Here is a 44,998-nt window from a genome sequence, read left to right on the forward strand (position 1 = left end):
AATTTCGGGGGATCGGCATCCTGATATCGCAAGAAAAACTTCCGCTAAACGCGGTCTGGCTACATTGAATGTACGTCGATAGACGTTTTTCTTAACAGCATCTAATCTATGAGATTCTTCATTGCCTGTAGTAAGCAATTTCGAGACCTGTGATTTTGATCATTCCGTCTTTACGCTGTCCACGTAGGGTAGCAAGCACAATGAATCGCGGGATCATCAGCCAAAGGTGCCAGAAAAATAAAGAGAGCACAAAGGAGACCGGCGACCAAGGGATGAGAATCACGATAATACAGCAACCGATCCAGGCGGAATGAAGGTGGACTCGGCGATATACGGGATAAGAAACGTATTGATCAGGTGAGTAACCAATCCATGGCATTTGACGGGAAAACCGCCAGCGCTTGCGATAGGAGTGGCTGACAATCATCAGCACGGAGCGGGAAATGACATATTGGATCCATAAGATGACCGGTATGGCTAATAGGAAGAAAAAGATACTGGTCCAGGATATGAATACCGTCTCGGCTGCAAGCCAAATGACGGGGAGTATGCCTAAGCTATATATGAGCGACTTCGGTAAAGCCTTCTTTTTGAGCAAGGTGTAGTGATAAAATGTCGCTTGGCTTTCGGTTTCAGCGGGCTTCAAGCGTTTGATCCTCCTCCCAATTTTCATCAGCTCCGCACATCGCGGACTAGCTCTTCTTAATATATCGGAAGAATACAAGAATAATTAAGGCGGCGCGTACAAACACGTTGTTCTGGCTGTCGGCATAAGATAAAGTAGGAAGCGGACTATGAAAAGGTTTAAAATAGTAGAATCTGTGTCATACTGATAGTAAAAAAAGACAAGGTGGGATCGGACATGGATGAGTCGAGCGTTAGCACCTGCATTATATGTGGAGAACCGAAAACAGAGGGTATTCATATCGTATCTGAATTTATCTGCGACGCTTGCGAGGCTGAGATGGTGCGCACCGACGTGCAGGAGGAGAAATACCACTTCTTTGTTCATCAAATGAAGCAGATCTGGGTGCAAAAAAATGCATAACACTGCCGGATAAAAGGACCTGTTCATTTTGGGGAGCGGGTCCTTTTATATTGCTCTACTGAGCGAACTAACGGTAAAATGAGATGAAGCAATGAATACAATCATGTTAATATACGGTTAACCCAGAGTCGGAAGGAATCGAAATGGCAGAGGATCATAACGGAAGGGCCCCTTTGGTTGAAGCTTTGCTGCAGTATCAGGCGAAAAAGGTTGCTTCCTTTCATGTCCCGGGGCATAAAAATGGACAGGCTTTGCGCAGCAATGCGAATGTGATGGAGGAGTTGGCGCGCGTGATGGAAATCGACGTGACGGAAATCACCGGGACGGATGATCTCCATCATCCCGAGGGCGTCATCCGCGAGGCGCAGCGGCTGGCCGCCGCCCAGTTTGGGGCGGAGGAGACGTTTTTTCTGGTTGGCGGCAGTACAGCCGGCAACCTGGCCTTAATCCTGAGCGTGTGTACCACGCCAGGGGATGTGCTGCTCGTGCAGCGGAACGTGCATAAATCCGTCATTCACGGATTGATGTTGGCGGGCGCGCACGCGGTGTTTTTGGCGCCGCAGCTGGACGCGGGCAGCGGGCTGGCCACCATCCCGAGCGAAGCTGCGGTGCGGGAAGCCCTGCGCCGGTATCCCGGCGCGAAGGGGCTGCTGCTCACGCACCCGAGCTACTACGGGATGGGAGCGCCGTTGCAGCCGCTGGCCGAGCTGTGCCACGCGCACGGGGTGCCGCTGCTCGTCGACGAGGCGCATGGCGCCCACTTCGGCCAGCACCCGGCGCTGCCGGAGAGCGCGCTGGCCGCGGGGGCCGATGGCGTCGTGCAGTCGACGCACAAGATGCTGACCGCGCTCACGATGGGCGCGATGCTGCACGTGCAAGGCGGGCTGCTCGACCGCACGCTGCTGCGCCAACGGCTGGCGATGCTGCAGAGCTCCAGCCCGTCCTACCCCATCATGGCTTCGCTCGATCTGAGCCGAAGCCTGCTGGGGCAGCAGGGCCCCGCCTTCTTCGAGGGCGGGCTCGCCGCGGCCGCGCATCTGCGGCGCGGCCTGGCCAAGCAATCGCGCTTCGGCGTCGTGGCACCGCCGGGCGCCAGCGGAGAGGCTGCTGCATATACTATCCAAGATCCTTTGAAGCTTGTGATATTCGATGCATCCGCAGCCCTCTCCGGGTATGAACTGCAAGAGCGGCTCGAAGCCGAAGGCTGCGTGCCGGAGATGAGCGATGACCGCTTTGTGGTCCTGGCGCTGGGCCCCGGAACAACGATGGAAGATGCCGATCGGCTGCTGCAAGCGCTGGATCGCATCGCCCAAGCCGATTCACCGGGGAATGCGGTGAGGAGTGGTCTCGTTTCCCCAACAGGTTCGGCCGAGGAACTTTCCACGTGGAACAATTCAGTTCATGAAGTGCATCTGTCGGAGGTGTCTGAGCCTGTACCGTTTAGCCTTAAGCCACTGCTTCCAGGGGAGAGCGAAGCGATCCCCGTTGAAGAAAGCCTTGGCCGGCAAGCGGCGGAAATGATCATTCCGTATCCTCCAGGTATTCCGTTGCTCTACCCCGGAGAGACGATCACCGAGGCGGTAAGGCAGCGGCTGCGGATGCTGCGGGATTCGGGAGCCAAGTGCCAGGGGCCGGCCGACCCGCGGCTGCAGACGATTCAAGTCAAGAAAGGGTAAAGCCAAGCATATACTTGTACATGATTTTTGGAGAAGAAAGCAGGGAACGAACTAGATGAACCATCAAGCCAAGGGATTATTTATTACGCTTGAAGGGGGGGATGGCTCCGGCAAAACGACGGTTATGCGGGAAATGGAACGGCTGCTCAAGGAACAAGGCGTGAACTTTATCTCTACGAGGGAACCTGGCGGCATTGAAATTGCGGAGAAGATCCGTGAGGTGATCTTGAATCCGCAGCACACGGCGATGGATGCGCGGACCGAGGCGCTGTTATACGCCGCATCCCGGCGGCAGCATCTAGCGGAGAAGGTGGAGCCCTCCCTGGAGCGTGGGATTACGGTTCTCTGCGATCGCTTTTTAGATAGCAGCCTGGCCTATCAGGGGTATGCCCGCGGGCTGGGGATCGATGAAGTGCTGAAGATTAATCTTTTTGCCACCAAGGGACGGTTTCCGGATCTCACTTTCTACCTCGATATTGAGCCGGAAGTCGGGTTAGCCCGGATTGCTGCCGGTGCCGGACGTGAAGTGAACCGCTTGGATATGGAGAGCCTGCACTTTCATCAAAAGGTTCGGGAAGGATATCAAATCCTCGCCGGGATGTATCCGGAACGGATCAAAACGATTGATGCCTCTCGTAGTAAGGAAGAGGTTGCGGCGGAGATTCGCGGGCATCTTTATGTGGCAATAAAGGAGATCATGGCCTAGGTGTCAAATAGGTTAGTATGGTACATTTTATAAAACAAGGAGGTACTGCATATGAAACTGATTGTTGCGATTATCCAAGATAAAGACAGCAACCGGCTATCCAGCGCGCTCGTGAAAGAAAATTATCGGGCAACGAAGCTGGCGAGTACCGGAGGGTTTCTTCGGGCGGGGAACACCACATTTATGATCGGTGTAGACGACCATCAAGTGGATGACGTATTGAAAGTGATCCGTAACAGTTGTAAAGTGCGGGAACAATTAGTGACCCCGGTTACCCCGATGAGCGGTACAACCGATTCGTATTTGCCGTTGCCCGTGGAAGTGCAAGTGGGCGGGGCGACGGTGTTTGTTCTCCCAGTAGACCGTTTCGAACACTTCTAATATAGTGGTTATTAAAAAGTAGGCTTTTGATCACGATGTAGCACAGGGATGAGGGTTCGACGTCGAATCTTGAACTCAACTTGCTTCTCCGCACTCGCGGAGTCGAGGCTTCGATTTCATAGTTCATTCAATCTATTTAATCAACTATAGGCGGTGGACGCTTTGAAAATTGATCCGGGATACCGGCCGCTCAAAAGCGGCTTGGGGGTGAGTGACAGCCCTGCCAAGCCGGTACAGTCGAAAAGCTTCGCCGACGTCATGCAGCGGCATGGGCAGCAGGCGACCCAAGAAGAATTGAACCGGAGATTTAAGGAGATTCAAATGCAAGGGGACCGGCTTGCCCGGTCCATGACCGTTCGGGAGCTGAAGGCGTACCGGATGATGGTCAAGCGGTTTCTCGAGGATACGGTTCGGCGGGGTGTGGGCATCAAAGAATCCAGAGGCTGGGACCGCCGCGGCCGTGGGAAGCGTTATAAGCTTCTTGATGAAGTGGATGCTGCGCTGCTGGCGATGGCAGACGAATTGCTGGAGACGGAGCAAGGCAAGATCGAGCTATTGCAAAAGATCGGCGAGATCCGCGGCATGCTGATTAATCTGGTTTTCTAGCTTTGAAAGGACGAGGCAGAAGAGATGTCATTTCAAGAGATCATTGGGCAGGAGACGGCCAAACAATTGCTGCAAAGCAGTCTGCGGCGCCAGGAAATCTCCCATGCCTATATATTTAGTGGACCGCCTGGAAGCGGGCAGATGGAAATGGCCATGGCCTTCGTCCAGGCGTTGTTCTGTACACGGGGCGGAGACGATGCTTGCGGGGAGTGTCTGGAGTGCCGGAAGGTACTGCATGGCAATCATCCCGATTTGTTTACAATCAAGCCCGACGGGGCAACGATTAAAATCGAACAAATCCGCGATCTGCAGCGGATTTTCTCTTACCGTTCGGAGAGCGGGAATCCTAAGGCTTATATTATTGACGAAGCCGAAAAAATGACAGTGCAAGCGGCCAACAGCTTGCTCAAATTTCTGGAGGAACCGCCATCTCCGGCCGTAGCAATTCTGCTGTCGGATAATGGACGAGCGTTGCTCCCTACAATTCAATCGCGCGCCCAATGGGTTCCATTCTCTCCGGTGAATCCGGAGACGATGCTCCAGATATTGGCGAACGAGGGATTTTCGACAACCTTGGCTCGCAGTGCCGTTCATCTCGCGGCAGGACTGGGTCCATGCCGTGATTTAATCCAGCAGAATTGGTTTGCAGAAGTTCGAAACGTAGTGTTACAATTAGGAAAGGAGATCGCAGGCCGTGGCGGCTCTCCATTAATTACGGCGCAGCAGGTATTGTTCAAATCCGGGTTGACCGATCATTTGGACATGCTGTTCAGCCTTTTCCATTTGTGGTTCAAAGATATGATCCATGCGCTCTATCATAAACATGATCAAATCGTTTTCATAGATGAGCTTCAGTTTATCAATCAACATTGTACTAGCCGCAGTGCAGAACAGTGGATTGAGGCCATGGCGCTGGCTGCAGAGAGCAAGAAGAAGCTGCGGCAGCATATGAATGCCAATCTCTGCGTAGAGCAGTTTTTGATTGCCGTGGATGGACAACGGTAAGACCTGCACCAAGAATAGACAGATAGGCTTTGATTTCGCATGAAACTTTCTCCCCTGAAAGAGCAGGGAATGTAATAGTTTCTTTGGATCGCGCTGCTTTCGTGAGTTGCGGTTCGCCAGTCTTGTAGAGCTATACGAGGGGGTTAGTTTTTGTATACTGTAGTGGGCGTCCGCTTTAAGAAGGCGGGCAAAATCTATTATTTCGATCCGTTGGACCTCCCGGTAGAGAAAGATCAACACGTTATTGTTGAGACTGCTCGGGGGATCGAATATGGGAAAGTGGTGGTCGGCAAGAAGAAGGTTGGAGAATCCGATGTCGTCCTTCCGCTGAAGAAGGTAATTCGGATCGCCGATGAAGCCGACGCCCGAGTTGTCGAGGAGAACAAGCTTGCGGCAAAGAATGCCTTTGTCACATGTTTAAATAAAATTAAAGATCATGATTTGAAAATGAAGCTGGTCGACGTGGAATTTACGTTTGACCGCAATAAAATCATTTTTTACTTTACGGCGGAAGGCCGTGTGGATTTTCGTGAGTTGGTGAAGGATCTGGCCAGCATCTTCCGGACCCGGATTGAGCTCAGACAGATCGGCGTGCGGGACGAAGCCAAGATGCTTGGCGGTATCGGCCCCTGCGGACGCGTGCTCTGCTGTTCCTCTTGGTTGGGGGATTTTGAGCCGGTATCGATCAAGATGGCGAAGGACCAGAGCCTGTCGCTGAACCCTACGAAAATCTCAGGATTATGCGGCCGTCTGATGTGCTGTCTGAAGTTCGAGCATGACAACTACGAAAGCACGAAAGAAGAGCTTCCATCCGTAGGCAAAATCGTCGTTACCTCGCTGGGAGACGGCAAGGTCGTTGGACTCAACGCCGGCAGCCGCACCGTCCATGTACAGTTGTTCGAAATCGGGAAAGTGAAGGAGCTTCCGCTGGACGATGTCGTCCTGAAATAAAGAAGATCTTTTTCAAGATAGATTCTAGAGATGACTCTGGGGTGGGAACTTGGAGAACAAGGACATTTTCACAAATATGCAGGCGCTGGAAACGCAAATGGGAAAAGTACACGGCGATTTGAGCAGCCTCATGTTGGAGGTCAAGAAGCTGGTGGAAGAGAACCAGCGGCTTCGCCTCGAGAATGAACAGCTGCGCAAAATATTAAAGCGGGAGAGCACCGAGGGACCGCTGCCCATGCCGGCGTCGGTCAGAACCGATAGTCCGGTTCCGGCTGGCAAAGAAGCGATCGATGTCGTCGGTGAAGGCTACGATAACTTAGCGCGTCTTTATCATGAGGGCTTTCATATTTGCAACGTTTATTACGGGCATCTGCGCACCGAAGGTGACTGCCTGTTCTGCTTGTCGTTTTTGAATAAATGATGAACCGTGGGGGTGTCCCTGCGGTTTTTTTTAAATTTAGGCTGAAAAAGGATGGGTATCCGAGTCGATGAACCATGTACCAATTTATGAGCAGGAGCGGATAGACGACCTGCTGACCCATGATTTACATATCATCCAGAGCGACGAAGTGTTTAGCTTCTCGATGGATGCCGTGTTGCTGGCCCGGTTTGCACCAGTGCCCAAGTACGGCAAAATACTCGATTTATGCACCGGCAATGGGGTGATCCCCTTGCTGCTCTCCACCCGGACGGAGGCGAAGATCGAAGGGATCGAGATCCAGCCGCGGCTTGCAGATATGGCTCGCCGCAGTGTGGAGATGAACGGGCTGACGCACCGGATCGAAATTCGTGAAGGAGATTTACGCGAGCTGGTGAAGGTGACGGGCCATGGGGTGTATGATGCCATTACGGTGAACCCGCCGTATATGCCGGTGACGAGCGGCGAGGCGAAGCTGAATACGTATCAGGCGATCGCCCGGCATGAAATTCACTGCAGTTTGGAGGAAGTGGCGGCTGCGTCGATGCGGCTGGTGCGGCCGGGAGGCAAGGTGTCAATGGTCCACAGACCGCAGCGTTTAGGGGAAATTATGACGTTGCTGCGTCAATATCGATTAGAGCCGAAGGTCATCCGATTCGTGCATCCAAGGGCGGGAGCGGAAGCGAACATGGTGCTGATCGAGGCGCTGCGGGACGGCAAGCCGGATGTGCGGGTACTGCCGCCATTGATCGTATATAATGAAAACGGGGAATACTGCGAAGAAATCATGAATATCTATTACGGGCCAAAAGAGGGTAGAGCATGAACGTTCAAGTACAGAAGAGCTTTGAAAATGCTGCGAGGGACACCACCCCAGCAGGAAACGGCAAGTTGTTCCTGGTTGGCACGCCTATCGGGAATTTGGAGGATATGACCTACCGGGCCGTGCGCACCTTGCAAGAGGTGGACATTATCGCGGCGGAGGATACGCGGCAGACGCGCAAGCTGTTAACGCATTTCGACATCTCTCCAGGTAAATTGCTGAGTTATCACGAACATAATAAGGCCGCCAGTGGCCCAGAATTGATCCGCTTTATAATAGAAGGAAAAAATTTAGCGCTAGTCAGCGATGCCGGTCTGCCGGCGATTTCCGACCCCGGAAGTGATCTCGTGAAGCTGGCGCTAGAGGCGGGTATCGCAGTCGTTCCGGTGCCCGGAGCGAATGCTGCATTATCGGCGCTCATCGTTTCCGGTTTGCCAACGGATCGATTTACGTTCCTTGGATTTTTGCCAAGAGATCATAAAGAGCGGGAACGGTTGTTGAAGTCGTTGGAGGATCAAGAGGGAACGATGTTGCTGTACGAATCGCCGCATCGATTGATCAAAACGCTGGAGTCCCTTCTCGAGGTTTGGGGAGATCGGCGAATCGTATTGGCGAGAGAATTAACCAAGCGTTATGAGGAAATGGCTCGGGGGACGATTCACGATTGCCTGGCTTGGCTGCAGGAGCATCCGCCGCTGGGTGAATATTGCCTCGTTGTGGAAGGGGCACATCCCGACCAAGTGAAGGAGAAGCGGGATGCCTGGTGGCAAGCGCTAACTGTGGAGGAGCATGTCCGGCATTACGAAACGGAAGAAGGGCTGTCGCGGAAGGAAGCCATGAAAAAAACTGCGGCCGACCGGGGGGTTGCAAAGCGGGATATCTACAATCAATTATTGTAGCCCCACTTCTCTCCGAAATCATGAAATATTATCCAATTCGGCCAAAAAAGGGGCCTTCGCTAAGCCGGGTTCAAGCCTAGGAAGGCGCCAAGGAGATATGAAAAAGGTTAGAATTAACAGTTTCAGTAAATCTATTATATACTATATTTCTTAATTTGTCACAGGGGTCGGAAGCTCCGTAATGCATTCATGGCAAACAATTTTGCCTTTAAAGTAAGTTACGTTCTCCGCATTACCGCAGAAGATGCAAGCAGGCTCATATTTCTTGAGCATAATCCGTTCACCGTCTACATAAATTTCGAGCGCATCTTTTTCTCCGATCCCCAGAGTGCGGCGCAATTCAATTGGAATGACAACACGGCCTAATTCGTCTACTTTTCTTACAATACCTGTGGATTTCATCATAGGATGATTGCCCCTCTCGCTATAATTTGGAATTGTCATTATTCGACATCATTCTATCTTTTCTGATTTTTATAATACCAACCATTGCCAGATTAGTCAACCTATTTATGGTATAGTTCAACATTATTTCTAAAAAATTCGGATACACAACTCCGAGAACCTTTACGGAATCTAGCAAGTTCACAATGATCTATAATTCGACATTTTGGAAATCGTCATCCGGTCATTTTACGACACAATTCGACATATCTTGTCGTCTCCACACGGTGACCCGCCAAATTTTATGAAAAAGGAGTGTTGGTTCATGCATCGTCGGCTTAGCGAAGAAAAAGTGTTCAAAGACCCCGTACATAATTATATTCATGTACAGGACGAAGTGATCTGGTCGCTCATTAATACGCCGGAATTCCAGCGGCTTCGCCGGATTCGTCAGCTTGGAACATCGTATTTGACCTTTCATGGCGCCGAGCATAGCCGTTTTTCCCATTCGCTTGGCGTTTACGAGATTACGCGGCGGATTATTTCGCAGTTTGAACGAAGCGGCTACACCGATTGGCCCCGCAGTGAGAAATTGGTAGCTTTGTGTGCGGCGCTACTGCATGACCTGGGGCATGGTCCGTTTTCCCATTCTATAGAAGAAGCTTTTCAAATGCATCATGAGGATTGGACCTGCAAAATCCTCTTGGGGGAAACCGAGGTGGGGAACGTCCTGCGCGAGATTTCTCCGGATTTTCCGGACAAGGTGGCTGCGGTGATCCGGAAGGATTACGAAAATCCGATTGTGGTGAACTTGGTCTCTAGCCCGCTGGATGCGGATCGGATGGATTATTTGCTGCGAGATGCTTATTTTACCGGCGTAAACTACGGGACGATTGACATGGACCGAATTCTGCGGATGCTTCGACCTTTTCAAGGGCGGGTTGTTGTCAAAGAATCGGGGATGCATGCGGTGGAAGACTATTTGATGTCGCGGTATCAGATGTATTGGCAGGTCTATTTCCACCCGGTGACGCGGAGCTCGGAGATCATTCTCCGGCAAATTTTGCGACGGGCGAAGGAATTATACCGGAGCGGGCATTCCTTTAACTTCTTGCCGCATCCGCTGCCATTTTTATTTCAAGGGGATATCGGCGTTGCCGATTATTTGCAGCTGGACGAAGCGTTGATGCAAACGGCTTTCATGCAGTGGACGCGGGAAAAGGATGAGCGATTAAGCGATTTATGTTCCCGGTTTTTAAATCGCAAATTGTATAAATATGTAGAATTGGACACGCCGGAACTGGAAATGCTGGAGGAGATTCGGAACGCTTTTAGACAAGTGGGCCTACAACCTGAATACGACATGGAAATTGATTTTCCGACCGATCTGCCGTATGATGTGTTCCGTCCGGACGATGGGGTTCGACAGAAGCAAATTTTGCTGTTGGACCGGCAGGAACGGCTCCGGGAAATTTCAGAAGTATCGGATATCGTGCGGTCGATCAGCGGCTTGCACCGAGGGAAGACGCATTTGTACTATCCGGATAATAAATTGTGTGCTGTGATAGATCGGCTGCCCCGCCCGGTAGCCCGCATTTTCGAGCAACGGAATTAGGAGGATGACAAGGTTTATGTTATTTGATACGCATACGCATTTGGATGCTCCCCAATTTGACGAGGACCGCGAGGAAGTGATCGCGCGCGCCGTGGAACAAGGGGTTACGCGGATGATTAACATCGGATTTAACCGCGAGACGATCCCTTCGACCATGAAGTTGGCAGAGACCTATGACTTCATTTATGCCGCTGTCGGCTGGCATCCGCAAGACGCGATTACAATGCAAGAGGGCGATTTGGACTGGATTGCAGAATTGTGCAAGCATGAGAAGGTCGTCGCCATCGGAGAAATTGGGCTGGATTATTATTGGGATACGTCACCTAAGGACGTTCAACATAAGGTTTTTCGTGAGCAAATTGGACTGGCTCGCAGCTTGGGCATGCCGATTTCCATTCATAATCGGGACGCTCACGAAGACGTGGTACGCATCCTTCGGGAAGAGAAAGCCAATGAAGTTGGAGGCGTGATGCACTCTTTCTCCGGCAGTTGGGAAATTGCCAAAATGTGTCTAGATTTGGGATTTCATTTGTCGTTTGGCGGGCCGATTACGTTTAAAAATGCAAAACAGCCAAAAGAAGTGTTGGCCAAGACGCCGATGGATCGATTGCTGATCGAAACGGATTCCCCTTATTTAACGCCGCATCCATATCGTGGTAAACGGAATGAGTCCGCTCATGTCCGCTTGGTTGCAGAAATGGCAGCCGAGCTCAAAGGGGTCACTTTTGAGGAAATCGCGGAAATTACCACCCGAAACGCATTGGAACGATTTGGAATCCCGAGTATTTGAGAGCAAAACGGATGAAATAAAGAGGATTTCGGAAAGATTAATGCTTTTTAACCCTCAAAAACAAGGTCATTACATTTTTTTAACCATTTTTTTAAAAAAACGTGGTTGATTCGTCCTTTACAACCTGCATCGAAACAGGATAGAATCTTTTCAGTATCGATTCGGTTCGTTTTGAACCGTACGATGCTTGGTTCCATGAACCAGTCTCGCTGAATCTCCTATGACGGAGAACGGGGGAACCAATACGGATTGCAGTTGGCGATAGCCTGTATGCGTTCGTATTCGATTTCTTTCCAGGGTCTATGGGGTGAATTCAAGGTCATTGCGCCATGAGCGAATGTACTGAGAAAGGGCGGCTCTCTTTCGCCCGAACCCGACAGCTAACCTCGTAAGCGAATAAGAGAGGTCACTCGTGCAGCTATTACACCCAAGACATTCAAGAAGCCACGAAGGAGTTCCTCTAACTCTTTCTCCCGGCTTCTTTTGTTTTGAATAAAAGTAATAGGGTCGTCATACTGTTGGAAAACAGGAGGTGACGACAAGCAGGAGAGACTGGTCAAGGATGCAAAACGCTTAGGATTAAATTTAAGATCAGTGTTCAAAAAGTCAGGTTTTTCAGCACCGAGAAGGTTGGATGAAGCTTGGGACTGAGTAGCGCAGCGTACATGGGGGTACGTGAGCAACGGAAGGCCCGGCTGAATTCAAGATTCGATGCCGAATTCACTTCTTGACCTGCTTCGTGATCAAAAGATGACTTTTTGACTACCTTAGGCGTTTTGTAAAAAGTAACTGTAGTCGCGTCAATCGTTATCATGCATCGACCTAGACGGCGGGACTATGAAGGAGGACGGAAGAAATGGGCATTTTCCGCAAAGAGGAGACCCATGAATCACGCTCATCCAGCATGTCTTACGCAATGCGATGGAAGCATGAGAATTTACGTCAGATAGCGTTCGTCGGCGTTCTGGCCATCGCGGGAATCATCATCATCCTAATCTGGCTGTATAGCCAGGCACAGAAGGAAGTATCCCTGATTGTGGACGGGAATGTCCAGTCTGTGGAGACAACCCAATCCAGTGTAGCTCATCTGCTGGAGGAACAATCGATTAAGCTCAGTGCGAAGGATTCAGTATCCCTCCCGCTGGAAAGCTCGCTGAAGAACGGTGACCGCATTGTCATAGTACGCGCGAAGCCGGTCAATGTGACCGCGGACGGCAATACGAAAGTCCACTTCACGACGCAAAGCAAAGTAGAGGGCGTATTGTCCGAGCTCGGCATCACTTTGGATGAAGACGACAAGGTGACCCCGGCATTGGACAGTAAAGTTACCGAGAACCTGAATGTCAAGGTCGTTCGGGTCAGCAAGCAAACGGTGCAGAGCAAGGAGACTGTGCCCTTTAGCGTGGTCAAAACGTCGGACGACAAGCTGCTAAAAGGTACCACGAAGGTCATTCAAGAAGGTACCGAAGGTCTGGTCATTCACAACATTGAGAAAACCTACGAAGACGGAAAATTCGTGGCGAAGCGTTGGCTCGGCAAAGAGGTCTCCAAGGACCCTCAGCCGAAGGTGATCGCAGTCGGCACGAAGAAACCTACCGAGGTCCTGTCGGCCAGCATAAGCCGTAAGGGAAATACGGTGAACATCAGCGGGACGACGACCAAAGGTGGCGTCTCATTCAAATATAAAAAGATCCTGAAAAATGTTACGTTAACCGCGTATTCGGCGGAAGAAGACGGGATAGGCACCCGTACGGCTTCGGGTACCCGCGTGACGGAAGGCAGAACGATTGCCGTTGATAAAGACGTCGTTCCGCTTGGTTGGTGGGTATACATCGAAGGAGTCGGCTTCCGTAAGGCAGAGGATACGGGTGGAGCCATCGATGGAAATAAGATGGACGTCTATTTTGATAGTCTGAAGGATGCTAAGAAATTCGGCCGCAAGAAGGGCCGCACCGTATACGTAATCGGTCCGACGAAGCCGGAATTGAACTAAGATCTCGTTCTCTTTCGTTTTACAATGCGGAGGGAATGAGATAGTATTAGGATGATGAATAAGACAGTGGATTAGAAGGACAGTGGATTAGAAGAGGATGATATGATCCTCTTCTTTTTGTTATTCTGGTGGAGACAAGCAAGAACAGGAAGGAAGACAGATCCATGATCAAAGAGGTCATCGTGGTGGAGGGCCGAGATGACACCGTGGCCATTAAACGAGCCGTAGAGGCGGATACGATTGAGACGGGGGGTTCGGCGATAGGCGAAGCCGTGCTAAAGAAAATCGCTTTGGCGCAGGAACGCCGGGGCGTGATTATTTTTACGGACCCCGACCATGCCGGGGAGCGGATTCGTAAAATCGTGGCAGCGCGGGTGCCGGGCTGCAAGCACGCTTTCCTGCCTGAGGTCGAAGCTACGAAGAAAGGCGACATCGGGGTGGAGAATGCCTCGCCGGAGGCGATCCGCACCGCGTTGTCCCGGGTGCGCAGCGAAGCGCCGGGAGTAGAGGCCGCAATCACCTGGGAAGACTTGATTAACGCAGGGTTAATCGTACACCCGCAAGCTGCGGCGCGGCGAAAAGCGCTGGGCGAGCTGTTGGGTATCGGATATTGTAACGGAAAGCAGCTCTACAAACGGTTAACCGTGTTCCGCATCAGCCGCGAGGAGTTTGCAGCTGCGTTAGCCGAGTTGGAAAGCAAAGGAGTTTAAGAACCATGAGCATAAGGGAAGACGTATCCACACCGCGCCGGACGAAGGAGATCATTCAGCGGCACGGTTTTTCGTTCAAAAAAAGTCTGGGGCAAAACTTTCTGATCGACCAGAACATCCTCGGTAAAATTGTTGCCGCCGCCGAATTGGACAAGACCCAGGGCGCACTGGAAATCGGGCCGGGCATCGGCGCCTTAACGGAGAAGCTGGCGCAGGAGGCAGGCAAGGTGGCAGCGGTGGAGATTGACCAGCGGCTGCTTCCGATTCTGCAGGAGGTGCTGGAGCCCTACCCGCACGTCCATGTGATCCATGGCGATGTGTTGAAGCTGGACCTAAAGGCTTTATTTGCTGCGGAATTCAGCGGGGTGAGCGGCGTCAGTGTCGTCGCCAATCTGCCGTATTACGTGACGACTCCCATCATGATGAAGCTTCTGGAAGAGAAACTGCCGCTGAAACATATCGTCGTCATGATCCAGAAGGAAGTGGCCGAGCGCATGGCTGCCACTCCCGGCGGCAAGGACTACGGCAGCCTTAGCATCGCCGTGCAGTACTACAGCACCCCGGAGATGATCTGCACGGTGCCGCACAGCGTGTTTATTCCACAGCCGAATGTAGAGTCCGCAGTGATTCGCTTAACCGTGCGGGAGACGCCAGCTGTGGCGGTTCAGGATGAGGCGTTTTTCTTCGAGGTGGTGCAGGCTTCTTTTGCCCAGAGACGAAAGACGATTTCCAACAATCTGAAAAGCCGCTTCTTCCCGAAGGAAGGGCGGGAGAGACTGGAGCAACTGCTGGAGGAAGCCGGGATCCAGCCCTCCCGGCGGGCGGAGACATTAAGCCTGGACGAGTTCGCCAAGCTGAGTGATACGCTGCTGAATGCCGGGGTGAAGGAACTCCGCGAGTAACCATTCCCTCTTGTCGCCCATACGATGGGATAGAGGTGATGGATTTGGCGAATTTGGGAGACTTGGTCGTCCGCAAATCATACGGTGGAGATGTTACGTTCCGAATCGAACAGATTGTGCGGAGTGAAGCGATTATTAAAGGAACGGAATTCCGGCTGCTGGCGGATGCGCCCTTAACTGATTTGGTTAGGGTAGACCCGGCTTCCCCAGGAGAGACGACGCAGCGGGCCCGCATTAAGGCGACGGAATCGCTGAAGCGGTTAACGCAAGACCGCAAGGAATTGGCAGAACGCAATCGAATGGTAATTGGACGGGAACTGTATGGGCAAGGCGAGCCGGCCTATTTTGAGGTCCCGGGTAAGGTCCTGCATCTCGATGGCGACGAACGCTATTTGCAAAAGAGCTTAAGCCTGTATCAGAAGCTGCGCGTCCCGGTTCAAGGCTATTATGTCACGGAATCGCAAATGGCAAATGCGCTGTACCGTCTGCTGCCTGTGGTCAAGCCGGATATCGTCGTGATCACGGGTCATGACGGCGTGTTAAAATCGCGCCCCACCAGCGACCTTTATAATTTGACCAGCTATAAAAATTCCAAGTATTTTGTGGAGGCCATTCAAATGGCTCGGCAATACGAACGGAATTTCGATACGTTAACGATTGTGGCCGGCGCTTGCCAGTCGCATTTTGAGGCGCTGCTGCAGGCGGGGGCTAATTTTGCGAGTTCGCCCGGCCGGGTGCTGATCCATGCGCTGGATCCGGTGTATATCGCCGCTAAAGCGTCGCTCACCTCGATTCGGGATACGATCCAGATTACTGACGTGCTGAATCATACGATCAGCGGCGCCCAGGGGGTTGGCGGGATCGAGACTCGTGGCAGTTACCGAATCGGGTTGCCCAAACTGAAGGACTTGTCGACGCTGAAAGTGGTGCCGTCCATGTGAAAGGGTTGCCGGAAGGAACTGAGGCTAGTGCCCCAGGACCTTCCGGTTATTTTTTAGTACCTGGCTCTTTAGCCATCAGGTAAAAAGAAAATGTCGAAAAATAATCGTTGACACATCTTTTTTGCTGCTGATATAATTATTTATTTCGATTTGACAAGTTTGTGACTTTCCTGTATAATGGACAAAGAAAGAAGGTGGTCACAGGCAATGGCTAAAAATGCGCTGTCGGAAATAAAGCATAGTCTCGACGCCCACGTTGGACAGAAAATTATGCTCCGGGCAAACGGTGGTCGCCGGAAGACCGTCGAACGCACTGGAGTATTGGAGGAGACCTATCCTTCGGTCTTCATTGTGAAGCTGGATCAAGAGCAGCAAACCTTTAAGCGTGTGTCTTACAGTTATGCCGATATACTGACCGAATCCGTTGAAGTTATGGTTTATGACGACAACGACGGGATGCGGATTTCGTATATTAAACCGTGAACATCATGAATCAAACCGCAAACGGTTCTCGCCCTTCGGGTGAGGCCGTTTTTTTTGATACGTTCGAAGATGCAGGTTAGGGTGATCTCGCTGTCGCTGGGTTCACCAACCAAGGTTGTCGGGTGTTCACCTTAGATGGACAAAGTTTCGGTGTATGCTCGAAACGGTGCCTGCGTATACTAACCATCGTTCCTATATCCATGGCCAAAGGAGGAGACTGACCATGTCGCGAAGAAGACGCAGCGTGATGTCGGAGAACTTGAAGGTCGAGTTAGCGAAGGATCTGGGATTTTACGATACCGTCCAGCAGGAGGGCTGGGGCGGCATCAAGGCGAAAGATGCGGGCAATATGGTGAAGCGGGCGATCGAGCTCGCCGAGAAGGCGGCATCGAAACAGCAATAACCTCTGCCACAGCGAAGCGTCCCTTTCAGGGAGCTTCGTTTTTTTCGTTGGATGCAGTAAGATAGAGGGAGGAAAAATTGTCTTTCATACATAGACGTGGAGGCAACGTTTTTTTAGAATTAAAGAATGTGCCAAAAAGACCGGATGGATGCGGATATTCCACGGAATTGCTGAGGTGGGGAAGCGGCATGAAAATTTACGAAAAAGCACCGGCCAAAATTAATTTAATGCTCGACGTGTTACATAAGCGTCCTGACGGATACCATGAGGTCGAGATGATCATGACCATGGTGGATCTGGCAGATCGTTTGGAAATGAGCGCCCTTCCGCGGGATACGATCATTATTTCGAGCCAGGCCGGATATATTCCGCTGGATGAGAAGAATTTGGCGTTTCAGGCGGCGAAGTTGATTAAGGAACGCTACAACGTGCGGAGCGGGGTTTATATACACCTCGATAAGAAAATACCAGTGGCTGCCGGCCTTGCCGGCGGCAGCAGTGACGCGGCGGCTACGCTGCGGGGCTTAAACCGGCTATGGGAGCTTGGCATTCCCGAAGAGGAGCTGAAGGAGCTGGGGGCGGAGCTGGGCTCGGACGTGCCGTTTTGCGTGACGGGCGGGACGGCGCTGGCGACAGGGCGAGGCGAAGTGCTGACGCCGCTGGTGAATCCGCCGCAATGCTGGGTGGTGTTGGCGAAGCCTCCGATCAACGTGTCGACTGCAGAGGTGTATGGACGTCTACAGGCGGAGCGAATTACCGATCATCCGTCGGCAGCCCGGATGCGGGAGGCGCTGGAGAGACGATCATTCACGGGTGTATGCCAAGAGCTCGGCAACGTGTTGGAGCAGGTGACGCTAGAGCTTCACCCGGAGGTGGCGCAACTGAAAGAAGCGATGCTGCGTCTTGGCGCGGACGGCGTGTTGATGTCCGGCAGCGGACCCACGGTGTTTGGGCTCGTGTCGAAGGAATCGAAGGTGCCCCGCATTTATAACGGATTACGCGGGTTCTGCAAAGAGGTTTACGCCGTGCGGCTGTTGACCTAAAGCTCAGCTGCGGGACTGGAGCCGGGTACTCCTTCGCCTCATTCCAAGGCTTGGACAAATCCGTACAAAAGTGTTATAGTTTCATTAAAATATTCGGATTCAGCGAGGGGTACTTCGTGAAGAAATTAAAGAGAAGCGCTCGTTTGGTGGAGATGACCCATTATCTGTTGTCTAGACCACATCATTTAATCCCGCTGACTACCTTTGCGCAACGGTATGGGGCGGCTAAGTCGTCCATCAGCGAGGATTTGGGGATTATTAAAGAAGTGTTTGAAGGTGAAGGCATGGGGGAATTGCTGACGCTTGCCGGGGCGGCTGGCGGCGTGAAATACATTCCCCGGGTCGGACGGGAGCAAGCGAACGCTTTTATCCAGCAGCTCTGTGAGAAGCTGGCGCAGCCAGACCGAATTTTACCGGGCGGATATTTGTATATGTCGGATCTCTTAGGACAACCGGCGCTGATGAATGAGGCGGGCAAGTTGTTTGCCACCGTCTTCGGTGATTTGGAGATCGACTGCATTATGACCGTGGAAACGAAGGGGATCCCTCTCGCTTATGCAACGGGAGCGGAGCTGAATCTGCCGGTCGTCCTGGTTCGCCGCGACCATCAGGTAACGGAAGGATCCGCCGTTAGCATCAATTACGTATCGGGCTCCCATAAGAGCCTGCATACGATGACGTTGTCGCGCCGGGCATTGAAGGAACGCTCCCGCGTATTGATCGTCGATGACTTTATGAAGGCGGGGGGCACGATCCAAGGGATGGTTGACCTGCTGGCCGAGTTTAACGCAGAGGTTGCGGGGGTTGGCGTTCTGGTTGAATCCGGGGAAGTTGCCAGCGAGCAGCGTCTGCTGCATGATTACGTTTCCCTGGCCACGCTTCGGGCAGTGGATCCCAAGGAAAAGGAGATTTCAGTAGAACCTGGGAATTATTTTTCGAAGTTTGAACAATAAGAACTATGTCGAGATCTCCTCAAATTGTAAGAATTCTCGACGAAACATGTCGAACACCCCGTTTTATCAAAAAAAATCGTGATTTTAGGCCATTTTGTTGATCAAAAAAAAAGGATTTCCGTTTGCTATGTGGAATAATACACCAAGTCTCTGATGGAAAAAGGTGGTGAACACATATGCAAATTACGGATGTAAGACTCCGCCGAGTCAGCTCTGAGGGCAGAATGAAGGCCATCGCATCCATTACCATCGATAACGAATTTGTTGTTCATGACATTCGCGTCATCGATGGGAACAATGGGATGTTCGTAGCAATGCCTAGCAAGCGCACGCCGGACGGGGAGTTCCGGGATATCGCGCATCCGATTTCCTCCGGTACCCGCGAAAAGATTCAAGCCGCAGTTCTGGCTGAGTACGAGCGTGCCGCCGAACAAGAGGAAGCGATTGAAGAAGGGGCGTAAGTCGCATTTATTTGATTTGTTGATTAATTGGGGTTCGAGGAAAAGGGAGCCATGTCCGCATGGCTCCCTTTTCTTTTTGCCCTAAATGAGATATATTCAGTAATGAGTTTTAATGAGAGAGAGAACTACTTCTTTTTTTAAAAGTGTGAAGGAGGCCGGGGACTTGAAGAGGTTAGCGATCGTTCTTGCTGCAGGTCAAGGAAAACGGATGAAGTCCAAGCTCTATAAGGTGCTTCACCCCGTTTGCGGCAAACCGATGGTTGGGCATGTACTAAACGCGGTTCAAGAAGCAGGTTGCGAACGCAGCATCGTCGTTGTTGGCCATGGGGCCGAAGCTGTGAAATCCTATTTGGGTGCATCGGCGGAATACGTGTTGCAGGAGCAACAGCTGGGAACCGGACATGCCGTCAAGCAAGCCGGGCCATTATTGGCGGGAGAAGAAGGAGTCACACTGGTTATTTGTGGCGATACCCCTTTGGTTACGGCAGAAACACTGGAAGCTCTTTTCGAACTTCATCAACGTAAGGGAGCGGCAGCGACCGTACTTACGGCGGTGATGGAGCAACCGTATGGTTATGGCCGAGTGATCCGCGGCGCGAACGGAACGGTTGAACGGATCGTTGAACAGAAGGACTGCTCGCCGGAGGAAGCCGCCGTGCAGGAGATTAACACAGGCACTTATTGTTTTGATAATGCAAAATTATTTGCTGCACTGGAGAAAGTGACGAACAACAACGCCCAGCAGGAGTATTATCTTACCGACGTGATCGGCATTTTGGTGCAGGCGAACGAAATCGTAGAAGGCTATGCAGTAGCCGACGTTCGCGAATCGATTGGCGTCAATGACCGGGTGGCCTTGGCAGAAGCGGAAGCCGTCATGCGGGAACGCATCGTGCGCAACCATATGCTGAACGGCGTAACGGTGATTGATCCGGCTTCCACGTACATCGGGGCCGATGTCACCATTGGAGCGGATACCGTAATTTATCCGGGGACCGTTCTATCCGGTAAAACGTCCATCGGTGAAGATTGCGTGATTGGGCCGGCCGCAGAAATCGAAGATAGCGTGATCCAAAACGGCGCGAAGGTGAAACAGTCGGTGCTCAGCCAGGCAGAAGTCGGCCGGGAGACGACGGTTGGTCCTTTCGCTTATTTGCGTCCAGGGGCGAAGCTCGGAGCGCATGTGAAGGTCGGCGATTTTGTAGAAATTAAAAATGCGACCCTCGATGAAGGCTCCAAAGTCTCGCACCTCAGCTATATCGGCGATGCGAAGGTTGGTAAGAACGTGAATATTGGCTGCGGCGCGATAACAGTGAACTATGATGGTTATAATAAGTCCATTACGGAGATCGAGGACGATGCCTTTGTAGGCAGCAACGTCAACTTGATCGCTCCGGTTAAGGTGGGAAAAGGCGCTTATGTCGTTGCCGGATCTACGATCACACAATCGGTTCCGGACAATGACCTCGCCATCGCCAGAACCCGGCAGGAGAACAAACCCGGCTATGCCGAGAAGATTCGTGCCCGGGCGAAAGCCAAGAAGCAAAGACAGCAGGAATCCAAACTTCGAATGCAGTGATCTGCAGTGACCATTTGAATAGACGGGGTAGCTGTGAAGGTGGGTTGTTTAAGAGACTCCCTGACGCTATCTACACAGCACGGAGGGTTTTAATTTTATGACTTATTGTGATTCTAAATTAAAGATATTCACCTGTAACTCCAATCCGAAATTGGCTCATCAGATCGCCGATTACATCGGCATTCCGATGGGCGAATCGGAGACGACAAGCTTTAGTGACGGTGAAATTCAGGTCAAGCTGTCCGAAAGCGTTCGGGGCTGCCACGTCTATGTGGTGCAATCGACCTGCGCACCCGTCAACGATAACTTGATGGAGCTCCTCGTGATGGTGGATGCTTTGAAAAGAGCTTCGGCCAAGAGCATTAATGTCGTTATCCCGTATTACGGTTACGCCCGCCAAGACCGGAAAGCCCGTTCGCGCGATCCGATCACGGCGAAGCTGGTTGCCAATCTGATCGAGAAAGCCGGCGCTCACCGGGTCATTACGATGGACCTTCATGCGATGCAGATCCAAGGCTTCTTCGATATCCCGGTTGATCATATGCTAGGCGTGCCGATCTTGGCCCAGTATTTCCGTTCCAAGCATATCGCGAATCCGGTTGTCGTCTCGCCTGACCATGGCGGGGTGGTTCGTGCCCGTAAGCTGGCTGATTTCCTGAACGCGCCGCTGGCGATCATCGACAAGCGCCGTCCGGAACCGAATGTCAGCGAAGTCATGAACATTATCGGGAACATCGAAGGGAAAACCGCGATTCTCGTCGACGACATCATCGATACCGCCGGTACGATTGTCCTTGGCGCTAACGCGCTGAAGGAAGGCGGGGTAGAAGAAGTGTACGCTTGCTGTACGCACCCTGTATTGTCCGGTCCGGCAATGGAACGTCTGGAAAACTCTCCGCTGAAGGAAGTGATCGTGACCGACACGATCCCGATCACGCATCCAAATCCGACAAGCAAGCTCAAAGTGCTGTCCGTCGCTCCGCTGATGGGCGAAGCGATTATTCGCGTGCACGAGGAGCTGTCGATCAGCAAGCTGTTCGAGATCGAATAAAATGGTCACTGCCACACCAGGGGTTGCGTCCTCCCAATCGGGGACGTAACCCCTATCGGTGTATTGGCAGTGTTGGGTGTTAGGCGGAGGCAGGCATCCGTGTGAAATGTTCTTACGATCGCTGTTGCTCGCGGATTTCTTGAATTGGACTAAAATCAGAAGTGGTAGAAATCCGCTCACAAAGGCGAACGCCTCGCTTCTTCAGAACATTTCCCCCTCTTGCCTGAATCCGCCCAACGGACAATGCTGCCCCACCGATCGAGTGGTGATGGCCATACGCTGAGGGCAACGTCCTCGTTAGGGTGTTGGCCGCAATGCCCTGGAGTGGCAGTGGGGTGGGGAGTAGTAGGGACGACGGGATTGTTGGCACTCCCCGTCGGTGAATACAAACTAACTGGAATTTCTACCGTTAATTTTGGCGGGAACGTAGGTTTTGGGCGATTTAACGGTAAATTGTATAGTTAATTTGGGTACTTTTTCGCTAAAGTGGCAATTTCGCTGAAATTAACAGTAGGTTTTACCGTTAGTTGCGCGGACAGCCGATCCACGCCGAAATTAACGGTACATTTTCCAGTTAATTCGAGGCAAGTAGTAGTTAGTTTAACGAACAATCAAGCACCAGAGGCGGTTTGAAGATACATTAGCGTTTGGAGGGACATGACCCATGAAGTGGATCGTAGGGCTCGGCAATCCGGGAGCCCAATATGAGAAAACCCGGCATAATATCGGCTTTATGGCCGTGGATGAGCTGGCGCGCCGGCATGGCATCGAGATCAAGCAAAGCAAGTGCAAGGCTTTGATTGGAGAGGGGATGCTGCCGGGCGGGAAAGTCGTGCTGATCAAGCCGATGACCTACATGAATTTATCTGGCGAAGCGGTGCGCGCTTATATGGACTACTATAAGGCGTCGATTGAAGACATGATCGTGGTGTACGACGACCTCGACACCGAGTTGGGGCGTAATCGGCTGAGATATCAAGGCAGTGCCGGTGGGCACAACGGCATTAAGTCGATCATTCAACATATCGGCACGCAGACGTTTAACCGAATTCGGATGGGCATTTCCCGGCCGGAGCCAGGGTATGCGGTCGTAGATTATGTTCTGTCGCCGTTTCCGAAGAAAGATAAGCCGCTGCTTGATCAGTCCATTCAAGCGGCATGCGATGCATTGGAATATAGCCTGGACCATACCTTCGAACAAACGATGGCAAAGTTTAACGGCTAAATAATTGATCTAGCAGGGTCGATAGGCTAAAAGCCGTCCGCTTGGGGCATACTGGAGACATAATGAATCTTCAGGAGGCATATAGATGGCTGTAAACTATGTTTGTCGGCACTGCCGAACGGTGATTGGTAGAATCGAATCGCCTCAAGTCACAGAAGCCCAATTAGGCTTCCATTCCTTGACCCCCGATGAGCGGAGAGATATAATAGCGTATGATTCAAACGGCGAAATGACGGTCCGGGTGACCTGCGACTATTGCAAGGAAGCACTTGATCATAACCCGGAACTGCTGCTGCTCGCCAATCCTTTGCAGTAGACTGCAAGCTACGAGGAACAATGGACAAATTTACCGGAATATACGGTTATAGAGCCTTGGCACGTTGCTGAGGCTCCTTTTTGGTTCGGGTAAGCTGGACTTACCCTTTTCGTCTAGCCATAGATTTCTATCCATCAGCAGTAAGAGAGGTGCCTCATTTGCTACAAGCACTTATTGAAGCTTTTTCACGCGATACCGATTTTGCTTCGACGGTTGCGGGCATTAATTCGGGCATGAAGGAGCAGTTGATTTCCGGCTTGTCGGGTTCATCCAGGCAAGTGATGCTAGCCGCGCTGCATCAGGAAACGAAACGGCCGCTGCTCGTCGTGACCCACAATATGTTCTCCGCACAGAAAATGTATGAAGATTTACAGGAAGCGTTATCACCGGATCAGGTGCTGATGTACCCGGCGAATGAGCTGGTTGCTGCCGAATCGGCCGTATCCAGCCCGGAAACGCTGGCCCAGCGGATCGAGGTGCTGCTGCAATGCTCCCGGGGATTCCGGGGCATCGTGGTGGTGCCTTATTCCGGTATTCGCCGCTATATCCCAACGCCGGAGGCCATGGCCGAAGCGGGACTGACCGTCCGGCTCGGGGGCACGCTGGAGCTGGAGCGTTTCATGGCTCAAATGGTCGAGCTGGGCTACGAGCGGGTCGAACGAGTGGAATCCCGCGGCGAAATGAGCCTGCGCGGGGGCATCATTGACTTTTATCCACTGACAGCGTCCATGGCATACCGGGTGGAGCTGTTTGATGATGAGGTCGATTCGATCCGGACCTTTGATCCGGCGGATCAGCGATCGGTGGACCAGATCAAGGAAGTGTTCATTCCACCTTGCAAGGAACTGATCGCAACGAAGGAACGGATGGGCCAGGCAGCGCAGGCGTTATCCGAGAAGCTGGAGATCCAGCTGGACAAGATGACCGACCGCCAGGCCAAAAATCGTCTCCGCGAAGAGATGTACAAAGAAATCGAAATGCTGCGCGAGCATGTTTATTTTTCGGAAATCTATAAATATATTTCTTTGATCTATCCAGAGCGAAAAACGTTATACGACTACATGCCAGAGGATACGCTGCTTCTGCTGGACGAACCGTCGCGCCTGCTGGAAACGGCCAAGCAGCTGGAACGCGATGAGGCGGAGTGGAATCTGCACCTGTACCAGAACGGGAAGAGTCTCCCCGACCTGCCGCTTGCGGTGGACGTGGATCATCTGATCTACCATCGTCCGTTCCAGACGTTGTTTCTGTCATTGTTCCTGCGTCAAGTCCCGCATTCCCAGCCGCAAAATATCGTGAATTTCGTTACGCGGGCAATGCAGGATTTTCATGGGCAAATGAATGTCTTAAAGGCAGAGATGGAGCGTTGGAAAAAAAGCGGCGCCCACGTCATCATGTTGGCCAGCACCGAAGAGCGCGTGGATCGGATGCGGCGGGTGCTGCAGGATTACGGCATTGATGAGCCTCAATTACTGCAAGGCAACCTGCAGTCCGGCTTCGAACTGCCTTCTGTACACCTCGTCGTGATTACCGAAGGCGAGATGTTCTCCCAGAAGCAGCGCAAAGCGCGCCGCGTCGCCAAGAGCATGGACAATGCCGAACGGATCAAGAGTTATACCGAGCTGAAGGTCGGCGATTACGTCGTTCACCAGAACCACGGGATCGGGAAATACATGGGCATCGGTACGCTGGAGGTCGGCGGGATCCACAAGGATTACATGCATATCCTCTATGCCGGCGGCGACAAGCTGTCGGTACCGATCGAACAGATCGACATGATTCAGAAATACGTGGGTTCCGAGGACAAGGAACCGAAGATTTATAAGCTGGGCGGCAACGAGTGGAACCGCGTGAAGAACAAGGTTCGTTCCTCCGTCCAGAACATCGCCGACGATTTGATCAAGCTGTACGCTGAGCGGCAAGCTGCCCCGGGGTATGCCTTCGAGAAGGACACTCCGGAGCAGCAGGAATTCGAAGCGATGTTCCCGTATGAGGAAACTCCGGACCAGCTGCGGGCCATTGAGGAAATCAAGAGAGATATGGAACAAAGCCGTCCAATGGACCGCCTGCTGTGCGGTGACGTTGGTTATGGCAAGACTGAAGTCGCTATCCGCGCGGCCTTTAAGGCAGCGATTGAAGGCAAGCAGGTTGCCGTGCTTGTGCCAACGACGATTTTGGCGCAGCAGCACTATGAGACGTTCCGGGAGCGGTTTGCCGGTTATCCGATCAACATTCAGACGCTTAGCCGTTTCCGCAGCCGCAAGGAGCAGAACGAAACCATCAAGGGGATTCGTCAGGGCACGGTGGATATCGTGATCGGAACCCACCGCATTTTGTCGCAGGATCTGGTCTTTAAAGACTTGGGACTGCTGATCGTTGACGAAGAGCAGCGGTTTGGCGTCACCCATAAAGAGAAGTTAAAGAAACTGAAAACCAACGTGGACGTGCTGACGCTGACGGCGACCCCAATTCCGCGGACGCTGCATATGTCCATGCTGGGCGTACGGGATCTGTCGGTCATTGAAACGCCGCCGGAAAACCGGTTCCCGGTGCAGACGTATGTCGTCGAGTACAGTCAGTCGCTCGTGCGCGAAGCAATCGAACGGGAAATGGCGAGGGGCGGACAGATTTATTACCTGTATAACCGCGTGCAAGGGATTCATGAAATTGCCGCACAAATCTCTATGCTCGTGCCGGAAGCGCGAGTTGTCGTTGGTCATGGGCAGATGTCGGAGCAGGAGCTGGAGAAGACGATTCTCGATTTTCTTGACGGGGAATACGACGTCCTGGTCAGCACCAGTATCATTGAAACCGGAGTGGACATTCCGAACGTCAATACGCTGATCGTGCATGATGCGGACAAGATGGGCTTGTCCCAGCTGTATCAGCTGCGCGGCCGTGTTGGACGATCCAACCGGATTGCCTATGCTTATTTCACATATCAAAAGGATAAGTCCTTAACCGAAGTTGCGGAGAAACGGCTGCAGTCGATTAAGGAATTTACGGAGCTCGGTTCCGGCTTCAAAATCGCCATGCGCGACTTAGCCATCCGCGGCGCCGGGAATTTGCTTGGTGCGGAGCAGCATGGCTTCATCGCTTCCGTCGGCTTTGATCTGTATTCGCAGATGCTGGCGGAAGAAATTCAGAAGCGTAAAATTACGATGCTTGGGGAGACCCCGCCGGCTGAGGCGACTTGGAACACCACGATCGATTTGGGCATCGACGCGTATTTGCCGTCGGATTACATCTACGACAGCATTCAGAAGATCGAGATCTACAAGAAGACAGCCTCTGTGCAGACTTTTGAGGACGTGGCCGAGTTGGAGGACGAGTTGCTCGACCGGTTCGGGGAGCTGCCGGATGCCGTGCAGAATCTCCTGGCGGTTGCCCGCGTCAAGTTGTACGGCAAGCAGTATGGCATCGAGTCGATGACGCTGCGGGGCGAGGAAGTGACGATCAAGTTCTACGAAGGACAGGAACAGGCCATCGTTCCGAGCAAGCTTGCGGAAGTTGGCAATCTATTCGGAAGATGTGTACAATTTAGTCAAGGGTCCGTGATGCTTATCCGGATAAATACCAAGGGAATGGACGACAAAGAAATGATGGGCTTGCTGGAGCAGTTTCTCGGCGCCCTGAAGGATGCGTTCAAAGTGAAAGGGGAACTACAGAATGTTTCAAAGTAAAAGGCGCTCATGGAGAATGCTGCTGATTGCGCTTGTAACGGTACTGGCTTTTTCCGTTATGGCTGGATGCGGCAAGAATGCAAGCTCGGGAGGGAAAGATACGAGTAAGGTTATTGCGACGTACGAAGGCGGCGAAATTACGGAGAACGAATTCGACCGCGAGCAGCGGATCGTGCTTGCCCTTCAGCCGCAAATGGAACAATTCATGCAAATGGAAGACTTCCGTCAATATTTGGTGAAGCAGGAGATCGCGTATGAATACCTTGAAGCCAAAGCCGACGAGAAGACGAAAGAAGCCGGCAAGAAGAAAGCCGAGGAGCAGTTTGATTTGATGAAATCGTCCTACGGCGAAGAGAACTTCAAAAATATGCTGGACGCCCAGAAGGTATCCGAAGCCGAATTCAAGGACTATATGGTTCGGATTTATACCGTGATGGAAGGCGAACGGCAGAAGATCTCTGAGGATGATGTGAAGAAGGAATTCGAAGCGACAAAACAGGACTATACGACGGCTTCGGTCCGCCATATCCTGATTAACTTCACCGATCCAGACGGCAAAGAGCGGACTGAAGAGGAAACGCTCAAGCTGGCGAAGGAAGTGAAAGCGAAACTGGACAAGGGCGAGGATTTCGCCGCGTTGGCGAAGCAGTACTCCGAGGATCCGGGCTCCAAGGATAACGGCGGTTTGTACGAGAACGTGGAAGTGAGCAACTGGGTAGAAGCTTTTAAACAAGCTGCTTTGACCCAACCGCTGAACCAAATTGGTGATCCAGTGAAGACGGAATATGGCTACCACATCATTCGCGTGGAATCTCGGACCGAGAAGAAATTTGAGGATCTGACGCAGGAACAGAAGGACATGATCCAAACAACGCTGGCCTCGAACAAATTGGACGAGTTCATGGCGGGGGATCTAGAGAAGAAGATCATCAAGAAAATCGACTTGCCTAAAGTGGAAACGAGCACCGGCGAAAATGGCACGGGAACGGACACCAATGCGGGCAATGGCTCCAATGCAGGAACTGACGCGGGTACGAATGCCGGTACAGAAGGGTCCGGCAATGCCGGAAACACCGGAACGGGCAGCAACACGGGCAACGGTGCTGCCAACAATGCCGGCTCCAACAGCGGCAATACGAGCAAATAAAGCAGAGCTTAGGAAGCAGCGCGGAGAAGGTTTGCGTTGCTTTTTTTGCGGACGGACCTATTGTTCCTTATACGCATCCAGCTGTTAAAAATCATGGTTCATTATGATGAATAAGGTGTTCGCCCGGGATGAATACTATGGTCAGAATCACAGAACAAGCCATCCCTGTCCCCACCTTCGGCCGCTCGTTTTGGCGAAGCTTATGGCGCATACATCTGCGTAAGCCGCAGATTACGTATAAAGTCCGATTAGGTGAAGCTTTAGGAAATCAAGCCGTAGTTCAAAACTTCTAAGAAAGCGGGGCATCAAGTGAAATGAAAGCTACTGGTATTGTACGCCGTATCGATGATTTAGGCCGTGTTGTTATCCCTAAGGAAATCCGCCGAACGTTGCGGATTCGGGAAGGAGATCCGCTCGAAATCTTTGTGGACCGGGATGGAGAAGTGATTTTGAAGAAATATTCGCCGATCGGGGAATTGGGCGATTTTGCCAAGGAATATGCGGAGTCGCTGTATGAGAGCACCAGCCATATTACCTTAATCTCCGACCGGGATACGATTATTGCTGTCGCAGGCGCTTCCAAGAAGGAATATCTGGATAAGCAAATTAGTTCCTTGCTGGAGAGCAGCATGGATAGCCGTAAAATCATCATGGAAACAGCGTCTGGATCGTACGAAATTACGAAGGATCATCCAGAAAACATCTCTTCGTTTGTCATTGCGCCAATTATTGCTGGCGGTGACCCGATCGGGACTGTGGTGCTTGTGAACAAGGACGATTCTGTGAAGATGTCCGACTTGGAATCGAAAATGGCGGAGACAGCTGCCGGTTTTCTCGCAAAACAGATGGAGCAATAAAAAGAACTCAAGATATCCGCAAGACGCATGGAGGAACTTACACACACCGCTGTTTGGGGCGGACGCCGTCCGTCCGAAACTTAGAGGGATGTGTAAGTTTTTTTGTGTTGGGGCTTAGGAAATGGCGATGGCCTCCGTTTCGTCTTATAATGGAACCTGTTAGCTTAAAAACATGCTGATGACTGTTAAAGCAAAGTAGGTTGCCATGATGGAAACGAAGGAAAGCCTGTCCTCCAAGCTGCTAAAGGGAGCGGCCGTTCTGAGCGCGGCGGCGCTAATCACCAAGCTGCTGGGAATGCTGCAGAAGATCCCGCTGCAAAATATCGGGGGAGACGGCGTATTCGGTATTTATAATACGGTATACCCTTTGTACACCCTGCTGGTTACGCTCACGACCTCGGGGTTTCAGGCGGCGGTGGCCAAATTTATTGCGGAACGCCAGGCCCCTGGGCTGGAACGGGAGCGGAGCGAGGTGCTGCGACTGGCATCGGCGACGATGCTGGTGTTGGGGGTTGCCTTTGCGGTGCTGCTTTACTTTGGCGCCCCGGTATTATCGCAGCTCATCGGAAGCAGCTTGTTGATTCCGGCTTTTCGCGGGGCGGCGCCTGCGCTGCTGCTCATCCCGGTGGCGGCGGCGCTGCGGGGATATTTTCAGGGACACCAAAATATGACGCCGACCGCGGTCTCCCAGGTGGTGGAGCAGGCCATTCGTGTCACGGTGATGATCGTCCTGCTGCTGGCGTTAAGCCGGCTGGGAGCCGCTGATGCGGATCTTGCCGGAGGGGCACTGGTCGGCTCCTCCGCGGGAGCAGCTGCGGGTCTTGCCGTGATGCTGCTGTATTGGCGGGGCTATACCCGTTCTTCGCTGCAGCGGCGGGAAGCCGGACCATCGGCGGAGGCGGATCAGCCGCTGACTGACGAGAAACGATTGTTACCTCGGGAAACAAGGGGGCAGCGATGGTCCGCGCTCTTCAAGGTTGCGCTGCCGATCAGCTTGGCCTCGCTTGGGGTGCCGCTGATCAGCCTGGTGGATACGTTCACGCTGCCGCGGCTGCTTTCCGCCCATGGGGAGGAGCTGCAGATCATGGCCCAGGTGGGGATTTACAACCGGGGTATCCCGTTGGTTCAGCTCGTCACGATGCTGGCGACGTCGCTGTCGGTGTTGTTTGTGCCCGCGATGGCCGAGCTGCAGATGAAGGGAGATACCGGGGCGATCCGGCGTCAGGTGCAGCTGGCCTTGCGCTGGTTCTGGCTGATCGGCCTGGCGGCTTCGCTGGGCCTGGCCTTGCTGGCTGCGCCCATCAACGTCATGCTGTACGAGGATGCGGCGGGATCGGCCACCTTGGCTTGGGTGGCCTGGACGGCGGCGCCCGGCGCGCTGGTCGCAGCGACGAGTGCCCTGTTACAGGGCCTCGGCCACGTGCGCGCCCCGGCGCTGCACCTGCTCGCTGCGGCATTGCTCAAGACCGCGTTAAACGCGGTGCTCGTGCCGCAGCTTGGCATCACCGGCGCCGCCATCGCCGGCGTCGCCGCGTACGGCGCAGCAGCGGCGCTGAACGCCGCGCTGCTGCTGCGCCGGGTCCAGCTGCGTCCGCGCCTGCGGGACGCGCTGCTGCGCCCGGCGGCGGCCGCCCTGGCGATGGCCGCCGCGGTGCTGGCGCTGCGCCTCGCCGCCGCCGAGCTGCCCGCAGGCCGCGGGGGGGCCGCGGCCGTGAGCCTGCTCGGCGTGCTGCTTGGCGCAGCCGTGTTCGTCGCAGCCGTGCTGCGCACACGGCTGCTCAGCGCGGCAGAGCTGGGCGCCCTGCCGCGGATCGGCCCGAAGCTGCTGACGCTGCTTCGGAAGCTGCGGCTGCTGCCGTAGCGCTCTGCGCAGCTTGCTGCTTGCCGTTGCAGCGGAACTTACTGCGGTTACCGCCTGATGGCGCAGAAAATTTCAGTTTCGCCGCCAGCAATGGTATAGTAATAACATGCTGAACGGACAGGGAGTGAAAGGCATAACATGAGCGCAACCATTACAGTGGTCGGCCTCGGCTCGGGAGATCCCGACCGGCTGACCTTAGGCAGCCTGAAGCGGCTGCAGGAGGCGGAAGAACGTTACGTCCGGACGAAGGACCATCCGGTGGTGGACTGGCTGGAGCAGACGGGCGTCCAATTTACTTCGTTCGACGAGGTGTATGAAGCGAAGGACGATTTTCCTTCCGTTTATGAGGAGATTGCCTCCAGACTGTTAGCGCGGGCTGAAGCAGGGCGACAGGGAGAGAATATCGTATACGCTGTTCCTGGGCATCCGCTGGTTGCCGAAGCGACGGTGAAGCTGTTGCGGGAACGCTGTCCGGAGCATGGAATCTCGCTCGATATCATCGGCGGGGAGAGCTTCCTGGACGAGGCCTTCGTTCGTCTGGGCTTCGATCCGATCGAAGGGTTCCTCCTGTTAGACGCCTCGGAGGTCCGGGGGGAAGCGATCGATCCGAGACGGCATACGTTAATAGGGCAAGTTTATGACCAGATCACTGCTTCGGAAGTCAAGCTGGGGTTAATGGAACTGCTGCCTGACGATTATCCGGTCGTTGTGGGACATGCCCTTGGGGTGGCGGGACAGGAGCGGATCGAGCGGGTTCCGCTGTTTGAACTGGATCGTATGACCGGCTACGGGAACCTGTCTCTGGTCTATGTGCCGGCCAGCGAGGACGATACGCTTCGCAACCGCAGCTTCCAGCGGCTTCATGAGATCGTGTCGATTTTGCGCAGTCCGGGTGGATGTCCGTGGGATCGCGAGCAGACGCATGAATCGATTCGCAAAAATCTCATCGAAGAAACCTACGAGGTGCTGGAGACGATCGACGACGACGATCCCGACCACATGCGTGAGGAGCTTGGCGATCTGCTGCTGCAAATCATGCTCCATTCCCAGATGGAGGAGGAGACCGGCACTTTTACGGTGTATGATGTCATCCAGGAGCTAAATGAGAAGCTGATTTACCGCCATCCGCATGTCTTCGGCAATTTGAGTGCGGAGGATGCCGAGGCGGCGCTGAACAACTGGGAAGCGATGAAGGCCGAGGAGAAGAAACGCAAAGGCATCCAGCCGGAGCGCCAATCGGTCATCAGCGGGGTGCCGCGTGATTTGCCGGCATTGATGAAGGCATACAAGCTCCAGAAGAAGGCGGCCAAGGCCGGATTCGATTGGGAGGATATCGACGGGGTTTGGTCCAAGCTGGAGGAGGAGATCCGCGAGCTGAAGGAAGCCGTCGCGCAAAAGCAAGATCCTGAGTCGCAGGAGCTGGAGCTGGGCGACGTGCTGTTCTCGGTGGTGAATGCTGCCCGGTACATCGGAGTTGATCCGGAGCAAGCCCTCTCGCGGACGATCCGCAAATTTACGGAGCGGTTCCATTATGTCGAGGAACGGCTTCGCGAACAGGGCAAAACACCTGGCGACAGCACATTAGCCGAAATGGACGCCTTATGGGACGAAGCTAAGTCGAAAGAACGGGAATGATGGGAGAAAAGGACTAAATTTCAGTTTTTTTGAGAAAAAAACAAAAAAAAGTTCCTAAGAGTGCAGGATTTTTCAAATCAAGCAAGAATACTCATACAAAGATAACCATCTGGCGCTGGGTAGGCTTGAAGGCAGGCCTGAAGCCTATAGTGCCAAGGTATCACCTATTTCTTTAATTATTGGGAGGCATTATTAATGAACAAAACAGATCTGATCAACAACATTTCCAGCAAAAGCGGTTTGACGAAAAAAGACGTTGAATCCGTATTGAATGGTTTTCTCGGCGAAATTACCGATGCACTTGCTAGCGGCGACAAAGTTCAACTGATCGGCTTCGGTACATTCGAAACTCGCAAACGCTCCGGTCGTACGGGCCGCAACCCGCAAACCGGCAAAACAATCGAAATCCCAGCTTCCACAGTTCCGGCATTCAAAGCGGGCAACAAACTTAAAGAAGCTGTAAAATAATGCGTCTCGATAAATTCCTGAAGGTATCGCGGCTGATCAAGCGGCGCACCGTGGCGAAGGACGTCTCCGAACAAGGCAGAGTTCTGATCAACGGGCGCGAATCCAAACCGAGCAGTACGGTGAAGGTGGGCGACGAAATTACGGTTCAATTCGGCCAGAAGCTGGTGACCGTGCGCGTCGAACGTCTGGTCGAAACGACTCGTAAGGATGAAGCTGCTTCGATGTATACCTTAATCAAGGAAGAGCCCATCGCAAAAGAGACCGGTCTGGACTGGTCCTGACATAGTGACGCTCAGAGCATGTTCCGTTTCTTCGGGGCATGCTCTTTTTTAACCTCATGAGGTGTAAAAAATATCCTAGCCAAACTGTGAATTCATGATAATATAGTAAATACACTTACTAATGTTTTCGATAAGCACACATCTGCTTCTTAGAGAACACCTCTAAATCAACCTCATGTTTAAATCATCGACGCTGCACATGCGGCACACCTCTACGAAATGAAATCGCGCCTAACGATCAAGCAACTTTCATACTAACGATCAAACAACCAAACGAAGCAGGAAATGAAGAAACAGGCAACAACAAACCAACTAGAGCAGCAGATCCTATCGTCGCTCAGGCTGCAGCTCACTATTCAGAAACCGGGGTGATCCAATCAACGAAGATAATTTAAAACGCTTACAAAGTGAAAATATTCACAACTATTTCGTTCATCATTTTTCACGACAGCCATAGGGTATACCAAGGTCCATAATCCAGTCTATCCAAAGGATGATTGCCTGATGAAACAGCTCGTGCACAAGCTCTATGCGCGGGGAGAGCTCTCCAAGGAGGAGCTCGTCGATCTACTGGAGCATATGGATGTCGAAACGCGCAAGGAGCTCTTCCGATTGGCCCGTCTAAGGCGGGAGCAGGCTTACGGGGACAAGGTGTATATGCGCGGTTTGATTGAATTTTCAAGCTACTGCCGGCGGAACTGCTTGTATTGCGGACTGCGGGCCGGGAATCGCGAAGCGGAGCGTTATCGGCTCAGCCCGGAGGAGATTCTCGAATGCTGCCGGGAAGGATACGAGCTGGGCTTCCGCACGTTTGTGCTCCAAAGCGGGGAGGATCCCTGGTATACGGCCGATCTGCTGGCTGCCTTAATCCGGGAGATCAAAGCGGAGTTTCCGGATGCGGCCATCACCTTATCCATCGGCGAGCGGGAGGCGGAAACCTACCGATGGCTGTATGAAGCGGGGGCGGATCGCTTTTTGATGCGTCATGAAACCGCTTCCCGAAGATTGTACCAGGCGCTGCATCCTTCAATGTCCTTTGATCACCGGCGCCAATGTTTGGAGACGCTGCAGTCGATCGGCTATCAAGTTGGTGCAGGCTTTATGGTCGGGTTGCCCGGCCAGACCGCGGAGGATTTAGCGGAGGACTTGAACTATCTCCAAACGCTAAACCCAGACATGATTGGCATTGGCCCGTTTATTCCCCATGATCAGACCCCGCTTGGCAATGCGAAGGCCGGATCGCTGGAGGATACACTGGTTATGGTCGCGCTGGCCCGCCTGTTCCTTCCCGAAGCCTTAATTCCCGCGACAACCGCGCTTGGTACGTTACACCCGGAAGGAAGGGAGTTGGCGCTGAAGGCCGGGGCCAATGTGGTCATGCCCAATCTGTCACCCGTTGCCGTCCGCAAGAAATACGCTTTGTACAACAACAAAATCTGCACGGGTGATGAATCCGCCCAGTGCAGGCATTGCCTTGAGCTCCGGATTGAAGCCGCGGGCTTTTCCGTAGATATGGGAAGGGGGGACAGCCTGAAGGCGCTGGCAAGCCGCCGTCATGCTTAGTCATCGTTGCACAGAAGAAGTTTGAGTCAAAGAGATGAGGCATTTTTATTTCGTTATTATTCGTGAATTATTTCACAAAAAACGTAGAGGAGACATGGCGAATGAGCATATTGACCAAAACCAATGACCTTGGCTTTTTTGAAATTCGGCTGGAATCTATCGGCGGGCTCGGCGCCAACCTGGCCGGGAAGATGCTGGCGGAATCCGGGGTGCTTGGGCTCGGCCTAAATGGAGCAAGCTTCTCGTCTTATGGTTCGGAGAAGAAGGGCTCCCCGGTGAAGAGCTTTATCCGCTTTTGCGAGCCGGACGTGGAGATCCATGACCACAGCCCAATCGAGGAACCCCACGTCATCGGCGTGTTCCATGAAGCGTTGCACAAGACGGTAAATGTCCTAAGCGGCTTGAAGCCGGACGGAATCGTGTTGGTGAACTCAACCCGCGATTTTGAGGAAATTCGGCGCGACTTGAAGTTCCCTTACGGGACGCTCGCTGTGGTGGACGCGATGGGGATTGCCATTGACGAGCATACGAAGGTGAACACCTCGATGCTGGGGGCGTTGTTCCGGATATGCGATTTTTTGGATCCAGATTCGATGCGCGAAGTGATTCAGCATACATTCCAGAAAAAATACCCGCACTTGGTGGAGCCCAATCTGCGTACGTTCGACCGGGGGTATCATGAGGTGCGCTTCCAGACGATCCCGGCTCCCGAGGGGGTACAAGGGATACAATTCGAACGGCCGCAGCCGCTGCTCGGCTATAAGACGCAGGCGCCGGGCGGCATTATCCGGGCGCAGGGCAACAGCCTGCTGAAGGATTTGAGCGGCTCCCGACAGGGTTTTGTGCCGGAGCTGGATACGGACAGCTGCATCCATTGTGCTAACTGCGACTCGGTTTGTCCCGATCTGTGCTTCGTGTGGGAAGCTGGGGAGGACAAGAAGGGGCGCCCGCAAATGTTCTTGAGCGGAATCGACTACCAATATTGCAAAGGTTGCCTGAAATGCGTGGAAATCTGCCCAACGGGGGCGCTTAGCATGCGTCGGGAGGAACCCGGATATGCCGACAGCCACCGCGTCGCTCACGTCTTTCAGTAGAGGTTTTTTTCCAAGGTCAAGGTATTTTGAACTCGCAGAAGAGCCTAAAGGAGGACTTTATCGATGTCTATAACCGAAGAGAAAATCACGAAAATGACGCTGGCGGAACAAACGACGGCCTTCGAGTCAGGCAATGAAGCGGCAGCCATGGCGGCGGCTCAGATCAATTACCATGTGATGGGGTATTTTCCGATCACGCCGTCCACGGAGATCGCGCAAATACTGGACCAGAAGAAGTCGCAAGGCCTGCATGATATCCAGCTGATTGCAGCGGATGGGGAGCATGGCTCGGCGGGGATCTGTTACGGGGCAGCACTCGCTGGGGCTCGGGTGATCAATGCGACCAGCGCCAACGGGTTCATGTACATGATCGAACAGCTGCCGGTGCAGTCCGGGACGCGGTTCCCGATGGTGCTGAACCTGGTCACGCGCGCGATCAGCGGTCCGCTGGATATTCGCGGCGACCACTCCGATTTGTATTTCGCGCTGAACACCGGCTGGTTGATCCTGACGGCGAGCACCCCGCAAGCGGCATACGACATGAACATCATGGCGCTGAAGTGGTCGGAGCATCCAGAGGTTCGTCTGCCAGTGATCGTTGCCTATGACGGGTTCTTCACGTCTCATCAGAAACGGAAGTTAAGTTATTTCAAGGACGCCAAGACGGTCCGGGCGTTCGTAGGTGAAACGCCGCCGGTCGGATTTGATAACGTAGTCGATCTGTCGCGGCCGATCTCGGTTGGCGCGCATATGAACGGCGATGACCTATTGAATAACCACTACCAGCTGCACCTGGCTCAGGAGCGGGCAGCCGAAGTGTATCAACAAATCGCTGCCGAATATAAGGCGATTTCGGGACGCGATTACCCGGTGCTCGAATTGTATCAAATGGAGGATGCGGAGGTCGCTTTATTTCTGCTGAACTCGGCGGCTGAAACGGCCAAGATCATCGTGGATAAGCTGCGGGGTCAGGGGATTAAAGCGGGGCTCATTCGGCCGAACGTCATCCGGCCTTTCCCGGCGAAGGAGATCCGCACCGCGCTGCGGGGCGTCAAAGCGCTGCTGGTGGGGGAACGCGCCGATTCCTACGGCGGCAAAGGCGGCAATATGACGCATGAAATCCGCTCCGCGCTGAAGCTGGACCCGGCGAACCAAACGATCGTCTTGTCCCGCGTGTTTGGCCTGGGCGGTAAAGACTTCTATCCGGATGAAGCGGAAGCGTTCTTTAACCTGGCCATTGAGGCGATGAACCAAGGCGAAACTGCGGTGCCGTTCGATTATTTTGGGCAGGTGCCCGGGGATCCGGTGCACGAGCTCAAACCGATCTTGACGCCGCAGCACGGCGATGCCTTTAACAGCGGGCTGATTCAAGTAACGCCGGATGAGGCAACCGGCAAGCTGAAGGTGAAGCTGCCGCCGCTGCGCAGTCTGACGGCGAAGCCGAAGCGGCTGGCGCCGGGCCATGGGGCATGTCCGGGCTGCAGCGCGATCTCTTCACTGGAGCTGTTTTACAAAGGGATTGAAGGTGACGTGGTCACGTTGTTCCAGACCGGTTGCTCGTACGTCGTTACGGCCGGGTACCCTTATACCTCGCATAAGCAAACGTTCATCCACAACCTGTTCCAGAACGGGGCCGCAACCGTGGCCGGTGTCGTCGAAGCGTTCTGGGAGCGGAAGCGCCGCGGCGAGATCGACGTCTCGGATAACGTGACCTTTATCATGGTGACCGGTGATGGCGGGATGGACATTGGCATGGGGCCGGCGATCGGCTCGGCGCTGCGGAACCACAAGATGATTATTTTGGAATACGACAACGAAGGGTACATGAACACCGGCTCACAGCTCTCCTACTCCACGCCGCTGGGTCATCAGACCAGCACGTCCGGTGTAGGCAAGGCGCAGAAGGGGAAAGCGTTCCACCACAAGGATACTCCGCAGATCATGGCGGCGACGAATATCCCGTACGTGTTTACCGGGGCGGAAGCTTTCCCGCAGGACCTGATTATGAAGGCGGCCAAAGCGCAGTGGTACGCACAACATGAAGGCTTGGTTTACGGAAAAATGCTTAGTACCTGTCCGCTCAACTGGCGGTCTGAGGATCAGCTCGGTACGAAAATCCTGCAAACGGCAGTAGACTCCTGCTTCTTCCCATTGTACGAAGTCGAGCATGGCGTGACGAACATCACCTACAATCCGGAGGCGAAAAACAAGCGGATCTCGCCGCAGGAATGGTTGAAGCTGATGGGTAAAACGAAGCACATGCTGCATGACCAGGAACTGCTGGATGCCTTCGAGGAAGAGGTCAACCGGCGTTGGGAACGGCTCAAGCTGAAGCACGAAAGTCCGCTGCTTTAAGGTCAGCATTCGGACGATGAAGGGAGAGAAAGCGAAGATGGAAGAGACTTGCCGTTGTGCGAAGGATGAGGAGCGGCTGCACCGGGTGGGGGAAATCATCGATCAGTTTCGCCAGCTGCCGGGCGCGCTGATCCCGGTGCTCCACGAAATTCAGGATTTGTATGGCTATCTGCCGGAGGAAGCGCTGCAGATCGTTTCGCGGGAGCTGGGAATGTCGATGGCTGAGATTTACGGGGTGGCGACGTTCTACTCTTTTTTCTCGCTGGAGCCCAAGGGAGAGCATATCATCCGCGTCTGCATGGGGACGGCTTGTTACATTAAGGGCGCGCAAGGGGTGCTGGATCGCTTGAGCCAGGAGCTGAACGTTCCGGTCCAAGGGACGACGGCCGACGGGAAATTCACGCTGGATGCGACCCGGTGTCTGGGGGCTTGCGGTTTAGCGCCGGTCATGACCATTGGGGAGAAAGTGCATGGCCGGCTGACGCCAAACGAGATACCGAAAATACTGAAGCAGATGCGCACACCTGTACAGACGCATTAGAAGGGATGGTGGAACGATGAAAACGTTGTTGGATCTCGAGGGCATTCGAACGTCGCAGCTTAGCCGGCTGGTCCGCCGTAAGCTGGGCAAGGTCGAGGCTGTTGAAGGGGGCGTTGCCGAGCGTTCTGTCATGATTTGCGGCGGCACAGGCTGTACCTCCTCGGACTCGATGTTCATTGCGGAAGCCTTTGAGCAAGCGGTGGCCAGCCAAGGGATTCAGGACAAAATCGAGATTGTCCGGACGGGCTGCTTTGGGCTGTGCGAGCTGGGGCCGGTCGTGATCATTTACCCGGAGGAGGTATTCTACAACCGGGTGAAGGTGAAGGACGTAGCGGAGATCGTCGACAAGCACCTGCTTCAGGGCAAAATCGTCGATCGCCTCGTCTACCGACAGTCGCTGGAGAAGGACGGGCGGATCAAGCCGCTGCATGAGGTCGACTTCTTCCGCAAACAGCAACGGATCGCGCTGCGTAACTGCGGGACGATCGATCCGGAGGACATTGACGAATATATCGCCATGAATGGGTATAAAGCGTTGCATAAGGTCCTGACGACGATGGAGCCGGCGCAGGTTGTCGCCGAGGTGAAGGAAGCAGGCCTTCGCGGACGCGGGGGTGGCGGGTTCCCGACCGGAATCAAGTGGGAGACGGCGGCGAAGCAGCAGACGGGGCCAAAATACATGATTTGCAACGCCGACGAGGGCGACCCGGGCGCGTTTATGGACCGCTCGATCCTGGAGGGCGATCCGCACTCTGTATTGGAAGGCATGGCGATCGCCGGCTACGCCATCGGAGCGAATCACGGCTTCATCTACGTACGGGCGGAATATCCGATCGCCGTGCGCCGGGTGCAGGCGGCGATTAAGCAGGCCCGGGATTACGGGCTGCTGGGCGAGGATTTGTTTGGCACCGGCTTCTCCTTTGATATCAGCGTCCGTCTGGGAGCTGGGGCGTTTGTCTGCGGGGAAGAGACGGCGCTGATGAACTCCGTCGAAGGCAAGCGCGGCATGCCGAACCCGAAACCGCCGTTCCCGGCCGTCAGCGGGTTATGGGGGCAGCCGACGGTGATCAATAATGTGGAGACGCTGGCTAACGTGCCGATCATTATGCTCAAGGGCGCTTCGTGGTATGCGAGCATCGGGACGGAAAAGAGTAAAGGCACCAAGGTCTTCGCCTTGGGTGGCAAAGTCGTCAACACCGGGCTGGTGGAGGTGCCGATGGGGATTACACTGCGCGATGTGATCTACGAAATCGGCGGCGGGATTCCCGGCGGCAAAGCGTTTAAAGCGGTGCAGACCGGGGGGCCGTCCGGCGGCTGCTTAACGAGCGAGCATCTCGATCGGCCGATCGATTACGATACGCTGCTCAGCTTGGGGTCGATGATGGGCTCGGGCGGCATGCTCGTGATGGACGAAGAGACGTGTATGGTCGACGTGGCCCGATATTACCTTGATTTTACGCGTGACGAATCGTGCGGGAAATGCGCGCCTTGCCGGATCGGGACCAAACGCCTGCTGGAGATTTTGGAGAAAATCACGGAAGGCAAAGGAACGATGGAGGACCTGGAAGCGTTGGAGGAACTATCTGAGCAAATTAAGGCGGCTTCGCTGTGCGGGCTCGGCCAGACGGCGCCGAATCCGGTGCTGTCCACGCTGAAGTATTTTCGCGAGGAATATATCGCCCATGTGGTCGACAAGAAATGTCCTGCCGGCGTTTGCCGCTCGCTGATTACGTACACGATCGATCCGGAGAAATGCCGCGGCTGTACCCTTTGTGCCCGGAAGTGCCCGGCGGAAGCGATCTCGGGCGAGATGAAAGAGCCGCATGTCATCGATCCGCAGCTGTGCATCAAATGCGGAATTTGCTTCGACAGCTGCAAATTTGAAGCGATCTATAAGAGCTGAAGGGGGGAGAGTTCGAGCATGGATACGGTGAAATTATGGATTGACGATATGGAAACGGAAGTGCCGAAGGGAACAACGGTGCTCCAGGCTGCCCGCGGACTAGGCATTCACATTCCTACCCTTTGCCATCTGCAGGGCATGAACCACCCGTCCAGCTGCCGCGTCTGCTTGGTGGAGTCGGGCCCCCGCCTGATCGCTTCGTGCACGCTGGTGGCCGAGGACGGCATGCGGATTCGGACGAATACGCCGCGGGTGCGGAAAGCCCGCAAAACGACGGTTGAGCTGATTCTGTCGGATCACCATCGGGAATGTCTCACCTGCCTGCGCAGCGGAACCTGCGAGCTGCAGGAGGTGGCGAATCAAATTGGGGTGCGCGATGTGCGATATGCGGGAGGCAAGGCGCGGTCGACGGTTGATATCTCGTCGCCGTCGATCGTGCGCGACACTTCAAAATGCCTGCTGTGCGGCCGGTGCGTCTCCGTGTGCAGCGAGGTGCAGACTGTGGGGGCCATCGGGTTCATGAACCGCGGATTCAACACGGTGATTGGGCCGGCTTTGGGGCGGCCGATCGGCGAATCGGTCTGCGTGAACTGCGGGCAGTGCATCATGGCTTGTCCGGTTGGCGCGCTGCAGGAGCGGGAGAATGTGGGCGACGTGTGGCAGGCAATCGCTGACCCGCATAAATTCGTCGTTGTGCAGACGGCTCCGGCGGTGCGCGTCGCCTTGGGCGAGGAGTTCGGGATGCCGATCGGGACGCGGGTGACGGGCAAGATGGTCGCCGCGTTGCGCCGGCTTGGCTTCAACAAGGTGTTTGATACCGATTTTGCCGCCGACTTAACGATTATGGAGGAGGGCACCGAGCTGGTGCATCGCTTGGCCACCGGGGAGAACTTGCCGCTGATGACCTCCTGTTGTCCGGGCTGGGTGAAGTTTGTGGAGCATTTCTTCCCGGATATGATGGAGAATCTGTCGAGCTGCAAATCGCCGCATGAGATGGAAGGGGCGATGATCAAGAGCTATTTCGCCCAAACGATGGGGATCGATCCGGGGAACATTGTGGTGGTGTCGATTATGCCGTGTACGGCGAAGAAGTTTGAGGCACAGCGCGAGGAGCTGGCTCACGAGTCGTTACCGGACGTCGATTACGTGCTGACGACCCGGGAGCTTGCGCGGATGATCAAAGAGGCGGGGATCGATTTTGTGAACTTGAAGGGCGAGACGTTCGACAACCCGTTTGGCGAAGCTTCGGGGGCCGGCGTGATCTTCGGCGCGACCGGCGGGGTGGCCGAAGCGGCGCTTCGCACGGTGTTCGAGCTGGTCGCCGGCGAAGAGCTGGAGACGGTGGAATATACCGCAGTACGCGGAATGGACGGCATGAAGGAGACGACGGTGGAGCTGCCGGACGGCCGGATGATCCGCACGGCGGTGGTTCACGGGCTCGGCAACGCGCGTAAGCTGATGTCGATGATTCAGTCCGGTCAGCGCCAATACGAGTTTATTGAAGTGATGGCTTGTCCGGGCGGTTGTATCTGCGGCGGCGGGCAGCCGATCGTGGGTGCGAGCCTGCGGGATACCCTCGACGTGAAGGCGGCCCGAGCCAAGGCGATTTATGACGAGGACGAAGCGTCTACGGTTCGGAAATCGCACAAGAACCCGTATATCCAGCAAATTTATCGCGAGTTTTTGGAGAAGCCGAACAGCCATAAGAGCCATAAGTATTTGCATACACATTATTTGGTGCGCTCTCGTTATTAGCTTTTTGCCGTTGCGTGTGGGGTATCGGTGTTGCGCTTTGAGCGTTGAGCGTTGAGTGTTGAGTATTGAGTATTGAGTATTGAGTATTGAGTATTGAGTGTTCATCGTTGAGCGTTAAGTGTTAAGTTGCTTTTGTCCATACAGTCTCGAAGGGGTTCAGAAGTCATTTTGGCATCTCACAGGGAGGGATGGGGATGAGCAGGTCAGATCAAAGGCAGGCAGCGGACTTCATCCGGGATGAGACCATTGTGTCAGCGCTCGCTTACGGGTCGCGGCTAGCCCGCGACCGTAAAAAAGTGCTGGCGATTCTGGAGCGTGCCCGGACCGCCAAAGGCATCAGTGCGGAGGAAGCCGCCGTTCTGTTGAACGTGGAGGACGATGTATTGCTGGAGGAGATTTACCATGCGGCACGCGAGGTGAAGGAACGCATTTACGGGAATCGGATCGTCTTGTTTGCTCCTTTATATGTCAGCAACTATTGCGTCAATAACTGCGAGTATTGCGGCTATAAGCAGTCGAATAGGGGCATGGTTCGGCGGAGGTTGAACCGGGAGGAGCTGATCCGAGAAGTCGAGGTGCTGCAGCAACTGGGGCATAAGCGGCTGGCACTGGAGGCCGGGGAGGATCCGGAGCATTGCCCGATCGATTACATTCTTGAATGCATTGAAACGATCTACTCCGTGAAGGTCGACAACGGAAGCATTCGCCGGATTAACGTCAATATCGCAGCGACGACGGTGGAGGATTACCGCAAGCTGGCGAGCGTCGGGATCGGCACGTATATCCTGTTCCAGGAGACGTACCACCGCCCGACCTACAGCCGCATGCACCCCAAAGGGCCAAAACGCGATTACGACTGGCATACGACGGCGATGGACCGCGCGATGCAAGCCGGCATCGACGACGTTGGCGTGGGGGTGTTGTACGGGCTGTATGATCACAAATACGAGACGATCGCCATGCTGATGCATGCCGAGCATCTGGAAGCGACGTATGGCTGCGGGCCACACACGGTTTCCGTCCCTCGCTTGCGGGCGGCGGACGGCGTGGATCTGAACAGCTTCCCGTATCTCGTGAACGATCATGAATTTAAGAAGATCGTGGCCGTGTTACGGCTCGCGGTGCCTTATGCCGGCATGATTCTGTCCACCCGTGAGGACTCGAAATTCCGCGACGAGGTCATCAAGCTGGGGATCTCCCAGATCAGCGCAGGCTCGTGCACCGGCGTTGGCGGTTATACCAACACGTACGGCAGCGAGGGCCAAGCGATCTCAAGCAGCGATACCGCCCAGTTCGAGGTAGGTGACCACCGTTCGCCGCTGGAGATGATCAAGTCGCTGTGCCGGGACGGGTATATACCGAGCTACTGCACCGCTTGTTACCGGGAGGGGCGGACGGGCGACCGTTTCATGCGGCTGGCCAAATCGGGCCAGATCCATAACATCTGTCATCCCAACGCTCTGCTCACTTTGCAGGAGTATTTGCTGGACTACGGGGATGACGAAGCCCGGGAGATGGGAGCCACGCTGATCAAAAACAATCTCCGCCGCATCCCCAAAACCTCCGCCCGCGATGCGACGATCAACCGCCTGCAGCGTCTCAAGGAAGGCGAGCGGGATTTGTACTTCTAGCCCGGGGCCCGCGGAAATCAAAAACCTTCAATGCCACCTTAGCGGGTGGCGTTGAAGGTTTTTTTGGCGCCGATATGCTGATTATTCGGCATCTCGCCCAGTTGCCAACTCCATTCCGCTTGCCACGGTACAGGGTACACTTACTGCGCTCAACCCCCGGCTAGTGCTTTATTTCGCCTGCGGACTCCGGCGTGCGGCGTGTGGCTAACCCATTATTTCGCCTACGGACTCCGGCTAACGCTTGCCAGAGTGCTTATTTGGGCCAAATGAGGGGGATTTCATTTCTAACGCTTGTCAGCGAGCTTATTTGCATCAAATGGCCTCGTTTTGGGTGCGAAACAGGAAAATAAGCTCTCTCATAAGCGTTACATTTTGAAAATCCCCATTTTGGGCCCAATAGCGTTGCTGGCAAGCGTTAGAGGTTCGTTTCGCCGTGGTTGCTCCTCTAGTGTCTCTGCTGTCTCTAGTGTTGTTGCTCTGCTAGTGTCTCTGCTGTCTCTAGTGTTGTTACTCAGCGAGTGTCCCTGCTGTCGCTAATGTTGTTACTCAGCGAGTGTCCGTACTGTTAGTTACTGTTGTTATTCTACCAATGTCCGTGCTGTTTGCTACTGTTTTTGTTTTGCCAATCTCTGCTGACACTACTATTGTGCTCTTTCAGTATCTATTGCTGACGCTAATGTTGTTGATCCGTGAGTGTCACTGTTGTCACTATTGACGCTGCCGACGCGAAAGTTACTACTGTGCTTAACTGCGCTTAAATGTGCTTAACTACTCAAACTACCTTAACTGCACCTAACTTCTGCTAACTCTAACTACTCTAACTACTCTAACTACTCTAACTACTCTAACTACTCTAACTAGT

Annotated in this window: 41 protein-coding genes and 1 riboswitch; of the genes, 39 read left to right on the forward strand and 2 right to left on the reverse strand. The window is 53.8% G+C overall.

Annotated elements, in window-relative coordinates; translation table 11 throughout:
* Positions 1–118: 118 nt before the first annotated feature.
* A complete protein-coding gene (locus M3G15_RS14890) occupies positions 119–646 on the reverse strand; it encodes a hypothetical protein (protein WP_260071380.1) in 528 nt (175 codons plus the stop codon).
* A 216-nt stretch (positions 647–862) separates the two neighbouring features.
* Between M3G15_RS14890 and M3G15_RS14895 the strand changes: the two genes are divergently transcribed.
* The 10 genes from M3G15_RS14895 to rsmI all read left to right on the forward strand — a co-directional run bounded on the left by M3G15_RS14895 (position 863) and on the right by rsmI (position 8,513).
* Positions 863–1,048 (forward strand): sigma factor G inhibitor Gin, encoded by a 186-nt coding sequence (locus M3G15_RS14895; RefSeq protein ID WP_036646182.1) that lies wholly within the window; start codon positions 863–865, stop codon positions 1,046–1,048.
* Between the two features lie 143 nt (positions 1,049–1,191).
* Positions 1,192–2,724 carry an aminotransferase class I/II-fold pyridoxal phosphate-dependent enzyme gene (locus tag M3G15_RS14900; RefSeq protein ID WP_260071381.1) on the forward strand — a complete coding sequence of 511 codons (1,533 nt, stop codon included), beginning with the start codon at positions 1,192–1,194 and terminating at the stop codon, positions 2,722–2,724.
* Positions 2,725–2,779: 55 nt separating this feature from the next.
* Positions 2,780–3,430 carry a dTMP kinase gene (gene tmk / locus M3G15_RS14905; protein ID WP_009226368.1) on the forward strand — a complete coding sequence of 217 codons (651 nt, stop codon included), beginning with the start codon at positions 2,780–2,782 and terminating at the stop codon, positions 3,428–3,430.
* A 51-nt stretch (positions 3,431–3,481) separates the two neighbouring features.
* Entirely contained in the window at positions 3,482–3,811 is a 330-nt protein-coding gene (locus M3G15_RS14910) for a cyclic-di-AMP receptor (RefSeq protein WP_009226367.1), read from the forward strand.
* Between the two features lie 162 nt (positions 3,812–3,973).
* Complete coding sequence (locus tag M3G15_RS14915) at positions 3,974–4,417, forward strand: YaaR family protein (protein WP_016314718.1); 444 nt, start codon at positions 3,974–3,976, stop codon at positions 4,415–4,417.
* Positions 4,418–4,441: 24 nt separating this feature from the next.
* Entirely contained in the window at positions 4,442–5,422 is a 981-nt protein-coding gene (gene holB / locus M3G15_RS14920; RefSeq protein WP_028539759.1) for a DNA polymerase III subunit delta', read from the forward strand.
* 150 nt (positions 5,423–5,572) lie between these two features.
* The gene (locus tag M3G15_RS14925) at positions 5,573–6,373 is read left to right on the forward strand and encodes a PSP1 domain-containing protein (protein WP_016314716.1); all 801 of its coding nucleotides are present in this window, start codon (positions 5,573–5,575) and stop codon (positions 6,371–6,373) included.
* A 49-nt stretch (positions 6,374–6,422) separates the two neighbouring features.
* Positions 6,423–6,794, forward strand: a complete 372-nt coding sequence (locus tag M3G15_RS14930; RefSeq protein WP_009226363.1) for an initiation-control protein YabA — start codon at positions 6,423–6,425, stop codon at positions 6,792–6,794.
* A 67-nt stretch (positions 6,795–6,861) separates the two neighbouring features.
* Positions 6,862–7,617: a tRNA1(Val) (adenine(37)-N6)-methyltransferase gene (locus M3G15_RS14935; protein ID WP_260071382.1), complete on the forward strand. Its 756-nt coding sequence runs from the start codon at positions 6,862–6,864 to the stop codon at positions 7,615–7,617.
* Entirely contained in the window at positions 7,614–8,513 is a 900-nt protein-coding gene (rsmI, locus tag M3G15_RS14940) for a 16S rRNA (cytidine(1402)-2'-O)-methyltransferase (RefSeq protein ID WP_036646180.1), read from the forward strand. Before M3G15_RS14935 ends, rsmI begins: the two co-directional genes overlap by 4 nt.
* A 150-nt stretch (positions 8,514–8,663) precedes the next feature.
* On the opposite strand, the gene M3G15_RS14945 is transcribed toward rsmI, so the two are convergent.
* Positions 8,664–8,918: an AbrB/MazE/SpoVT family DNA-binding domain-containing protein gene (locus M3G15_RS14945; RefSeq protein ID WP_009226360.1), complete on the reverse strand. Its 255-nt coding sequence runs from the start codon at positions 8,916–8,918 to the stop codon at positions 8,664–8,666.
* A gap of 304 nt (positions 8,919–9,222) precedes the next feature.
* On the opposite strand from M3G15_RS14945, the gene M3G15_RS14950 reads away from it, so the two are divergent.
* The 29 genes from M3G15_RS14950 (at position 9,223) to hydG (ending at position 44,136) form a co-directional block, all read left to right on the forward strand.
* Positions 9,223–10,512: an HD domain-containing protein gene (locus M3G15_RS14950; RefSeq protein WP_009226359.1), complete on the forward strand. Its 1,290-nt coding sequence runs from the start codon at positions 9,223–9,225 to the stop codon at positions 10,510–10,512.
* A gap of 16 nt (positions 10,513–10,528) precedes the next feature.
* Positions 10,529–11,302, forward strand: coding sequence for a TatD family hydrolase (locus M3G15_RS14955; protein WP_009226358.1), 774 nt, complete (start codon positions 10,529–10,531; stop codon positions 11,300–11,302).
* A 197-nt stretch (positions 11,303–11,499) separates the two neighbouring features.
* Positions 11,500–11,712: riboswitch (cyclic di-AMP (ydaO/yuaA leader) on the forward strand.
* A 446-nt stretch (positions 11,713–12,158) separates the two neighbouring features.
* Positions 12,159–13,295, forward strand: coding sequence for a resuscitation-promoting factor (locus M3G15_RS14960; RefSeq protein ID WP_260071383.1), 1,137 nt, complete (start codon positions 12,159–12,161; stop codon positions 13,293–13,295).
* 164 nt (positions 13,296–13,459) lie between these two features.
* On the forward strand, positions 13,460–14,005 hold the full coding sequence (gene rnmV / locus M3G15_RS14965) for a ribonuclease M5 (protein WP_036646178.1): 546 nt from the start codon (positions 13,460–13,462) through the stop codon (positions 14,003–14,005).
* Between the two features lie 5 nt (positions 14,006–14,010).
* The gene (gene rsmA, locus M3G15_RS14970) at positions 14,011–14,907 is read left to right on the forward strand and encodes a 16S rRNA (adenine(1518)-N(6)/adenine(1519)-N(6))-dimethyltransferase RsmA (protein WP_260071384.1); all 897 of its coding nucleotides are present in this window, start codon (positions 14,011–14,013) and stop codon (positions 14,905–14,907) included.
* A 38-nt stretch (positions 14,908–14,945) separates the two neighbouring features.
* Positions 14,946–15,848 (forward strand): sporulation peptidase YabG, encoded by a 903-nt coding sequence (gene yabG, locus M3G15_RS14975; RefSeq protein ID WP_260071385.1) that lies wholly within the window; start codon positions 14,946–14,948, stop codon positions 15,846–15,848.
* Between the two features lie 207 nt (positions 15,849–16,055).
* Positions 16,056–16,331, forward strand: coding sequence for a biofilm formation stimulator Veg (veg, locus tag M3G15_RS14980; protein WP_009226353.1), 276 nt, complete (start codon positions 16,056–16,058; stop codon positions 16,329–16,331).
* 223 nt (positions 16,332–16,554) lie between these two features.
* Positions 16,555–16,734: a small, acid-soluble spore protein, alpha/beta type gene (locus M3G15_RS14985; RefSeq protein ID WP_036646175.1), complete on the forward strand. Its 180-nt coding sequence runs from the start codon at positions 16,555–16,557 to the stop codon at positions 16,732–16,734.
* Between the two features lie 188 nt (positions 16,735–16,922).
* Positions 16,923–17,777: a 4-(cytidine 5'-diphospho)-2-C-methyl-D-erythritol kinase gene (gene ispE, locus M3G15_RS14990; RefSeq protein WP_260071386.1), complete on the forward strand. Its 855-nt coding sequence runs from the start codon at positions 16,923–16,925 to the stop codon at positions 17,775–17,777.
* A gap of 116 nt (positions 17,778–17,893) precedes the next feature.
* A complete protein-coding gene (purR, locus tag M3G15_RS14995; protein WP_260071387.1) occupies positions 17,894–18,730 on the forward strand; it encodes a pur operon repressor in 837 nt (278 codons plus the stop codon).
* Positions 18,731–18,906: 176 nt separating this feature from the next.
* Positions 18,907–19,191: a septation regulator SpoVG gene (spoVG, locus tag M3G15_RS15000; protein WP_009226349.1), complete on the forward strand. Its 285-nt coding sequence runs from the start codon at positions 18,907–18,909 to the stop codon at positions 19,189–19,191.
* A 163-nt stretch (positions 19,192–19,354) separates the two neighbouring features.
* On the forward strand, positions 19,355–20,770 hold the full coding sequence (glmU, locus tag M3G15_RS15005) for a bifunctional UDP-N-acetylglucosamine diphosphorylase/glucosamine-1-phosphate N-acetyltransferase GlmU (protein WP_260071388.1): 1,416 nt from the start codon (positions 19,355–19,357) through the stop codon (positions 20,768–20,770).
* A 97-nt stretch (positions 20,771–20,867) separates the two neighbouring features.
* Complete coding sequence (locus M3G15_RS15010) at positions 20,868–21,821, forward strand: ribose-phosphate diphosphokinase (protein WP_009226347.1); 954 nt, start codon at positions 20,868–20,870, stop codon at positions 21,819–21,821.
* A 664-nt stretch (positions 21,822–22,485) separates the two neighbouring features.
* Positions 22,486–23,046, forward strand: a complete 561-nt coding sequence (pth, locus tag M3G15_RS15015; protein ID WP_009226346.1) for an aminoacyl-tRNA hydrolase — start codon at positions 22,486–22,488, stop codon at positions 23,044–23,046.
* Between the two features lie 85 nt (positions 23,047–23,131).
* Positions 23,132–23,362 carry an anti-sigma-F factor Fin gene (gene fin / locus M3G15_RS15020; RefSeq protein ID WP_009226345.1) on the forward strand — a complete coding sequence of 77 codons (231 nt, stop codon included), beginning with the start codon at positions 23,132–23,134 and terminating at the stop codon, positions 23,360–23,362.
* A gap of 158 nt (positions 23,363–23,520) precedes the next feature.
* Positions 23,521–27,045, forward strand: coding sequence for a transcription-repair coupling factor (gene mfd, locus M3G15_RS15025; protein WP_260071389.1), 3,525 nt, complete (start codon positions 23,521–23,523; stop codon positions 27,043–27,045).
* The gene (locus M3G15_RS15030) at positions 27,032–28,192 is read left to right on the forward strand and encodes a peptidylprolyl isomerase (RefSeq protein ID WP_260071390.1); all 1,161 of its coding nucleotides are present in this window, start codon (positions 27,032–27,034) and stop codon (positions 28,190–28,192) included. The genes mfd and M3G15_RS15030 overlap by 14 nt, the downstream gene beginning before the upstream one ends.
* A gap of 314 nt (positions 28,193–28,506) precedes the next feature.
* Positions 28,507–29,049, forward strand: a complete 543-nt coding sequence (gene spoVT, locus M3G15_RS15035; RefSeq protein WP_009226342.1) for a stage V sporulation protein T — start codon at positions 28,507–28,509, stop codon at positions 29,047–29,049.
* Between the two features lie 205 nt (positions 29,050–29,254).
* Positions 29,255–30,910, forward strand: a complete 1,656-nt coding sequence (locus M3G15_RS15040) for a polysaccharide biosynthesis protein (protein ID WP_260071391.1) — start codon at positions 29,255–29,257, stop codon at positions 30,908–30,910.
* A gap of 138 nt (positions 30,911–31,048) precedes the next feature.
* On the forward strand, positions 31,049–32,545 hold the full coding sequence (yabN, locus tag M3G15_RS15045) for a bifunctional methyltransferase/pyrophosphohydrolase YabN (protein WP_260071392.1): 1,497 nt from the start codon (positions 31,049–31,051) through the stop codon (positions 32,543–32,545).
* A 195-nt stretch (positions 32,546–32,740) separates the two neighbouring features.
* Entirely contained in the window at positions 32,741–33,013 is a 273-nt protein-coding gene (locus M3G15_RS15050) for an HU family DNA-binding protein (RefSeq protein WP_009226339.1), read from the forward strand.
* Positions 33,013–33,294 carry an RNA-binding S4 domain-containing protein gene (locus M3G15_RS15055; protein WP_009226338.1) on the forward strand — a complete coding sequence of 94 codons (282 nt, stop codon included), beginning with the start codon at positions 33,013–33,015 and terminating at the stop codon, positions 33,292–33,294. Before M3G15_RS15050 ends, M3G15_RS15055 begins: the two co-directional genes overlap by 1 nt.
* A gap of 504 nt (positions 33,295–33,798) precedes the next feature.
* On the forward strand, positions 33,799–34,857 hold the full coding sequence (hydE, locus tag M3G15_RS15060) for a [FeFe] hydrogenase H-cluster radical SAM maturase HydE (protein WP_260071393.1): 1,059 nt from the start codon (positions 33,799–33,801) through the stop codon (positions 34,855–34,857).
* A 101-nt stretch (positions 34,858–34,958) separates the two neighbouring features.
* Positions 34,959–35,951: a 2-oxoacid:acceptor oxidoreductase family protein gene (locus tag M3G15_RS15065; RefSeq protein ID WP_260071394.1), complete on the forward strand. Its 993-nt coding sequence runs from the start codon at positions 34,959–34,961 to the stop codon at positions 35,949–35,951.
* Between the two features lie 63 nt (positions 35,952–36,014).
* Positions 36,015–38,306 carry a thiamine pyrophosphate-dependent enzyme gene (locus M3G15_RS15070; RefSeq protein WP_260071395.1) on the forward strand — a complete coding sequence of 764 codons (2,292 nt, stop codon included), beginning with the start codon at positions 36,015–36,017 and terminating at the stop codon, positions 38,304–38,306.
* A gap of 37 nt (positions 38,307–38,343) precedes the next feature.
* Complete coding sequence (nuoE, locus tag M3G15_RS15075) at positions 38,344–38,847, forward strand: NADH-quinone oxidoreductase subunit NuoE (protein ID WP_036646164.1); 504 nt, start codon at positions 38,344–38,346, stop codon at positions 38,845–38,847.
* A 16-nt stretch (positions 38,848–38,863) separates the two neighbouring features.
* Positions 38,864–40,750, forward strand: coding sequence for an NADH-quinone oxidoreductase subunit NuoF (nuoF, locus tag M3G15_RS15085; RefSeq protein WP_311202284.1), 1,887 nt, complete (start codon positions 38,864–38,866; stop codon positions 40,748–40,750).
* Positions 40,751–40,768: 18 nt separating this feature from the next.
* Complete coding sequence (locus M3G15_RS15090; RefSeq protein WP_260071396.1) at positions 40,769–42,505, forward strand: NADH-dependent [FeFe] hydrogenase, group A6; 1,737 nt, start codon at positions 40,769–40,771, stop codon at positions 42,503–42,505.
* A 194-nt stretch (positions 42,506–42,699) separates the two neighbouring features.
* Positions 42,700–44,136, forward strand: coding sequence for a [FeFe] hydrogenase H-cluster radical SAM maturase HydG (hydG, locus tag M3G15_RS15095; RefSeq protein ID WP_009226331.1), 1,437 nt, complete (start codon positions 42,700–42,702; stop codon positions 44,134–44,136).
* The last annotated feature ends 862 nt before the right edge of the window (positions 44,137–44,998 follow it).

The organism is Paenibacillus sp. p3-SID1389 (assembly GCF_025151705.1).
Taxonomy (GTDB): Bacteria; Bacillota; Bacilli; order Paenibacillales; family Paenibacillaceae; genus Fontibacillus; species Fontibacillus phoenicis.

What these genes read in the sequence shown, in the direction of transcription:
- M3G15_RS14895 (WP_036646182.1), top strand. Translation starts at nt 863, where the DNA reads ATGGATGAGTCGAGCGTTAGCACCTGCATTATATGTGGAGAACCGAAA.
- M3G15_RS14900 (WP_260071381.1), top strand. Translation starts at nt 1,192, where the DNA reads ATGGCAGAGGATCATAACGGAAGGGCCCCTTTGGTTGAAGCTTTGCTG.
- tmk (WP_009226368.1), top strand. Translation starts at nt 2,780, where the DNA reads ATGAACCATCAAGCCAAGGGATTATTTATTACGCTTGAAGGGGGGGAT.
- M3G15_RS14910 (WP_009226367.1), top strand. Translation starts at nt 3,482, where the DNA reads ATGAAACTGATTGTTGCGATTATCCAAGATAAAGACAGCAACCGGCTA.
- holB (WP_028539759.1), top strand. Translation starts at nt 4,442, where the DNA reads ATGTCATTTCAAGAGATCATTGGGCAGGAGACGGCCAAACAATTGCTG.
- M3G15_RS14935 (WP_260071382.1), top strand. Translation starts at nt 6,862, where the DNA reads ATGAACCATGTACCAATTTATGAGCAGGAGCGGATAGACGACCTGCTG.
- rsmI (WP_036646180.1), top strand. Translation starts at nt 7,614, where the DNA reads ATGAACGTTCAAGTACAGAAGAGCTTTGAAAATGCTGCGAGGGACACC.
- M3G15_RS14945 (WP_009226360.1), bottom strand. Translation starts at nt 8,918, where the DNA reads ATGATGAAATCCACAGGTATTGTAAGAAAAGTAGACGAATTAGGCCGT.
- M3G15_RS14950 (WP_009226359.1), top strand. Translation starts at nt 9,223, where the DNA reads ATGCATCGTCGGCTTAGCGAAGAAAAAGTGTTCAAAGACCCCGTACAT.
- M3G15_RS14955 (WP_009226358.1), top strand. Translation starts at nt 10,529, where the DNA reads ATGTTATTTGATACGCATACGCATTTGGATGCTCCCCAATTTGACGAG.
- M3G15_RS14960 (WP_260071383.1), top strand. Translation starts at nt 12,159, where the DNA reads ATGGGCATTTTCCGCAAAGAGGAGACCCATGAATCACGCTCATCCAGC.
- rnmV (WP_036646178.1), top strand. Translation starts at nt 13,460, where the DNA reads ATGATCAAAGAGGTCATCGTGGTGGAGGGCCGAGATGACACCGTGGCC.
- rsmA (WP_260071384.1), top strand. Translation starts at nt 14,011, where the DNA reads ATGAGCATAAGGGAAGACGTATCCACACCGCGCCGGACGAAGGAGATC.
- yabG (WP_260071385.1), top strand. Translation starts at nt 14,946, where the DNA reads ATGGATTTGGCGAATTTGGGAGACTTGGTCGTCCGCAAATCATACGGT.
- veg (WP_009226353.1), top strand. Translation starts at nt 16,056, where the DNA reads ATGGCTAAAAATGCGCTGTCGGAAATAAAGCATAGTCTCGACGCCCAC.
- M3G15_RS14985 (WP_036646175.1), top strand. Translation starts at nt 16,555, where the DNA reads ATGTCGCGAAGAAGACGCAGCGTGATGTCGGAGAACTTGAAGGTCGAG.
- ispE (WP_260071386.1), top strand. Translation starts at nt 16,923, where the DNA reads ATGAAAATTTACGAAAAAGCACCGGCCAAAATTAATTTAATGCTCGAC.
- spoVG (WP_009226349.1), top strand. Translation starts at nt 18,907, where the DNA reads ATGCAAATTACGGATGTAAGACTCCGCCGAGTCAGCTCTGAGGGCAGA.
- M3G15_RS15010 (WP_009226347.1), top strand. Translation starts at nt 20,868, where the DNA reads ATGACTTATTGTGATTCTAAATTAAAGATATTCACCTGTAACTCCAAT.
- pth (WP_009226346.1), top strand. Translation starts at nt 22,486, where the DNA reads ATGAAGTGGATCGTAGGGCTCGGCAATCCGGGAGCCCAATATGAGAAA.
- fin (WP_009226345.1), top strand. Translation starts at nt 23,132, where the DNA reads ATGGCTGTAAACTATGTTTGTCGGCACTGCCGAACGGTGATTGGTAGA.
- M3G15_RS15030 (WP_260071390.1), top strand. Translation starts at nt 27,032, where the DNA reads ATGTTTCAAAGTAAAAGGCGCTCATGGAGAATGCTGCTGATTGCGCTT.
- spoVT (WP_009226342.1), top strand. Translation starts at nt 28,507, where the DNA reads ATGAAAGCTACTGGTATTGTACGCCGTATCGATGATTTAGGCCGTGTT.
- M3G15_RS15040 (WP_260071391.1), top strand. Translation starts at nt 29,255, where the DNA reads ATGATGGAAACGAAGGAAAGCCTGTCCTCCAAGCTGCTAAAGGGAGCG.
- yabN (WP_260071392.1), top strand. Translation starts at nt 31,049, where the DNA reads ATGAGCGCAACCATTACAGTGGTCGGCCTCGGCTCGGGAGATCCCGAC.
- M3G15_RS15050 (WP_009226339.1), top strand. Translation starts at nt 32,741, where the DNA reads ATGAACAAAACAGATCTGATCAACAACATTTCCAGCAAAAGCGGTTTG.
- M3G15_RS15055 (WP_009226338.1), top strand. Translation starts at nt 33,013, where the DNA reads ATGCGTCTCGATAAATTCCTGAAGGTATCGCGGCTGATCAAGCGGCGC.
- hydE (WP_260071393.1), top strand. Translation starts at nt 33,799, where the DNA reads ATGAAACAGCTCGTGCACAAGCTCTATGCGCGGGGAGAGCTCTCCAAG.
- M3G15_RS15065 (WP_260071394.1), top strand. Translation starts at nt 34,959, where the DNA reads ATGAGCATATTGACCAAAACCAATGACCTTGGCTTTTTTGAAATTCGG.
- M3G15_RS15070 (WP_260071395.1), top strand. Translation starts at nt 36,015, where the DNA reads ATGTCTATAACCGAAGAGAAAATCACGAAAATGACGCTGGCGGAACAA.
- nuoE (WP_036646164.1), top strand. Translation starts at nt 38,344, where the DNA reads ATGGAAGAGACTTGCCGTTGTGCGAAGGATGAGGAGCGGCTGCACCGG.
- nuoF (WP_311202284.1), top strand. Translation starts at nt 38,864, where the DNA reads ATGAAAACGTTGTTGGATCTCGAGGGCATTCGAACGTCGCAGCTTAGC.
- M3G15_RS15090 (WP_260071396.1), top strand. Translation starts at nt 40,769, where the DNA reads ATGGATACGGTGAAATTATGGATTGACGATATGGAAACGGAAGTGCCG.
- hydG (WP_009226331.1), top strand. Translation starts at nt 42,700, where the DNA reads ATGAGCAGGTCAGATCAAAGGCAGGCAGCGGACTTCATCCGGGATGAG.